At 51.7% G+C, this 57,671-nt stretch carries 55 protein-coding genes, 1 tRNA gene and 2 pseudogenes (1 of these 58 running past the window's edge); 6 read left to right on the top strand and 52 right to left on the bottom strand.

The features are described 5' to 3' along the window. Positions 1-159: the 5' portion of a DUF4393 domain-containing protein gene (locus OEV59_08295; protein ID MDH4227726.1), read on the bottom strand. Its footprint begins 561 nt before the window's first position; the window shows 159 of its 720 coding nt (coding positions 1-159); the start codon lies at positions 157-159; its stop codon lies beyond the left edge, outside the window. Positions 160-848: 689 nt separating this feature from the next. Between OEV59_08295 and eno the strand changes: the two genes are divergently transcribed. Both eno and OEV59_08285 read left to right on the top strand, forming a co-directional pair. After that, positions 849-2,123: a phosphopyruvate hydratase gene (eno, locus tag OEV59_08290; GenBank protein MDH4227725.1), complete on the top strand. Its 1,275-nt coding sequence runs from the start codon at positions 849-851 to the stop codon at positions 2,121-2,123. A 224-nt stretch (positions 2,124-2,347) separates the two neighbouring features. Then, entirely contained in the window at positions 2,348-3,646 is a 1,299-nt protein-coding gene (locus OEV59_08285; GenBank protein ID MDH4227724.1) for a hemolysin family protein, read from the top strand. 2 nt (positions 3,647-3,648) lie between these two features. On the opposite strand, the gene OEV59_08280 is transcribed toward OEV59_08285, so the two are convergent. The 5 genes from OEV59_08280 to OEV59_08260 form a co-directional block, all read right to left on the bottom strand. Further along, a complete protein-coding gene (locus OEV59_08280) occupies positions 3,649-4,050 on the bottom strand; it encodes a secondary thiamine-phosphate synthase enzyme YjbQ (GenBank protein MDH4227723.1) in 402 nt (133 codons plus the stop codon). A 25-nt stretch (positions 4,051-4,075) separates the two neighbouring features. Then, positions 4,076-5,152, bottom strand: coding sequence for a magnesium/cobalt transporter CorA (gene corA / locus OEV59_08275; protein ID MDH4227722.1), 1,077 nt, complete (start codon positions 5,150-5,152; stop codon positions 4,076-4,078). A 3-nt stretch (positions 5,153-5,155) separates the two neighbouring features. Further along, on the bottom strand, positions 5,156-6,904 hold the full coding sequence (gene polX / locus OEV59_08270) for a DNA polymerase/3'-5' exonuclease PolX (protein ID MDH4227721.1): 1,749 nt from the start codon (positions 6,902-6,904) through the stop codon (positions 5,156-5,158). A 2-nt stretch (positions 6,905-6,906) separates the two neighbouring features. After that, positions 6,907-7,356: a hemerythrin domain-containing protein gene (locus tag OEV59_08265; protein ID MDH4227720.1), complete on the bottom strand. Its 450-nt coding sequence runs from the start codon at positions 7,354-7,356 to the stop codon at positions 6,907-6,909. An 88-nt stretch (positions 7,357-7,444) separates the two neighbouring features. Beyond that, complete coding sequence (locus OEV59_08260) at positions 7,445-8,947, bottom strand: AAA family ATPase (protein MDH4227719.1); 1,503 nt, start codon at positions 8,945-8,947, stop codon at positions 7,445-7,447. A 159-nt stretch (positions 8,948-9,106) separates the two neighbouring features. Here OEV59_08260 and murI point away from each other — a divergent pair, with 159 nt between their 5' ends. From murI to OEV59_08245, 3 genes are read left to right on the top strand one after another with little or no spacing between them, the layout of a single operon-like run. Continuing rightward, positions 9,107-9,916: a glutamate racemase gene (gene murI, locus OEV59_08255; protein ID MDH4227718.1), complete on the top strand. Its 810-nt coding sequence runs from the start codon at positions 9,107-9,109 to the stop codon at positions 9,914-9,916. Positions 9,917-9,921: 5 nt separating this feature from the next. Continuing rightward, positions 9,922-10,557, top strand: coding sequence for a GerMN domain-containing protein (locus OEV59_08250; protein MDH4227717.1), 636 nt, complete (start codon positions 9,922-9,924; stop codon positions 10,555-10,557). 6 nt (positions 10,558-10,563) lie between these two features. Further along, positions 10,564-11,994 carry an aspartate ammonia-lyase gene (locus OEV59_08245; GenBank protein ID MDH4227716.1) on the top strand — a complete coding sequence of 477 codons (1,431 nt, stop codon included), beginning with the start codon at positions 10,564-10,566 and terminating at the stop codon, positions 11,992-11,994. Between the two features lie 129 nt (positions 11,995-12,123). Here OEV59_08245 and OEV59_08240 read toward each other — a convergent pair whose 3' ends face one another. Further along, positions 12,124-12,330, bottom strand: coding sequence for a rhodanese-like domain-containing protein (locus OEV59_08240; GenBank protein ID MDH4227715.1), 207 nt, complete (start codon positions 12,328-12,330; stop codon positions 12,124-12,126). Positions 12,331-12,490: 160 nt separating this feature from the next. Between OEV59_08240 and OEV59_08235 the strand changes: the two genes are divergently transcribed. After that, the gene (locus OEV59_08235; GenBank protein ID MDH4227714.1) at positions 12,491-15,244 is read left to right on the top strand and encodes an insulinase family protein; all 2,754 of its coding nucleotides are present in this window, start codon (positions 12,491-12,493) and stop codon (positions 15,242-15,244) included. 6 nt (positions 15,245-15,250) lie between these two features. Here the strand turns inward: OEV59_08235 and OEV59_08230 are convergent, their stop codons facing one another. The 45 genes and pseudogenes from OEV59_08230 to OEV59_08010 form a co-directional block, all read right to left on the bottom strand. Further along, on the bottom strand, positions 15,251-17,443 hold the full coding sequence (locus tag OEV59_08230) for an adenylate/guanylate cyclase domain-containing protein (protein ID MDH4227713.1): 2,193 nt from the start codon (positions 17,441-17,443) through the stop codon (positions 15,251-15,253). Continuing rightward, positions 17,421-18,092 carry a hypothetical protein gene (locus OEV59_08225; GenBank protein MDH4227712.1) on the bottom strand — a complete coding sequence of 224 codons (672 nt, stop codon included), beginning with the start codon at positions 18,090-18,092 and terminating at the stop codon, positions 17,421-17,423. The genes OEV59_08230 and OEV59_08225 overlap by 23 nt, the downstream gene beginning before the upstream one ends. A gap of 10 nt (positions 18,093-18,102) precedes the next feature. Next, positions 18,103-19,503 carry an amidophosphoribosyltransferase gene (purF, locus tag OEV59_08220; GenBank protein MDH4227711.1) on the bottom strand — a complete coding sequence of 467 codons (1,401 nt, stop codon included), beginning with the start codon at positions 19,501-19,503 and terminating at the stop codon, positions 18,103-18,105. Positions 19,504-19,518: 15 nt separating this feature from the next. After that, positions 19,519-21,723 (bottom strand): phosphoribosylformylglycinamidine synthase subunit PurL, encoded by a 2,205-nt coding sequence (purL, locus tag OEV59_08215; GenBank protein MDH4227710.1) that lies wholly within the window; start codon positions 21,721-21,723, stop codon positions 19,519-19,521. Positions 21,724-21,797: 74 nt separating this feature from the next. Then, the gene (locus tag OEV59_08210; protein ID MDH4227709.1) at positions 21,798-22,259 is read right to left on the bottom strand and encodes an NUDIX hydrolase; all 462 of its coding nucleotides are present in this window, start codon (positions 22,257-22,259) and stop codon (positions 21,798-21,800) included. A 6-nt stretch (positions 22,260-22,265) separates the two neighbouring features. Further along, positions 22,266-23,186 carry a radical SAM protein gene (locus tag OEV59_08205; GenBank protein MDH4227708.1) on the bottom strand — a complete coding sequence of 307 codons (921 nt, stop codon included), beginning with the start codon at positions 23,184-23,186 and terminating at the stop codon, positions 22,266-22,268. A gap of 20 nt (positions 23,187-23,206) precedes the next feature. Then, entirely contained in the window at positions 23,207-23,566 is a 360-nt protein-coding gene (locus tag OEV59_08200) for a TraR/DksA family transcriptional regulator (protein ID MDH4227707.1), read from the bottom strand. A gap of 12 nt (positions 23,567-23,578) precedes the next feature. Then, complete coding sequence (locus OEV59_08195) at positions 23,579-24,787, bottom strand: methionine adenosyltransferase (protein MDH4227706.1); 1,209 nt, start codon at positions 24,785-24,787, stop codon at positions 23,579-23,581. 6 nt (positions 24,788-24,793) lie between these two features. Next, on the bottom strand, positions 24,794-25,333 hold the full coding sequence (locus tag OEV59_08190) for an epoxyqueuosine reductase QueH (GenBank protein MDH4227705.1): 540 nt from the start codon (positions 25,331-25,333) through the stop codon (positions 24,794-24,796). 7 nt (positions 25,334-25,340) lie between these two features. Then, positions 25,341-26,363 (bottom strand): Holliday junction branch migration DNA helicase RuvB, encoded by a 1,023-nt coding sequence (gene ruvB, locus OEV59_08185; protein ID MDH4227704.1) that lies wholly within the window; start codon positions 26,361-26,363, stop codon positions 25,341-25,343. Positions 26,364-26,375: 12 nt separating this feature from the next. Further along, positions 26,376-26,978 carry a Holliday junction branch migration protein RuvA gene (ruvA, locus tag OEV59_08180; protein MDH4227703.1) on the bottom strand — a complete coding sequence of 201 codons (603 nt, stop codon included), beginning with the start codon at positions 26,976-26,978 and terminating at the stop codon, positions 26,376-26,378. Continuing rightward, positions 26,975-27,490 carry a crossover junction endodeoxyribonuclease RuvC gene (gene ruvC, locus OEV59_08175; GenBank protein ID MDH4227702.1) on the bottom strand — a complete coding sequence of 172 codons (516 nt, stop codon included), beginning with the start codon at positions 27,488-27,490 and terminating at the stop codon, positions 26,975-26,977. Before ruvC ends, ruvA begins: the two co-directional genes overlap by 4 nt. A 25-nt stretch (positions 27,491-27,515) precedes the next feature. After that, positions 27,516-28,268 carry a YebC/PmpR family DNA-binding transcriptional regulator gene (locus OEV59_08170; protein ID MDH4227701.1) on the bottom strand — a complete coding sequence of 251 codons (753 nt, stop codon included), beginning with the start codon at positions 28,266-28,268 and terminating at the stop codon, positions 27,516-27,518. A 26-nt stretch (positions 28,269-28,294) separates the two neighbouring features. Beyond that, positions 28,295-29,725 (bottom strand): sigma-54 dependent transcriptional regulator, encoded by a 1,431-nt coding sequence (locus tag OEV59_08165; GenBank protein MDH4227700.1) that lies wholly within the window; start codon positions 29,723-29,725, stop codon positions 28,295-28,297. An 18-nt stretch (positions 29,726-29,743) separates the two neighbouring features. After that, positions 29,744-31,096 (bottom strand): sigma-54 dependent transcriptional regulator, encoded by a 1,353-nt coding sequence (locus tag OEV59_08160; protein MDH4227699.1) that lies wholly within the window; start codon positions 31,094-31,096, stop codon positions 29,744-29,746. Then, entirely contained in the window at positions 31,093-33,327 is a 2,235-nt protein-coding gene (locus OEV59_08155) for an ATP-binding protein (GenBank protein MDH4227698.1), read from the bottom strand. Before OEV59_08155 ends, OEV59_08160 begins: the two co-directional genes overlap by 4 nt. A gap of 21 nt (positions 33,328-33,348) precedes the next feature. Further along, positions 33,349-33,915, bottom strand: a complete 567-nt coding sequence (locus OEV59_08150; protein ID MDH4227697.1) for a DUF4390 domain-containing protein — start codon at positions 33,913-33,915, stop codon at positions 33,349-33,351. 158 nt (positions 33,916-34,073) lie between these two features. Continuing rightward, positions 34,074-34,370 (bottom strand): glutaredoxin family protein, encoded by a 297-nt coding sequence (locus OEV59_08145; GenBank protein ID MDH4227696.1) that lies wholly within the window; start codon positions 34,368-34,370, stop codon positions 34,074-34,076. 15 nt (positions 34,371-34,385) lie between these two features. Next, a complete protein-coding gene (locus OEV59_08140; GenBank protein MDH4227695.1) occupies positions 34,386-35,144 on the bottom strand; it encodes a cytochrome c biogenesis protein CcdA in 759 nt (252 codons plus the stop codon). After that, positions 35,144-35,866: a TlpA family protein disulfide reductase gene (locus OEV59_08135; GenBank protein ID MDH4227694.1), complete on the bottom strand. Its 723-nt coding sequence runs from the start codon at positions 35,864-35,866 to the stop codon at positions 35,144-35,146. The genes OEV59_08140 and OEV59_08135 overlap by 1 nt, the downstream gene beginning before the upstream one ends. 5 nt (positions 35,867-35,871) lie before the next feature. After that, complete coding sequence (locus OEV59_08130) at positions 35,872-36,435, bottom strand: TlpA family protein disulfide reductase (GenBank protein ID MDH4227693.1); 564 nt, start codon at positions 36,433-36,435, stop codon at positions 35,872-35,874. An 82-nt stretch (positions 36,436-36,517) separates the two neighbouring features. After that, the gene (gene ccsB / locus OEV59_08125; protein ID MDH4227692.1) at positions 36,518-37,426 is read right to left on the bottom strand and encodes a c-type cytochrome biogenesis protein CcsB; all 909 of its coding nucleotides are present in this window, start codon (positions 37,424-37,426) and stop codon (positions 36,518-36,520) included. A 1-nt stretch (position 37,427) separates the two neighbouring features. Then, on the bottom strand, positions 37,428-38,864 hold the full coding sequence (locus tag OEV59_08120) for a cytochrome c biogenesis protein ResB (GenBank protein ID MDH4227691.1): 1,437 nt from the start codon (positions 38,862-38,864) through the stop codon (positions 37,428-37,430). Positions 38,865-38,870: 6 nt separating this feature from the next. Then, positions 38,871-39,455 carry a tetratricopeptide repeat protein gene (locus OEV59_08115; protein ID MDH4227690.1) on the bottom strand — a complete coding sequence of 195 codons (585 nt, stop codon included), beginning with the start codon at positions 39,453-39,455 and terminating at the stop codon, positions 38,871-38,873. A gap of 23 nt (positions 39,456-39,478) precedes the next feature. Beyond that, positions 39,479-39,865, bottom strand: coding sequence for a PCYCGC domain-containing protein (locus OEV59_08110; GenBank protein MDH4227689.1), 387 nt, complete (start codon positions 39,863-39,865; stop codon positions 39,479-39,481). 95 nt (positions 39,866-39,960) lie between these two features. Next, entirely contained in the window at positions 39,961-40,815 is an 855-nt protein-coding gene (locus tag OEV59_08105; GenBank protein MDH4227688.1) for an RnfABCDGE type electron transport complex subunit B, read from the bottom strand. 57 nt (positions 40,816-40,872) lie between these two features. Then, the gene (locus OEV59_08100; protein MDH4227687.1) at positions 40,873-41,451 is read right to left on the bottom strand and encodes an RnfABCDGE type electron transport complex subunit A; all 579 of its coding nucleotides are present in this window, start codon (positions 41,449-41,451) and stop codon (positions 40,873-40,875) included. Beyond that, entirely contained in the window at positions 41,448-42,056 is a 609-nt protein-coding gene (locus tag OEV59_08095; protein ID MDH4227686.1) for an electron transport complex subunit E, read from the bottom strand. Before OEV59_08095 ends, OEV59_08100 begins: the two co-directional genes overlap by 4 nt. A gap of 2 nt (positions 42,057-42,058) precedes the next feature. Further along, entirely contained in the window at positions 42,059-42,682 is a 624-nt protein-coding gene (locus tag OEV59_08090) for an RnfABCDGE type electron transport complex subunit G (GenBank protein MDH4227685.1), read from the bottom strand. Further along, a complete protein-coding gene (locus tag OEV59_08085) occupies positions 42,679-43,707 on the bottom strand; it encodes an RnfABCDGE type electron transport complex subunit D (GenBank protein MDH4227684.1) in 1,029 nt (342 codons plus the stop codon). Before OEV59_08085 ends, OEV59_08090 begins: the two co-directional genes overlap by 4 nt. A gap of 13 nt (positions 43,708-43,720) precedes the next feature. Continuing rightward, positions 43,721-45,055 (bottom strand): electron transport complex subunit RsxC, encoded by a 1,335-nt coding sequence (gene rsxC, locus OEV59_08080; GenBank protein MDH4227683.1) that lies wholly within the window; start codon positions 45,053-45,055, stop codon positions 43,721-43,723. A gap of 121 nt (positions 45,056-45,176) precedes the next feature. Further along, positions 45,177-46,265 carry a trypsin-like peptidase domain-containing protein gene (locus OEV59_08075; protein ID MDH4227682.1) on the bottom strand — a complete coding sequence of 363 codons (1,089 nt, stop codon included), beginning with the start codon at positions 46,263-46,265 and terminating at the stop codon, positions 45,177-45,179. A gap of 18 nt (positions 46,266-46,283) precedes the next feature. Beyond that, the gene (locus OEV59_08070; GenBank protein MDH4227681.1) at positions 46,284-46,646 is read right to left on the bottom strand and encodes a hypothetical protein; all 363 of its coding nucleotides are present in this window, start codon (positions 46,644-46,646) and stop codon (positions 46,284-46,286) included. 29 nt (positions 46,647-46,675) lie between these two features. Next, positions 46,676-46,960, bottom strand: coding sequence for a hypothetical protein (locus OEV59_08065; protein ID MDH4227680.1), 285 nt, complete (start codon positions 46,958-46,960; stop codon positions 46,676-46,678). Further along, on the bottom strand, positions 46,961-47,467 hold the full coding sequence (locus tag OEV59_08060) for a glycine/betaine/sarcosine/D-proline family reductase selenoprotein B (protein MDH4227679.1): 507 nt from the start codon (positions 47,465-47,467) through the stop codon (positions 46,961-46,963). 168 nt (positions 47,468-47,635) lie between these two features. Then, positions 47,636-48,025 carry a Gfo/Idh/MocA family oxidoreductase gene (locus tag OEV59_08055; protein MDH4227678.1) on the bottom strand — a complete coding sequence of 130 codons (390 nt, stop codon included), beginning with the start codon at positions 48,023-48,025 and terminating at the stop codon, positions 47,636-47,638. Between the two features lie 141 nt (positions 48,026-48,166). Continuing rightward, the gene (locus OEV59_08050) at positions 48,167-48,832 is read right to left on the bottom strand and encodes a metal-dependent transcriptional regulator (protein ID MDH4227677.1); all 666 of its coding nucleotides are present in this window, start codon (positions 48,830-48,832) and stop codon (positions 48,167-48,169) included. Positions 48,833-48,851: 19 nt separating this feature from the next. After that, positions 48,852-50,804: a ferrous iron transport protein B gene (feoB, locus tag OEV59_08045; GenBank protein MDH4227676.1), complete on the bottom strand. Its 1,953-nt coding sequence runs from the start codon at positions 50,802-50,804 to the stop codon at positions 48,852-48,854. A 121-nt stretch (positions 50,805-50,925) separates the two neighbouring features. Next, positions 50,926-51,363: a transcriptional repressor gene (locus tag OEV59_08040; protein ID MDH4227675.1), complete on the bottom strand. Its 438-nt coding sequence runs from the start codon at positions 51,361-51,363 to the stop codon at positions 50,926-50,928. 148 nt (positions 51,364-51,511) lie between these two features. After that, positions 51,512-51,586 (bottom strand) — tRNA-Gly (locus OEV59_08035). Between the two features lie 471 nt (positions 51,587-52,057). Next, positions 52,058-52,174: pseudogene (locus OEV59_08030) on the bottom strand (prepilin-type N-terminal cleavage/methylation domain-containing protein). Between the two features lie 655 nt (positions 52,175-52,829). Then, positions 52,830-52,964, bottom strand: a pseudogene (locus OEV59_08025) (prepilin-type N-terminal cleavage/methylation domain-containing protein). Positions 52,965-53,155: 191 nt separating this feature from the next. Then, positions 53,156-54,592 (bottom strand): sigma-54 dependent transcriptional regulator, encoded by a 1,437-nt coding sequence (locus tag OEV59_08020; protein MDH4227674.1) that lies wholly within the window; start codon positions 54,590-54,592, stop codon positions 53,156-53,158. 17 nt (positions 54,593-54,609) lie between these two features. Beyond that, positions 54,610-56,283 carry an ATP-binding protein gene (locus tag OEV59_08015; GenBank protein ID MDH4227673.1) on the bottom strand — a complete coding sequence of 558 codons (1,674 nt, stop codon included), beginning with the start codon at positions 56,281-56,283 and terminating at the stop codon, positions 54,610-54,612. A 57-nt stretch (positions 56,284-56,340) separates the two neighbouring features. Next, positions 56,341-57,555, bottom strand: coding sequence for a type II secretion system F family protein (locus tag OEV59_08010; GenBank protein MDH4227672.1), 1,215 nt, complete (start codon positions 57,553-57,555; stop codon positions 56,341-56,343). Positions 57,556-57,671 lie beyond the last annotated feature (116 nt).

Raw genomic sequence — 57,671 nt, 5'->3', positions numbered from 1 at the left:
CGACACCTTATCCTCAAGATATAAACCAAACTCCTCAGCTGCTGGCAAACAAATTCTGCCTAAAAATGCTCCAGCGGCATCTACAACACCCTTTGCTAAAGTATTCGCTGCCTCTCCGAAGGATTTGATACCTAGTAAATCAGCATTTTTTTCAGTCATAGCGCCTCGCAACAAATTATTTCATTCTAGCTTCTAATTCAATGTTTGAAAAAAGATTATCCCCTCACCTTACCAAAAAAGTCAAGCAAATCCTTAACCATGAATCAAACCGCCAAGCTTGTCCCGTACTTGATGCGGGATTTTGCGTCAAGCGAGGCATCGTGCCGCCTTGGCGGCGCGTATAATGGCCGGCTTTTACGCCGCAGGTGTATCCGTAGGATACATTGAGTAAGTCAAAGTCGCCTCTGACAAAGTATCACTCAAAAATCGGCGGTTTCTATTTTTCCCCAAACCCCGGGTATGGGGCATACGCGGGGCTTAAAGCGGGCCGCATAAGAGGCGGATGCGCTGCCGGGGTCGCATGAGCGAAGCGATTTAAGCGGGGCAGCGCATGGGGCGGTTATGCGGCGGGGTCGCAGCCCCGCCTGCCCCATACCCAAAAGCCGCCCCGCAGGGGCAAAACTTCTTGTTATGCTGAACGAGGTTCACCATCTGGCTTTTATAAAAGACGATATCCCGAAACAAGTTCGGGATGACAGACAAGAGACACTGGATTCCCGCTTTCGCGGGAATGACACCATCCCCTCTTCCACACTTGCATTTTACTGCCAAAAAAGTATAATATCCCCGCAACACACAAGAACACGCTCATCACCACCCTATACCAACAAACAGGAGCATATCACGACATGTCCAACATAGTAGACATCAACGCACGCGAAATACTCGACTCAAGAGGCAACCCCACAGTCGAGGTAGACGTCATCACAGAGGACGGCGTAATCGGGCGCGCTGCAGTGCCCTCGGGCGCATCCACCGGAAAGCTCGAGGCAGTGGAGCTAAGGGACGGCGACAAGAACCGCTACCTTGGCAAGGGCGTACAAAAAGCCGTTTCCAACGTGCTAAAGAAGATCGCGCCGGAAATCATCGGCCTTGACTGCAGAGACCAGGCATACATAGACCGCTTGATGATCGACCTTGACGGCACCGCCAACAAGGGAAAGCTTGGCGCCAACGCAATACTTGGCGTATCGCTGGCCCTTGCCAGGGCCGGGGCCGAAGTATCTGCCCTGCCGCTATATAACTACATCGGCGGCACGAACGCAAAGGTGCTCCCCACCCCTTTGATGAACATCATAAACGGCGGCGCGCACGCGGACAATAACCTGGACATCCAGGAGTTCATGATAGTGCCTGCCGGCGCGGATACCTTCTCCGAGAGCCTTCGCATGGGCACGGAGATATTCCACTCGCTAAAGGCGCTTCTTAAGTCCAGGGGCCTCAACACCGCTGTTGGCGACGAAGGCGGCTTTGCGCCAAATCTTAGGAGCAACAGAGAAGCAATCGAGGTCATTATCGAGGCAGCCAAGAAGGCGGGCTACACCGCCGGTAAGGACGTGTTCATCGCGCTTGACTGCGCATCGAGTGAGTTCCACAAAGGCGGCTCCTATGACATCGACGGCAAGAAACTCTCTTCCGATAAAATGGTAGACTACCTTGCCTCGCTCGTAAAGGCCTACCCCATCGTATCTATCGAGGACGGCGCTGCGGAGGACGACCACAAGGGCTGGAAGATACTTACCGATGCGCTCGGAACAAAGACCCAGCTCGTTGGCGACGACCTTTTCGTCACGAACGTCAAGATACTCGAAAAAGGCATCAGAAACGGCATCGCTAACTCCATACTCGTGAAGGTCAATCAGATAGGCACGCTCACCGAAACGCTCGAAGCGGTAGAGATGGCAAAGAACGCGAACTACACGGCCGTCATCTCGCACAGGAGCGGCGAGACCGAGGACTCGACAATTGCCGATATCAGTGTTGCAACCAACGCCGGGCAGATAAAGACCGGCTCAGCCTCCAGGACCGACCGCCTGGCCAAGTACAACCAGCTACTTAGAATCGAGCAGGAGCTTGGCCGAACAGCCGTATTTGCGGGGAAAAGGCCATTTAAGTCCCTATAATAAGTCTCAAGTATTTACCGCAACAGCTTGTTTTTATTGAAGTATAAAAAAATTATTGCGGCGCCACTTGCCGTGCGACTACCCTTTATGGTATACTTATTGCCACGGGAGCCAGGGCGGTTTTTTAACGGCAGCTTGATTCGAGTTACCGGAGAAACCGCCCTACAAGCGAAAGGAGAGTAAATCCCATAGACAGTATATTACTCGAAGCAATCTTAATCCTCATCCTGATTCTCATTAACGGGTACTTCTCGTCAGCAGAAATATCAATCATATCATCGAGACGAAGCGTTGTTGAGCACCTTGCCAGAGAAGGCAGGGAGTCGGCCAAGCTTGTCCGCGACATGAAGGACGACCCGGAGCGCTTTCTGGCGACAGTGCAGGTAGGCGTCACAATAGTTGGCACCCTCGCCTCTGTCATAGGCGGTGTTGCGGCGGTAGAGTTCCTAAAGCCACTTCTAGCGTCCGTACCCTTTGAACCGATACAGAACATAGCCGAGCCTCTTGCCATAGGCATCGTGGTTGTCCTGCTGTCCTATGCAACCCTCGTGCTTGGCGAGCTATTTCCAAAGTCCATAGCGCTTAGACATGCCGAGCGCATAGCCATGATGGCCGCGCGGCCCATAGACATGATGGCCAAGGCCGTATCGCCGTTCGTTCTTGTCCTCACGACCTCGACGCGCTTCCTGCTGCACATGTTTGGCATAAAGGAAAAGACCGACCACCTCTTTTTGCCTGAAGAAGAAATCAAATATTACATAAAAGAAGGCACTGCCAAGGGAGTATTCGAGAAGACCGAGGCCGAGCTTTTGCACGGAATATTCGACTTCGCCGATAGAAACGTTTCTGAGATAATGGTGTCCAAGCCCAACGTAAGCGCCATCGATATCAACACGCCCTCGGATAAGGTATTAAAATTCATCACCGACACCGGGTTCTCGAGATATCCGGTCTACAAGGAGCACCTCGACCAGATACAGGGCGTCATCTACAACAAGGACGTGTTCAAGGCCTCCGTCGGGTGCGCCACATTCGACTTGAAAAGCCTCATAAGGACGCCCTACATCGTGCCCAATTCGATAATGATAAGCCGCCTCCTAAGAGAGATGCAGCGTAAACGCGTGCACCTTGCCATCGTGGTTAACGAGCACGGCGATGTGGACGGAATAGTGACAATCGAGGACATACTCGAAGAGCTTGTCGGAGAGATAGAGGACGAGTACGATATAGAAAAAGGCGGGCTTGTCGAGAAACTAAAGGACGGCTCCATGCTAATCGACGCATCCGCTTCGCTAAGAGACTTGGTGGACCTCGGGCTAAGCTTCAGCGAAGAGGAGCTCCTCGAGCACAACACGCTTGCCGGCTACATGCTCGCCATGCTGCAGAGAATGCCAAAGGGCGGAGAGTTCGTCACAAAGGACAGTATGCGCTACACAGTAGTTGACATGGAAAAGAACAGGATTGCGAGAGTAAAGGCTGAGAAGATAGTTAATTCGCAGCCGCTTAAACAGGCCTCGGCGTAACCCTACCCCTCGATTACTTTTACGTAAAAGATTCTTTCCCTCGGGCCGTCGAACTCGGCGAAGTACACGCCCTGCCATGTGCCAAGAAGCGGCCTTCCGCCGTCTATTATAAGCGTTAGAGAAGCGCCAAACAAAGATGACTTGATGTGCGAGTCGGAATTTCCCTCTGCATGGCGGTAGGCATTATCGCCCTCCTCGATAAGTTTAGATGTCTTGTTTATCATATCCAACACAACCGAAGGGTCCGCGTTCTCGTTGATGGTAATACCGGCCGTAGTGTGCGGGCAAAACACTATGGCAATGCCCTCGATAACGCCGCTTTGGCGCACGGCCTCGTCGACCCTGGAGGTTATATCAAGGAACTCTACCCTCTTAAGCGTCCTTATGGAGTACTTCGTAAGCATGGGTATCCTTCGTCAGGCGTAACCATTATTTACTTAAAAATATCCTCTTACGCCTAAAGTACAAGAAAAGCCCGACCGCGAGCACGCCCATTGCCGCAAGCGAGATAAAATACCCATACGGATGCTCGAGCTCCGGCATGTTTTTGAAATTCATGCCGTATACGCCTGTTAGGAAGGTAAGCGGCAGGAATATGGTAGCAACAACAGTAAGCTCCTGAATGACGGTGTTCGTGCGCATGTTGACGTTCGAGAGATATATCTCGGTCATTTCGGTGGCTGCCTCGCGGTAGGAATCGGTTATTTCGGTCAACTGTATGACATGGTCGTAGATGTCTCTAAGATAGAACCTGCCCGAGACGTCGAATACAGGCGTATCGCCGCGCTCGAGAGAAACAAATATCTCTCGAAGCGGCGCGATAGTTTTCCTTATCAGATGGAGCTCTCCCTTTAGCGTGTATATGCTTCTTAGCGTTTTCTGGTTCGGGCTCGAGAGAACCTCCTTATCTAGCGTTTCAAGCCTTTCGGCAAAACCGTCCAGCACGATAAAATGCCCGTCGACAACCGCATCCATCACAGCGTACGCGAGGTACCCGGAGTCCTTGTGCCTTAGCTGTTCTTTTATGTTCGAAAGCCTTTTTCTTATGGGCGAGAAAAGTACCGGGAGCGTTTCCGAAAAAGTTATGACAAACCCATCGCCAACTATTATGCAAAGCTGCTCGGGATGCGGGTGATGCCCGCCAGAGTGCGCCCCGAGAAGCTTCATCACTATGAACACGTACTCGTCGAACCTCTCGACCTTGGTCCTCTGTCCGGTATTGGCTATGTCCTCCAAAACGAGCGGATGGAGGCCGTAGATACCGCCTATCGTCTCGAGCATATGCGCATCATGCACGCCGGTCACGGAAACCCACGTGACGGTAGAATCGCCCTTTACAGGAGGCCTTAAGTCAGCGGCACTAACACCTTCTCGCATCTCGAAGGTATCCGGGCCGTAGCGCAGCACGTCTATGTGCACGGCAGCGTCTTTCTTATCGCCCGTATATACGACCGTGCCAGGCGGCAGCCCTGTCTTTCTCGACCTTTTGCGTATGTGAGTAAGCATCGGTTATCCTCCCTTGGCAAGGAACTTTTTCAATTCAACAAGCGGTCTCGCGTTTAGCACGTCATTTTTCTCTAGCCACCCTCGTCTCGCGGTATGCACGCCGTAGACTATATTCGCGAAATCGTGCTCAGAGTGCGCATCCGTGGATATCACGACAGGCACGCCGTGTTCCTTTGCAAGGCGGCAGTGAACGTCCGATAAATCGAGCCTTTCCGGAAAAGAATTCAGCTCGAGCGCGACATTGTGCGTCTTCGCGGCCTTTACAACCTTCTCCATGTCCATCTCGTAAGGCGGCCTGTACCCTATGAGGCGCCCGGTCGGGTGGGCGATTATGTTCACGAGCCCGCTCTCGATTGCGCGTATTATGCGCTCGGTCATCTCAGCCTTCGGCATATTAAAGGACGAATGTACAGCAGCGACAACACAGTCAAGCTCTCCCAGCGCGTCCTCCTCATAGTCTAGTGAGCCGTCGTGCCTGATGTCCACCTCAGCGCCTTTTAGCACGAAGAACTTTGCCTTTTTCTTTTTAAGTTTTTCATTCAGGTTGTCTATTGCCTTAAGCGATTTTCTAAGCCTTGTCTCATCGAGCCCGTGCGCTATGCCGACTGCCTTCGAGTGCTCTGTGATGGCAATATAAGAATACCCGCGTTTGATCGCCGCCTCTGCCATTTGCTCTAATGAATTATGCCCATCGCTCTCGGTCGTGTGCATGTGAAGGTCGCCCTGTATGTCATCTACATCGACAAGCTTTGGCAATTTGCCTTTTTCAGCAGCAGCGATCTCCCCGATATCTTCCCTGAGTTCAGGCTCTATCCAGCAAAGCCCGACCTTTTCATAAACCCCTTTTTCATCTGCGCCTGCGACCTTCTTCCCTGTCTTTTCGCTGAATACGCCGTACTCGTTAATTTTAAACCCCATGCGCTTTGCGCGGTCACGCAAAGCCACATTATGGGACTTCGAACCTGTAAAATACTGAAGTGCCGCGCCAAACTCGTCCTTATCCACCACGCGAAGGTCCACCTGCAGCCGGTTTTTAAGACGCACTGCTGCTTTTTTTTCACCTCTTTGCACAACCTCGGCCACCTCGCCGTAAGACACAAACCTCTCAAGCGCTGCCTCGTGGTCATTGCTTTCTACGAGCATATCGAGGTCTCCGACGGTCTCCTTCCATCTTCTAAGGCTTCCTGCGAACTCGGCCCGCTTTACGGATTTTACCGAGAGCATGTGCTTTGAATACTTATCCACGCTAGACATTGCAAGCGACAGTTTGTATCTTAGCGAAGAGCCCTGTATCGAACGGTACGCGGCTATTGCGCGCTTAAGGTTGATTTCTGTTTTTTCGCCAAGCCCTGCAACGTCGCCAAGCCTGCCTTCGTTAACGGCCTTTTCAAGGTCGTCGACATTGCCGATGCCGAGCTTTTCATAAAAGAGCGCTGCCTTTTTCGGGCCAACGCCGGAAATTTTTAGTAAATCGAGTATGCCATCTGGAAACTTTTCGAGAAGCTCTTTCTTTAGCGAGCAGTCGCCGGTCCTTACTATCTCGACTATTTTTTCATGTATGCTTTTGCCTATGCCAGGTATTTCTTCAAGGCTTTTTTCGTCCTCGCCAACAAGCTTCTCTGCGCTTACCGTCATGGAGCTTACGGCCTCGGCAGCGCGCTTATACGAGCGCACGCGAAACGGGTTCTCGCCGCGAATCTCCAAGAGATGCGCGATATCCTCGAATATAGCCGCTATTTCGGAATTTTCCATTGTTAGTCTTTTGGAAAGTATGCCCTGTATATATGAAAAAGGCTTCCCTCTTCGCTATCCATGCGCTTGATGACGTCGTCGAGAAGGGCTGAAAGCTCACGAACAAAGGACTCTTCCCTGTCCTTTTCGACTTTTATAGAGTCGCCAAGATATCTTTGAAAGAACTCCTCTACACGCCTCGTAAGTTCGTGCATGGAACTCATGTAGACGTCAAGCGCCGGAAGAAGCGCGGCCTGGCCTTTTATCACGGCTTCGCTTCTAAGCTCCCTGTAAAAGACTGCGTCCTCGCCGTCCACGTGGCGCGGCAAGAGAACCGACAGCTCGACAAGAGGCCTGTGCAGGAACGCGACATCGTTCTTGCCTTCGAGCAGCCCATTTAACTCGCGGATTATCTCGCGTATCTTGGCATGCTCAGTTTCGATGGTACTTAGATATGCGCCTTTTTTGTCCATCCCCGTCCCCCCTTTACTCGCAATCAAAGACGATTATACGGCATATTATCCTTTAAAATCCATGGTCGATGCCGCAAAAAAATAAAGCTTATACCTTAACGGCCCTGCCATCTGCCCATTGCCTCATGGCGCTTATGTCCTCGGCCCTTGTTACGGAGAGAGGCTGGGTTGAGGTGATTTCTTTTTCGATATGCGCCGCAGTAAGTTTCTCGCCGTCAGAGAACGCCGTGTAAAGAGCGCTCAAAACAACCTGCTCTATTTCGGCGCCCGAGAACCCCTCGCTCTTCATCGAAAGCCCGCGGAGATCGAATCCCGAATGGTCCTGGCCGCGCTTTTTAAGCTGTATCTCGAATATCTTCTCGCGCGAAGCGGCAGAGGGCAGATCGACGAAGAATATCTCGTCGAAGCGTCCTTTTCTTAGAAGTTCCGGCGGCAGCTTGGCTATGTCGTTGGCCGTGGCCATTATGAATACCCTGCCGTTTCTATCCTGCAGCCACGAAAGAAACGTGCCGAGCACGCGCTGGGAAAGCCCTCCGTCCATGGTGGAGTCCCCTTGTGAAAATGCCTTTTCTATCTCGTCTATCCACAATATGACAGGCGACATCTTTTCCGCGACTGTCATGGCGCGCTTGAAGTTTTTCTCGGTCTCGCCGATAAACTTGTTATAGAGGGCCGAGGTATCCATCTTAAGAAGCGGCAGCCCCCACTCGCGCGCAACTGCCTTTGCAGAAAGGCTTTTACCCGTGCCCGGGACACCTAAAAGCAGTATGCCCTTTGGAAAATCCAGGCCGTACTTTTTCGCCTCATTCGGGCTGGTCAGTATTTTTTTTCGCTTTTCGAGCCACGCCTTGAGACTATCAAGCCCTGCGACGGTATCCATTGTTTCGGCCTTGCCGTCAGGAGCAGAATAATACTCGAGCACGCCTTCCTTGGCGATGATATTTTTTTTCGACTCAACTATCCTTGCGATATCGTCGGCCGTGAGCATGCCGTCCTCGACTATTGCCTTTGTAACCACCTTTTGCGCCTCAACGAACGTAAGGCCTGACAGATTATTGACCATCCGCTCGGCGTCGTCTTGCGATATGTCGACATGCACCTTCATTTTACTTTCGAGGTCGCGGATAACGCCTTTTATCATACGGTGAAGCTCCACCTTGCCAGGAAGCGGCAGCTTCACAAAGGCCGCGTACGGTTTTATTCTGTCCGGAATATTATGATTGTCGCCGACCATGACGATGGCGCCCGTGGACTTCGCGAGTTTTTTTACCATGTTAAAGATCGTCTGCGAATTAAGGCTCTTTTCGAACCCGTCATGAAGGCCGGCGCAAAACCATATGCCGCCGAAACTGACGTTTTCGAGCTCTTCAACGGCACTGAGAATGTCCTTGGTCTTGTCAATGGGCGTATTGGAGTAGTGCATGGTAAGCCCTGTTGCCGGGCACCATTTGGCAAAGGCCATGTCCATGGAAAACGCGATGTGCCTTATGACTTCTTCGGCGCGTTCCTCCTCCACGGTTTCGATGCATATCAGCCCGTAGCGGGACTTTATATAAATCTCTATGTCTCGTGAAAAAGCTTTTAAAGGCACCTTGGAAAAATCCTCTCAATGCATTATTGTTTCCGGGAGGAGGCTGCGTGCATATCGGCCGGACATCCCCGTCCCCCCTTCCACAGACCGATTATACAGCATATCGCCCCCAAATTTCCATTGACAATAACGCACCTATTCCATAGACTTAATTAAGGCATGAGCGCGATACGACCCATAGGCATATTCGATTCCGGCATAGGCGGCCTTACCGTCTTAAAGGAAATCATCCGGACCCTTCCAAACGAGGACACAATATACCTTGGCGACACGGCCAGGGTTCCCTACGGCACGAAGTCGAAAGAGACGGTCATAAAGTACTCGCTAAAGATTACCGACTTTCTCCTGCGCTTTGACATAAAGATGCTGGTCGTTGCCTGCAATACAGCTACCGCCTACGCCCTTGAAGAGCTTCGGAGTACGCTACCCATCCCTGTTGTAGGCGTCATAGAGCCTGGAGCTGCGGCGGCAGTAAGGGCGAGCGTTAAGGGCAAGATAGGCGTAATAGGCACGGAAGGCACCATCAGGAGCAGCGCCTACGTAAACGCCATAAAGAAAGTAGACCCGACGATAGAGGTCGTAACGCAGCCCTGCCAGCTCTTCGTGCCTCTTGTGGAGGAAGGCTGGACAGATAATGAAGTCGCAAGGCTTACGGCAGAGACGTACCTGCAAAAACTTAAGAACGCCTCCGTGGATGTGCTCCTTGCCGGATGCACGCACTACCCGCTTCTAAAGCCCATACTCGGCGAGATCATGGGCGAGGATGTAGAGATAATAGACTCTGCGGCAACAACCGCCGATGCCGTGCGGCTGACTCTCGAAAGTAAGGGGCTGCTTACGAAAGCAAGAACAGCCAAGGCAAAGCACGCATACTACGTGACAGACTCGCCCGAAAGGTTCATGAAGGTCGGCAAGGTATTCATTGGCGAAGACATAACAGAGGCCACTCTCGTGGACATAGGAGGATAACCGGGGTGGCAAGGAAGAGTACTGGCATATCGTGGCACTTCTTACTATCTGCAGGACTCGCCTTCATCGCCTGCGTGCTGTTTCTGGTGTTTTTCGGGGATAAGTTCTTCCCGGATTTAATAAAGCCGTCGAAACCGGACAAGCCTACGGAAAAACCGCCCGCTGCTGTAGTAACGTCGCCTATCGAGCCAACGCCTGCCCCGGCACATATAAAGGAAGGCGAGGCATTCGACGCTGAAATATATTTCCTCTCACCCGACGGAGTTAACCTCAAGGCAGAAAAGCGTCCGCTAAAGAAAGGCTCTGTTGAGGAACAGATTACAGAGGCCGTAGCAATACTCATAAAAGGCTCGAAAACAGGGCTTGATTCAACGATACCAGAAGGCACGAAGCTTCTCTCGGTCAAGATAAAGAACGACGTAGCCTACGTTGACCTCAGTAAAGAGGTGGTAGAAAACCACCCTGGCGGCTCCGCAGCCGAGCTTCAGACCATCTACTCGATAGTCAACACCGTGGCGCTAAACTCCCGCATAAAGCGCGTCAAGCTCCTTGTCGGCGGCAAGGAAATGGACACCCTCGCCGGACATATCATCATAAGCGCTCCGCTTGCAGCCAACAAGAAACTTACAATAGAGAGGTAGGCCCTAATGGCAAAGAAAACCGGAATGCGCATTGAGACCGATTCTCTTGGCGCAAGGTTTCTTCCATCCAATGCCTACATCGGCATACAGACGCTTCGCGCCATGGAAAACTTCCGGATAAGCAGGCTCCACGCCACCACGGAATTCAGAGAGGCAACGGCAATCGTCAAACGCGCGGCAGCAGAGGCTAACTATAAGCTTGGAGTACTCGATAAGCGTAGGGCCCGAGCAATCATAAAGGCCTCTGACGAGATAATAAACGGCCAACTATCAGAGCACTTTCACGTCGACGTTTTTCAGGCCGGGGCCGGCACCTCGCACAACATGAACGCGAACGAGGTAATCGCCAACCGCGCAATAGAGATACTTGGCGGAAAAAAGGGCGACTATTCGGTCATACATCCAAACGACCACGTGAACATGTCGCAGTCCACAAACGACGTCATTCCAACGGCCATGCGTATTGCGGCACTTAAGGCGTCCGCAGCCCTTATAAAAGAGCTTAATACCCTTTCTGCCTCGCTAAGAAAAAAGGCCCGGGAGTTCGACACTGTCATAAAGTCCGGCAGAACGCACCTTCAGGACGCCGTGCCAATACGCCTTGGCCAGGAGTTCTTAGCCTATGCCCTGGCAATAGAAGAAAGCTTGGGCCTTATAAAAGAAGCGCAAAAGGGGCTAAAAACCCTTGGCATAGGCGGAAGCGCTGTTGGCACAGGCATTAATACGCCCAAGGGATACCAGAAGCTAATATGTAAGATTATTTCTCAGGTTTCCGGTATAACTGGCCTCAAAACAAGCGATAACCTGCCATACTCAATGCAGAGCATGCTGCCATTTACCACCCTCTCCGGCTCGCTTAAGTCACTTGCCATAGAGCTAATACGCATATCCAACGACTTAAGACTACTTAGCTCAGGCCCTCGCACAGGGCTATCCGAAATAACACTTCCGGCCCTGCAACCCGGGTCTTCCATAATGCCCGGGAAGGTCAACCCCGTAGTCCCGGAGATGGTCTGCATGGTGGGGTTTCAGGTAATAGGCAATGATACGGCAATAGCGATGGCAGCGCAGGCCGGGCAGCTCGAGCTAAACGTCATGATGCCGGTAATAAACCACAATCTGCTACAATCACTGGAGATACTTACAAACGCAGTAAACACGCTAACAACGAAGTGCCTAGCGGGAATAAAGGCCGATAAAAAGGCCTGCGAAAGGTACTTCAGGAGGTCTGCTGCCATCGCAACCATACTTAACCCGCTAATAGGATATAGCGAGGCTGCAAAGCTTAGCAAAGAAGCCGTGGAAAAAGACATGGACATAGCAACGCTAATAATAGAAAAGGGGCTTCTAACGAAAAAAGAGCTCGAAAAAGCGCTTTCCCCAACGGCTATTACCTCGCCCGGTATGATAAAGAAGCACAGGAAAGGCCGTAGATAGTCGCTACTTCTTCTCCACCGGGTACCCTGCCCTCACCCATCCGTCGAAGCCGTCCAGAAGCGCTGCAACGCGCTTAAAGCCGTTATGCGATAGAATAGCAGCCGCACGGGCGCTCGAATGCTCGTTTGTTCAGGTGCAGTACGCTACTACCTGGCGTGTCCGGTCCAGTTCGCTTAAGCGTCCTTCAAGTTCATCTAACCCTATCCTCACTGCGCCTGGAATCTTCTTATCGCTTGCATCATACGAATTAGGGCCACGAACGTCGAGTATAAGCGGGGTATCGGACGAATCAATTAGCTTTTTAAGCTCTGCTGCGGTTATCCTTGGCTGCGGCATATTAGCCTCCTCTTTGTGCTACTTATATAAATTCTAACTGGCGCGACGGGAATGTCAATGGGCAATGCTCTCTTGTTGAAAAGATGCTTCGAGAAGCGTATAATAAAAGCCTCGCGCGTCTCATTGCCTGTAAAAACTTCTTACGGAGGAAATGACCACAATGCCTGCAAAAAACAATTGTTTCAAAACGCTGCTGGCTGCCGCACTGCCCATTTTACTGATATTGGCTGCCGCGGCCCCGTCATGGGGAGCAAAACGTAATATCACGAAGACAAAGCTCCCAAACGGCCTAACCGTTATAATAGAGGAAGACAAAAGCGCGCCGGTAGTTGCCGTACAGGCATGGGTCAACACAGGAGCTGCCGACGAGATCGGCGACGAGGCCGGGCTTGCTCACGTTTTCGAGCACATGCTCTTTAAGGGCACGGCAAAGCGCGGGGTCGGTGAAATAGCAGGAGAGATAGAGAGCGCCGGTGGCGACGTAAACGCCTACACCTCATTCGACAACACCGTATACCACACAACAGTGCCTGCAAGGAGCTTTTCAACGGGGCTCGACGTCATAGCCGATGCGCTCCAGAACTCGGCCTTCGACCCTAGCGAGCTCGATAAAGAGCTAAAGGTCGTGCTCGAAGAGATAAGCATGAACGAGGATAACCCCGGCCGCCTTCTCTACAAGAAAACGCTCTCTACTGCATACTCGAAGCACCCGTACGGCCGCCCTGTCATAGGGTATGAAGACACGGTAAGCAAATTCACGCGAGAGAAGGTCGTCGGGTTTTTCAAGAAATGGTACACCCCGGATAACATCATACTCGTCATAGCAGGCGACGTTGACACCAAAACCGCCATCGAAAAGGTGACCGCAGCCTTTAACGGATTTAAGGCATCGCCGGAGCAAGGCGCGCGTTCGGAAAGAACGCCCGAGCCAGAGCAGACGGCTCCAAGAACGGTTGTCGAATACAAACCCATAAACGAAACGCACCTTACCCTCGCCTTTCACATACCGTCCGTGAACCACAAAGACGTTTACCCAATAGACGTCATACAGGTAATACTTGGCGACGGCGTGACCTCCCGCCTCTATAAGAGGCTAAAGATGGACGAACAGCTTGTCTACGGCGTATCTGCGTACTCGATGACGCCCAAGGACCCGGGGCTTTTCCTCGTATCGCTAAGGCTCGACGCTGCCAAGGTATCGCAAGCAATCATTGCGTCCATCGGAGAAATCGAACGCTTAAAACGCGACGGCCCCACGCCACGCGAACTGGAAAAGGCAAAGTTGCAGCTTGAGAGCGACTTCATATACCAAAGAGAGACTATGGACGGCAAGGCAAGCCAGCTCGGGTACTACGAGAGCGCCGCAGGAGACCTGTCCTTCGAGGAAAAATATATAGAAGGCGTACGCTCTGTTACGGCAGAGGACGTAAAAGCAACTCTTGTGAAATACTTTACAGCCGAAAACTCTACCGTCGCCGCCATAGTTCCGGAGGCGCAAAAGAACACCCTGGATGAGTACTTCGCTGTAAGCAAAACATCAAAAGACAAAGGCAAGAAACAGGGCGATAAAGAAGCCCTCGGGAACGCTCTGGCCTTTGCCTACGCAGTGGCCGGCAAGGATACACCGCCAAAGACTGCGGCGCCAAGCGCCGTCATAAAGGAAAAGCTGCCAAACGGCATAACGCTTCTTGTGATGGAAGACCACTCGAACGAGACCGTATCCGTGTACGCAACGGTCAAGGGCGGGCTCCTCTACGAGACCGCGTCAAATAACGGCATCGGCTCGTTCACGGCATCCATGCTCACGCGCGGCACTCTAAAACGCAGCTTTGAAGATATCGGAAGGGAAACAGAAGACACTGCAGCATCGATTGGAGGATTTTCCGGAAGGACCACAGCAGGGCTCTCCGGAACGTTTCTCTCTAAATACTTCGACAGAGGGTTCGAGCTCTTTACCGACGTGCTCTTTAACGCGTCATTTCCTGAAGAAGAAATCGAAAAAGTCAGGAAGGACACTGTTGCCGCGATAAAGCGCGACGAGGACTACCTGCCGGGCTACACATTCAAGCTTCTTTATAAGGACCTTTTCTCCGACCACCCCTACTCCATGCCGGTAAAGGGCAGCATAGATACTGTAAACAAATTCAAGAAAAAGGAGCTCGTTGATTACTATAAAAGCGTTTACACCCCAGGCGGCATGGTAATCGCGGTAGTCGGCGACATGGATTCGAAGGCGTTCATAGAAAACGCCAGAAAAAAGCTCGGCTCATTCCAGGGCAGAAGAAGCAACTCAGCCATGAAGGGTAAACCTGTGTCGATTACGGCCGTCAAGACCACCGGCGCGGCAAAGGACAAAGAGCAGCTAAACATCGGCATAGGTTTTGCCGGCCCGTCCATGTACGACAGGGACGTGTACGTGATGACCGTGCTAAACGAAATACTTTCCTCCCAGGGAGGACGCCTCTTCGTAGAGCTTCGCGACAAACAGAGTCTGGCTTATGCAGTATCGTCGTTCCTTGTGCCAGCGCCCGATACCGGGGCCTTCGGCGTGTACATAGGCTCTGCCCCGGAGAAAAAGGACGCGGCCATAAGCGGCATACTAAAAGAGCTCGATAAAGCCGTAAAGGACGGCGTTACTGACGAGGAAATAGCCAAGGCAAAACGCTCGATAGTCGGGCAGTTCGAGATGGGGCTCCAGGGCGCCTCAAGCATGGCCTCGAACATGGCCACTAACGCCATACTCGGCTTCGGGCACGAGTTCTACAAGGAATATCCGGGGATAATAGAGTCTGTCACCAGAGAAGAGATATTAAAGGCCTCGAAGAAATACATCACGACCGGAAAGTACGTTATATCGATAGTCGGCCCTGACGGGAAAAAGAAAACGGCAGCGCCAAAGCCCAAGGCGCACTGAGAACACTTATTTAGTTTTGGAGACGTAGACGCCGTCCCACCCGGGAGGCGGAGGCGTTGCGATGAACTCGTCGCAGCGCTTGATGTAGGTAAGCGACGGGCCGTCACTTGGATATTTGGCCAGTATGGCCTCGAAGGCCGCCTTTGCCGTCTTGAACTTGCCCTTTCTGTAATCAACGTAGGCGTCCCTGAAGGCTGTCGAGAGCGCTGCGTACTTCTCCATCTCGGTCGTCAACCCCATAAGCTCATACACTGCCGCAGGCTCGTTCTTGCCCTTGACCCTCACGAGGTCGATCAGCCTGAAGACGAAGTCTTCCTTGCAGGCGCTATAGGTGCTTTCGTTAACGATGATTTTTACGCCGTACTGCTTGGTCATGCCCTCAAGCCTGGAAGCAAGGTTCACGGTATCGCCTATTGCTGTGTAATCGAAACGCAGATCAGCGCCCATGTTGCCGACAACGGCCTCGCCCGTATTAATGCCGATGCCTATATCGACCGGCGGAAAGCCGGCTGTTTTCCATCCTTCGTTCAATTTCGGCAACGCCCTTATCATCGTAACAGCGGTCGTGCAGGCGCGCCTCGGGTGGTCGACAACATCGACAGGCGCGTTGAATATGGCCATGATGGCGTCGCCTATGTATTTATCGAGCGTGCCCTGCTCTTTAAACACTATCTCTGTCATGGGTGTGAGGTAGCTGTTAAGGAGCGCTACCAGACGCTGCGGTTCCAGGCTCTCCGACATGGTCGTGAAACCGCGTATGTCGGAGAAAAGAACCGAGATTATCTTCTTCTCTCCGCCAAGCTTTAGCTTCTCAGGGTTCTTTATAATTTCGCTAACAAGCTGCGGCGGCACATACGTCGAGAAGGCCTTTTTATAGAACTTGCTTTTTCCTTCCACAACGAGGTTTCTATAAGCTTCCATTGACACGTACGCCAAAGAAAGCGATACGAGCGGATAAAACAGGCTCACCATCATGCCTGCCTTTGCGAAAAGCATATATGCCACTACCGATGACACTAGAAAGAGCACGGCAAATGCCGCAAGGGTCACATATGTCCTGTGGGTTCTCGAAATGACAAAGGCCAGAATAAGCGGCAAAAACAATATGCCAAGGAACGTAAAGAACGCCGTGACAGCGTCCTTTACTATAAAATTCCCTTCCATGACGTTGCCGACGACGGTAGCATGCATTTCGACCCCGGGGAACACGGGATCCATCGGTGTTACCCTTATATCGTAGATGCCTATTTCCGTTATGCCTATAAAGACGACCTTATCCTTGAAAGTGCCCGGCGGCAGACGCTTATTCATGACATCGGCCGCGGAATACGTTTTTATGGTCCCGCCCGGGCCGTAGTAATTCAAAAGGAAGCGGCCCTGCTCATCGGTCGGAATATATGCCTCGCCTATGTTAAGACTGTCTACGCCGTACTCGCCTTCGTTGACTATTATCTGTTCACCGAGATAAACCTTAAGCGCCTCCATCGAAAGCACCGGGTACATGCCCTCTTTATACCCGATAACGAGGTTAGCGGTCCTTAGCACGCCGTCTGTGCCGGGGGTAACGTTAAAGGAGCCCTGCCCCGCAGCGCCGGCTTCGAGTATGGGCTCGATATTCAACTCAACGCCTGTGCTTTTCTTAACCATTGCGACAGCGCCGCCCTGTTCACTCTTGGAGCCGTCCACGCGGCGCGTTATCTTTACCTTGGCATCGGAGAGCTTATCGAGCGCCAATTTCGATGGCTCTTCGGTGGAATCGTCCCTGAAGTAATATCCAAGCACCACGTTCCCGGCTTTTCTTATAGAAGCTGCGAGCGCGGCGTCCGACCCTTCGTCAAGGCATCCGGGGCTTGGCAGCTGCGGCTCGGAAAAAACAATATCAAGCCCGACTGCAGAAGCCTCGTTTAGCCCGTCAATAAGCTCCGCGGTCTTTGTCCTGTTCCACGGCCACCTGCCGACTTCATTTATGCTCTTCTCGTCAACGGCGACGATGACGACGTCTTCGGGGGGCGCAACCGGACCGCGCACCTTGAACATTACATCCGAAAACTGCAGATCGATACGTGTAAGGAGGTTTGGTTTGACTGCGAAAAGCACTACCGAAAAAATCACGACAATAACGCCGATAAGAAAAAACACGGCTGTCGGGTGTGAAAGTATCCTGTCTATGAGCTCTTTACTTTTCTTCTTGTCCGCCATTCACGGGTGCCTTTTTATCCAGCTTCCAGGTTGCCTCGCCATTGCCAAGCGGCCCTGTGACAACAATCCTCAAAAGCTCCGCGTCTTCCTCTCCAAGCGATACCGCGCCCGTTGAATCGTAGCGCGGGAACTTGACCACATAGGCGTTGCTCCAGTGGTCAAGGTACGGGAAGAATTCTATATAAAACGCCTCGGTGTGGTCGACCTTGGTTATCTCAATTGGCAGCGTCTTTGCGCCGTTCTTGTTCATAAGATAGAGCTTCCACACGGATTTCTTCTGCTCGAGGTCGTTCCACTGATAAAGCGGCGTGTACGCAACGACGAAAAATTCGTTATACGCGCCGTGCGTCTCTATTTCCCTTGCGAGCAGCCGGTCCTTGCTTTCCGTGTCTATCTGGTACTTGCGTGCGAACTCTTCGACATAGGCCTTCCTGTACTCGAGGCTCTTGAAGGTGGCTGTCATGGAAAGCCTCATCTCGATATCCTTGTAGACCTTTGCCGTGCTCGTCCACCTGTTAAGGGCCGCCGTGTAGGCGTCGGACTTAAGCATCTGCCGTACAACGCAGCCGTTAAGCGCAAATATAACCGCGCCGGCAAAAAGCAGCGCACCCCATCTTTTAACTACATTCTTGTCAAAAACTACGCGCATCGTTCTCCCTTTATTTAAAAAGCACCAGTTGGGGCTGCGCCCTGTCGTGCTGCTTCTCGACAGGGTACTTCTCGGTAAAGCAAGCGTCGCAAAAAGACTCGCCGCACTCCTTAACCGCCCTGTACATGCCCTCGACACTCAGGTATCCAAGCGTATCGGAGGTAATAAACCTGTTAATCTCCTCGACCGTGTGGTTCGCGGCAACGAGCTCGCCCTTTGTAGGAGTATCTATGCCGTAGAAGCACGGCGACACAGTCGGCGGCGAGCTTATGCGCATGTGCACTTCCTTTGCGCCTGCGTCCCGTATCATCTTGATGATTTTCCTGCTGGTAGTACCCCTCACAATGGAATCGTCGACAACGACTATTCGCTTACCCTTCAAGAGATCCTTCACTGGATTAAGTTTCAATTTCACGCCGAAGTGACGTATGGAGTCCTTTGGCTCGATGAAGGTGCGGCCTATATAATGATTCCTCACAAAGCCCATCTCAAACGGTATGCCCGAGGCCTCGGCATATCCAAGCGCTGCGCCAACACCAGAATCAGGCACGGGGATTACCATGTCGGCATCGACAACGTGCTCCTTCGAGAGCTCTCTGCCAAAATTCTTTCTTATGCTATAGACGTTCATCGGGCCGAATATGCGGCTATCGGGCCTGGCGAAGTATATGAACTCGAATATGCAGGGGGTGTATGGTTTTTTCTCGAACGGTTTATATGAGGTTGTTCCGGTTGCGTCGATTACGAGTATCTCTCCGGGCTCTATCTCTCTTACGAACTCGGCCTCCACAAGATCGAATGCGCAAGTTTCGGAAGCGACTATCCAGCCTTCCTTTAACCTTCCAAGCATTAGCGGCCTGAAGCCGTGCGGGTCCCTTGCGGCTATAAGACGCTTCTCAGTTAGCACGACAAGAGAATACGCGCCCTGCACCCTGCCAAGGGCGTATGTGAGGCGCTCTACAAGCTGGTTTTCCTTTCTCGACGCTATGAGGTGGACGATTACCTCGGTGTCCATTGTTGACTGGAATATCGAGCCGTATGCCTCAAGCTCGTCACGAAGTCTTCCGGCATTAACGAGGTTGCCGTTATGCGCCATTGACAAAGCGCCTCTGGCGTAGTTTATGAGCACGGGCTGCGCGTTCTTTATATGTGATTCGCCTGTTGTGGAATACCTTACGTGCCCAATGGCGGACGCGCCGTGAAGGTTGGAAAGTATTTTTTCGTCAAAGACCTCGGCAACAAGGCCCATGCCTTTATGGGAATGAAGCGTTACCCCGTCGCTAGACACTATGCCCGCGCTCTCCTGGCCCCTGTGCTGGAGCGCGTGCAGCGCGAGGTACGCTATATTCGAAGCCTCGGTATGGTTATATACGCCTACGACACCGCACTCGTCATTGAACTTATCGAACATGGGATATTATCTCCGTTACGCGGCAACAAAGGCCGCGAAGGCTTCTTTCCAGGCTTTCGTTATATCCGAAGCACTGATATTGATTACATCGTTTATCTTTACCAGAGAGCCTTTGACCGTGCCGATACGCAGAGCCTCTACTCCGTGCTTCTTCGCTATCTTTTCGAGAGAGGCTGTGTCCTTTTCGTTAATGCTCACTATTATCCTGGACTGACTCTCTCCAAAGAGAACAGCGTCAGGGCGCATCGCGCCAAAATCGACCTTAACCTCCGCACCCTTGAAACCGTCCGGTGTAATGCAGCTTTCGGCAACGGCAACGGCAAGCCCGCCCTCGGATATGTCATGAGCGCTTTTGATTATACCACTCCTTATCATCTCTCTACAAGCATCTTGAAGCCCAAGCTCGGCATTGAGATCAAGCGTTGGAGGAGCGCCCTTATCCATGCCGTGCACGGTCTTTAGGTACTGGCTGCCGCCAAGTTCCTCTTTTGTCGCGCCAAGAAGCACGATAACATCGCCTTCCTTTTTAAAATGCTGCGTTGTTACATGCGCCATGTCCTCTATTAACCCGACCATGCCAACAGTCGGTGTCGGATACACCGACACACCGGAGGTCTCGTTATAGAGGCTGACATTACCGCTAACAACCGGCACGGAGAGCTTATTACACGCCTCGGTCATGCCCTTTATGCAGTTTTCGAACTGCCACATGACATCTGGCCTCTCGGGGTTTCCAAAGTTCAGGCAATCGGTAAGCGCAAGAGGAAGCCCTCCTGAGACAGTTATATTCCTTGCAGCCTCTGCTACTGCTATCGCGCCTCCGGTCCTGGGGTCTAAGTAGCAGTACCTCGAATTACAGTCCGATGTCACGGCTATTGCCTTATTGGTGCCCTTTATGCGCACAACAGCGGCATCGGAGCCGGGGCTTACGACAGTGTCCGTGCGCACCATATAATCATATTGCGAATAAACCCACTCCTTGCTTGCAATGTTTAGCGAACCGGCAAGCTTTAATAAAACCTCGTTATAATCCTTTGGCAGAGGTATTTTCGCGGTATCGAGCTTTTGTAGCTCGTCCTGGTAATCCGGCCTCTTTGACGGCCTGGTGTAAACGGGCGCGTTTTCGGTCAAGACTTCGGCGGGTATTTCGGCAGCAACGGTCTTACCCTCCATTATACGGACAAACCCCGAATCAGTGACCTTGCCGATAACAGCGGCATCGAGGTCCCACTTCTTAAATATTTCAAGGAGCTTATCCTCGCACCCTTTTTTCGCGACCATGAGCATGCGCTCCTGGGATTCCGAGAGCATCACTTCATAGGGCGTCATGCCCTCTTCTCTACGCGGCACGAGGGTAACATCTATTTCTATGCCTGTTCCTGCGCGCGAGGCCATCTCCACACTCGACGAAGTAAGCCCTGCCGCTCCCATATCCTGAATGCCGACGATATAATCGGTCTTAAAGGCCTCGAGGCACGCCTCTAAAAGAAGCTTCTCCGTGAACGGGTCGCCGACCTGAACCGTCGGGCGCCTTTCCTCTCCGCCCTCGCCAAATACATCGCTTGCCATTGTTGCGCCGTGTATGCCGTCTCTGCCTGTCTTGGAGCCGACGTACAGCACGGGATTGCCGACACCGGAGGCATTGCCCCTAAATATCTTATCGCTCTTTACGATTCCGACTGTCATCGCGTTCACAAGGCAGTTGCCGTTGTAGGATTCATGAAAGAACACCTCGCCGCCGACAGTAGGTATGCCCATGCAGTTGCCATACCCTGCGATTCCGGCTACAACGCCGTTTACAAGGTATCTGGTCTTCGGATGCTCGGGTGAGCCGAAACGAAGCGAGTTAAGGAGCGCAACAGGCCTTGCGCCCATGGTAAAGACGTCCCTTAGTATTCCACCTACCCCGGTTGCAGCGCCCTGATAGGGCTCTATATAAGAAGGATGGTTGTGGCTCTCCATCTTAAAGGTGACGGCAAGGCCGTCGCCTATGTCAACGACCCCGGCATTCTCGCCCGGGCCCTGCAAAACGCGCGGGCCTTTTGTCGGGAAGTTCTTAAGGTGCACGCGCGAGGACTTGTAGCTGCAGTGCTCGCTCCACATCACGGAGAATATGCCAAGTTCGAGGTAATTTGGCTCTCTTTTTAGCAGTTCCTTTATACGGGCGTATTCGTCGGTTGTAAGCCCGTGCTCTTCTATCATTTCAGCTGTTATCTTCATGCGCTCCTTTAAGTCCGCTTGATATCGTCCATGCACGAATAACTTACCACAATACCCAAAACAATGACAAGCCCTTAATTTTTAAGGGATAATATCATATTTCCTGCCTTTTTAAGCACCTCTTGCTCGTCTTTATACGCTACGAGCTCTATTGCCTCATCTAACGGGAACCAGCGGCACTCAATGACCTCGTCGTCGTGACCTGTTGTCTCGCCGCCGCTGTATTCCATGAGGAAAAAATATACTATCTTAAAAAACCGCTTGGTGCCTTCCTCTGTTTTCTCGCAGTAAAAATAATGGATGTTATCTATACTCTTTACTATATGCCCGTCTAATCCGGTCTCTTCCTTAACCTCGCGGTGCGCTGTTCTGGCGAGGTTCTCGCCGTCTTTTCTTAGCCCCTTTGGAAGCGACCAGACAAGGCCCTTACTCGACTCTACCTCTATTAGCGCGACTTCTATCAAAGTACCCTTGGCTCGCCTGTAAACCACGCCGCCTGCTGAAATTTGCCTTTCGGTTTTTATCTTCTTATCCATCAGGCCCTACGCCGTTACGCCAGCTATGCGCCTAATACCTGCTGCTTTTGCAATCTCAACAGCTTCCTCATATTCCTTGCGTGTGATTCTTCTATCGAGCGGAGGATGCGCACCTGCATTAAAACACGGCCTGTACTGGTCCATTATATTGACGTAGGAATTTTTCGATATCTCTTCGGCAATGAACGTCATGACCTTTTTCGTATTGGCAAGACCTTCGGGCAGCACGAGGTGGCGTATGAGAAGCCCTCTCTGCGCAATCCGCTTCGCGTCCAGGACAAGGTCCCCGACCTGGCGATGCATCTCCTTTAAGGACTCAAGGGCCCGCTCGACATAATCCGGGACGGCGGAGAATTTCTTTGCGTGCGCGTCGTCGCCGTACTTGATATCTGGCATATAGATATCAAAGACCCCATCCAGCATCTTTATAACCTCCGCCGACTCATACCCGCCCGAGTTATACACGAGCGGCACCTCGAGCCCCATGTCAGCGGCCCTTGCTACCGCGGCAACTATCTGCGCTATCTGATGAGTCGGGCTTACGAAGTTTATGTTATGGCAGCCCCTGTTCTGGAGCTTTAGCATCTCGGAAGCAAGTTCGTCTATTGTTATCTCAGTACCGTCTCCAAGGTGGCTTATGTCGTAGTTCTGGCAGAAGACACACTTAAGATTGCAATACGTCATGAAGATAGTTCCGCTGCCAAGCGTGCCAACAAGCGGCGGCTCCTCGCCGTAATGCGGCTCTGCAGACGACACTACCGGATTCGCGCCCACCCTGCACACGCCGACATTACCGCCAACCCTGTCGACATGACAGTTATGAGGGCAAAGTGTGCAGTCCTTTAGCCTCTCCAAAAGCAGAGAGGCCCGCTTATGAAGATCGCCCGTTCTATGAAGCTCTATGTAGGAAGGTTTATATTGAGGCATCTTAAAACACTACGCTCGGCCTATCGCTCCCGCTTCGATTGGCACGCAAGGCATCTTGCGGCATAAGGCATTGCAGAAAGCCTCGCGCCGTCCACTGCCTCGCCGCAGTCCTCGCACTTTCCGTAAGTGCCGTCGTCAATCCTTTCAATTGTCTTTTCTATTGCCTCGAGTTCGCCAAGCCTTATGTCCGCAACCGTAAGCCCTGTTTCCTCTATAAGGTCACTTACTGCCAGGTCTTCGACGTCCTGCGGTGACGAAAACTGCTCGTTATACTCCTTACCGAGCCTTGTAAAATACTCTTCCCTGAGTTTATTCCAGAGCTCTCTTTTCTTCTCTATCAGCCCGGCCCTGAATCTTTCCGGATCATGCTTTGCAGCCATCGTATTCCTCCTTTAGCAAACCGGATATTCGCCTCGAATAAGCGCGTGTGTGAAGGCCCGTATATCGGCCATTGAATCCGAACATATCTTTTCCGCCTTTTTACGCGCCGCAGTCCTTGAGAAGCCGCGCCCCTTTGGCACTATCTCGACCGCAAGCCTCTTTGGCTCGTTTATCGGCGTTCCTATGGAGCTTAGAAGCCACACATAGACCTCGGCCGCACCGTCCACACTTTCGTAGATGACATGGGCCATCTTGTGGCTAAGGACAGAATAAATCTTGCCGACGTGGCTAACGGGGTTCTTCCCTGCCGCAGCCTCGCTCCCTGACGGACGGTTTAGCGATATAACGCCGTTTACGCGGTTGCCTCTGCCGACCTGTCCGGAATCCGCATCCTCGGCAGATGTGCCAAGGAGCGTCAGGTACACGCCTTCGATGCCCGAGCCTTTTCTATCGAGCGTATTTAGCGACACGCCGACTTTTTTAAACGGCAGCGCTGCTGTAAACGATTTAAGCGCAGCCAGCACTGCTGCCTTCTTTTGAAAGTAATCGCGCTCGTTCTTCACATAGCGCGCAACAAGCGGCATTGCGATAGTCAAGTCCAGGGATTTACCGTCTCTAACCCCCATGACCTTCACATCCTCGCCTGTATGCGGGAACGCCGCCTTGAAGGCCGCTCCGTTCAAAAACCTTTCTACGAGAAACACCGCCCGCTCTGTCGGCGTAAACGGCGCAGTGCCGACAGCAGCAGAGGTGTCGTTAGCGCCAAGTATCGCTTCTTTTGCCGCAAAAATGGAGGTAAGCTCCTCGGAGCCAGGTCTTAGCTCAACGCGCACCTCCAGATGCTTTAGCGCGTCGACAAACCTCAGGTTCTCCGTAAACCACCTTCTCGCGGCTTTTACGACAATGTCTTTTACGGCAACGCGCCTGCCTTTTACGCCGAATGCCGCCCTGTCGCCGACTGTAAGCGTCATGGGCTCTGTAACGCTGCCGCCGCCAAAACGCTTTTTTACGCTCCCGGCGGACAATAGCCCTTTGTCGATATTATGATGCAGCACCGAGCCAAAGCGCTTTATATACTCGCGCGAAAGCTCAATCGATATGGACTCCATCACCGCGTCGCATATATAGTCCGGATGCCCGGCGCCCTTTCTCTCCACTATCTCAAAGGGCTCGTCGAACACAGCGCGGCGCGCGGCGATATTGAATGAAAAATTACGCATGCCCAATTATCTTTCGTGAAGGCTAAAGACGCAGCCGCAGTACTTTTGCCTGTAGAGGCCGTATTCCTTCGAGAGCTTTATGCCCTCGTGCCAGCCCTTTCGAAAGTCTTCATTGAAAAACGGCACATCAACGGCCTTTTCAAGCTCTCTGCCGATTGCCACGACCTCGTCATGCTTCTGGTAACGGCTATACAAAAGAGATGACGAGAACGCGTCGTAACCAAATGCGCGCGCAGTAACGGCAGTTCTCTCGAGCCTTAATGCATAGCAGTTCTCGCACCTGATATCTTTTGGAATTGCTTTTTTATTCGTCCCGTAAAGACGCTCGAAGTACGGCCTCGGATTATACTCCTCGTCGAATATTACCTCGATGCCCATTTTCGATGAAAGGAGCTTCGTGGCCTCTATTCTTTTCCTGAACTCTGCCTCGGGGTGTATGTTCGGGTTATAGAAAAACCCGGTGACCTCGTATGTTCCTTCGAGCATTTCCTTGATAGGCATTATAGAGCACGGGCCGCAGCAGATATGAACGAGTATGCGTTTCATGATTGCGCTATATTAGCCTTCCCTGGCGGTCTTCTTTTTCTGTGTATGGCCTTCCGACGTGCTCATACGCAAGACGCGTTGCCATGCGCCCTCTCGATGTCCTCATTATGAACCCTTCCTGTATGAGGTAAGGCTCGTAGAGGTCCTCTATCGCGTCCCTCTCTTCGTTAAGGCATGCTGAGAGCGAATCCACCCCGACCGGGCCGCCGCCAAAGTTGTCTATAATGGCGGTAAGGATTCGCCTGTCCATTTTATCAAAGCCGCGCATGTCGATATCGAGCTTATCGAGGGCATAGCGCGCAACGTCTCCCGTGACCTTGCCGTTATGCTTCATCTCTGCAAAATCGCGAACGCGCTTAAGAAGCCTGTTGGCAATACGCGGGGTGCCTCGGCTTCGCTTCGCAATCTCCAGAGAACCGTCCTCGGTAATGGCAACGCCTAGTATGGCGCTCGAACGGTTTATGATAATCTTTAATTCCTCAGGCGTATAAAAGTCGAGCCTCACGATTACGCCGAACCTGTCTCTAAGCGGAGATGTCAGGAGCCCTGCCCTTGTTGTCGCGCCGATAAGCGTAAACTTCGGCAGATCGAGCTTTATGGACCTTGCAGACGGCCCCTGCCCTATCATTATATCTATCTGAAAGTCTTCCATCGCGGGGTAAAGGATTTCCTCGACAACGCTTTGGAGCCGGTGTATCTCGTCTATAAAGAGCACGTCGTTTGCCTCGAGGTTAGTGAGTATTGCAGCCAGGTCCCCGGCCTTTTCTATGGCAGGCCCTGACGTGGTACGGATATTGGAGCCAAGTTCGTTTGCGATGATGTGGGCAAGCGTTGTCTTTCCAAGGCCCGGCGGGCCGTAGAAGAGCACGTGGTCGAGCTGCTCCTTTCTGGCCTTTGCAGCGCCGATGAACACGGAAAGATTTTCCTTTTCCTTGTCCTGTCCTACGAAGTCCTGCATCACGCGCGGACGAAGGCTCGTTTCGAATCCGTCGTCCGGAAGTCTTGCCGGAGAAATGTCTCTGTCGTCCATAAAAGGTTATCCTTATCTCGAAAGCATCTTTAATGCTTCCTTGAGAATCTGCTCGAACGGCGCGCCGCCGGGCAGTTCCTTTAATACCGTCCTCACGGCCTCTTCGGCGCCCTGGGCCTTGTAGCCGAGATTCTTTAGCGCCGATACAACGTCGTTTAAAAGTTCGTCTGTAAAAATCACGGCATGCGGCACATTCTTCGAGGTAATGGCCATGTCCTTTGCCTTATCCTTCAGTTCAACTATGACCCTGTCCGCCGTCTTCTTGCCAACCCCGGATATTCCCTTTAGCTTCTCGACATCACCGGAGGCAATCGCGCCAAGAAGGTCCGCGGAAGGAAGCCCAGAGATAATATTACGCGCAAGCTTCGGGCCAACGCCGCTTACGGATGTAAGCAGTCTGAAAAGATTTTTCTCGTCGATTGTAAAGAACCCGTAGAGGTCAATTGAATCCTCTCTCACAAAGGTCGATATAAAAAGCGTTACTTCTCCGCCAGGCTCAGGCAGCCTGTAATAGGTAGAGAGCGGAATGTTGACCTCGTAGCCAACACCCGCAACATCCACGATGGCTATTAAAGTGTCCTTTTCAACAATTTTCCCGTTAAGCCTTGCAATCATCTGCGCCTTCCTCCCCTGCCGCGCCTAATAGGGCCAAGCGCTGCCACTGCCGAATGGTTTATGTGGCATATTGCCGCGGCGTATGCGTCGTACACATCAGGGCGCATCTTCTTATCAACGCCTGTCAAAAGCCTGACCATCTTCTCCACCTGCTCCTTTGTAGCCCCTCCTGAGCCAGTCACCGCCTGCTTTACCGTAGAGGGCGGGTACTCGAAGACCTTTATGCCAAAACGCGCAGCGCTTAGCATCACAACCCCTCTGGCGTGCCCTATAAAGAGCGCGCTCCTGGCGTTCTTTGCAAAGAACGCGGACTCAAGGGAGAGACAATCCGGCTTATGTTCGTCTATAACACTTACGAGAGTATCGAAAATCTTTAGAAGCCTCTCCGGCAATTCCAGCGCAGAGTCCATCTTTATATCGCCGCCTGCAATCGCCCTGAAAGCGCCCTTTGCCTCTTCTATAACGCCGTACCCGGTAACAAGTGTGCCCGGGTCAACGCCAAGGACCCTCACAAAGCCCCCTTAAAGGAAAAAGCCACTACGCCACCTTCTCCATGTCTTCTTTGGAAATGTCGAAGTTCGCGTACACGTTTTGCACGTCGTCGTTGTCTTCGAGGGCATCGAGGAGCTTTAGCACCTTGCCTACGTCGCCACCCGTGACCTTGACGGTGTTCTTCGGTATCATGCTTATTTCCGCAACCGAGTACTTGAGCTTCTTTTCGTCAAAGGCGGTCTTTACGGCATGAAAAAGAGTCGGGTCTGAATAGACCTCGAAGACAGCGTCGTCGTCATTTCTTACAACATCGTCGGCGCCTGCCTCTATGGCAGCCTCCATGAGCGCCTCTTCCTTAACACTCGCCATATCGAAGGTGAAGACCCCCTTCTTGTCGAATATCCACCCTACCGAGCCGCTCTCACCGAAGCGTCCGTCGTTTTTGGTGAATATGGAACGCACGTCCCCGGCTGTTCTGTTCTTGTTGTCGGTCATATAGGCCACGAGCACCGCCACCCCTGCTGCGGCGTACCCCTCGTATATGCCCTCTTCGTATGTAACGCCGGAGAGCTCGCCAGCACCTTTCTTGATTGCGCGGTCTATATTATCGGCCGGCAGGTTCTCGCTCTTTGCCCTTTCTACCGCTCCGCGAAGCCTCGGGTTCGAGCCTATGTCGCTGCCGCCAAGCTTCGCAGCCACCATGATCTCCTTTACGAGCTTGGTGAAAACCTTTCCCCGCTTCGCATCGCTCTTTTGTTTCTTGTGTTTTATGTTAGCCCATCTCGAATGTCCGGCCATGCCCGTCGTTCCCCTTATTAAGTAATTTATGCCTGTCCTTTAGTCTTTTTACCATAGTTCCCGGTTGTTTGTAAACCGCCGGAGGACTCCCTGCCTATACCGAGCTCCTGCATCTTATTTAGAAGCGTATTCCTGTGCACTCCGAGAGCTGCAGCAGCCTTTGTCCTGCTCCACCCGACACTTTCAAGCACGGATGTGATATGCTCCTTTTCAAAACGCCTGCAAGCCTCTTTGAGGTCCGTATCGCCTGAAGTAGTGCCGGCGCACGCTGCAGAGGTCTTCTTTTTAAAGTCCGAAGGAATATCCGCAGCCGATATATTGGCGCCGTCCTGGCCGAGCACAACGAGCCGCTCCATTATGTTTTGCAGTTCGCGAACATTGCCCGGCCACTCGTATTCTTTTAACACGGTAAGCGCCTCGGGCGATATGCCTGGGATATTTTTTCTAAACTTCTTGGCATAGGTCTCAACCGCAATATTCGAAAGAAGCTCTATATCTTCATGCCTTTCGCGAAGCGGCGGCAGCTTTATTGGCACGACATTCAACCTATAGAATAGGTCGTCTCGAAACGCGCCCTTTTTAACCTCCAGCATCAGGTCCGCATTTGTTGCGACGATAAAACGTATGTCCACCTCGATAGTCCGGTTGGCCCCAACGCGCTCAAATGTCCTCTCCTGTATGACCCGAAGGAGTTTTGCCTGTAGAGAAAGCGGCATGTTGGCTATTTCATCTAAAAATACGGTGCCTCCGTCCGCATATTCGAACTTCCCGACCCTTGCCTTGGTAGCCCCTGTAAAGGCCCCTTTTTCGTACCCGAATATCTCGCTCTCCATAAGCTCTGCCGGCATGGCCCCGCAGTTTATGGCGACAAACGGTTTGCTGCGCCTCTCGCTTAGTTCGTGTATGCATCTTGCGACGAGTTCCTTGCCCGTGCCGCTCTCGCCGGTTATGAGCACGCTCGATGACGTTGCGCTGACTTTCTTTGCTGTATCGAGAGCAGACTGCATTTTGGCTGACCTCGTAACTATCCCCTGATATCCAATTCTCTCCTGCAGCTCTTCTTTTATAAATGTTATTTCCCGCTTAAGCCGCCTTCCCTCGAGGTAATGCGCCACGCGGCCCATAAGCGCGTCGGTCTCGAATGGCTTTGTGACATAATCAGCAGCGCCGTGCCTTAACGCATCGAGCACGCTCCTTGCCGTATCGAGCGCGGATATGACGATAACGCAGGTGTCGTCGTAGACCTCTGCCTTTATTTTTCGCAGCACATCTATGCCGCCCATGTCCGGGAGGTTCATATCGAGTAGCACGAGGTCGAAGCCACGCTTATTTAACAATCCGAGGGCCTCCTCGCCGCTTCCTGCAGTGGAAGTTTCATACGCAGAGCCGAGCACAGCGGTCAGAACCGTCTGCATGCCCTTGTCATCGTCGACTATGAGTATGGATTCCCTTTTCACCTTACCGTGGCTCCCTGTCTACGCATCTATGCCGTAGAACTTGATTTTCCTGTAGAGGTGGCTTCTCTCTATGCCTATGGTCTCCGCGGTCTTTGCGATGTTGCCGTCGCATTCCTTGAGTTTCTTGATTATAAAGGCCCGCTCAAAACCGTTCCTCGCTTCTTTCAAGGAATCCCCTGATAAGAATGCGCTGCCTCCTTCGCCCTGTCCGCCGCAAACATAATCAGGCAGGTCTTCGACACCTATGGAGTTAGAAGGCGACATGATAACGAGCCGCTCCATCAGATTTCTCAACTCGCGAACGTTCCCGGGCCATGCATAACCTTCGAGCACGGCAACAGCCTCTTTACTGACAACAGGGCGGGCGGTCTTTATCTCCTCGGAGAACACCTTGATAAAATGCTCGACAAAGAGCCTCACATCCGCGGCCCTGTCCCTAAGCGTCGGCACGTGGAACGGAATGACGTTCAAACGGTGGTAAAGGTCTTCTCTGAAGGTCCCTTTCTGTATCTCTTGTTTAAGGTCTTTATTGGTGGCAGCGACCACGCGCACATCGACCTTGATTTTCTTCGTGCCCCCCACGCGCTCGAAGCTCTGCTCTTCGAGTATGCGAAGTATCTTTGCCTGCGTCTTGAGGCTCATATCCCCTATCTCGTCAAGGAACAGCGTTCCGGTATCGGCCATATCGAACTTTCCCTTTTTCGCGGCAGTTGCGCCGGTAAACGCGCCCTTCTCATGTCCAAAGAGCTCGCTCTCGATAAGTTCCTCTGGGATTGCCGCACAGTTGACAGCGACAAAGGGCTTGGTTGCGCGGTTGGAAAAGAGATAAATATTTCTCGCAACAAGCTCCTTACCCGTGCCGTTCTCGCCGGTAATAAGCACCCATGAGTTTGTCGGCGCGACACGCCGTATGTCCTTTCTCAAGCGCTCGATTGGCTCGGTTGAGCCTATGAGCTCGTATTTACCCTGCACCTTTCCGGCAAGCGCGCGGTTTTCCTCCCTTAGCCTCCTCTGCTCGAGCGCGTGCTCGACGGTAAGAACGACCTTTTCAAGGGACAAAGGCTTTTCGAGAAAATCATACGCCCCAAGCTTCGTTGCCTTTACGGCCGTCTCGATGGTGCCGTGCCCGGATATCATGATTATCGGGATGTCCGGATGCGCCGCACTTATTTCCTTAAGCGCCGCTATGCCGTCCTTTCCCGGAAGCCATATATCTAGAAGTATCAGGTCCGGAAGGGCCGCCTCCACCTTTTCGAGCCCTTCCTCGGCGCTTGCTGCCGTGGATACGTCAAAGCCCTCGTCGGTGAGTATGCCGTCTAAGGATTCGAGTATGTTCTTTTCATCGTCTATGATGAGAATGCTTTTCACTATGCCCTCGCTTTCACCGGAAGTTCTATGGAGAATACGGTTCCCTTGGGAGAATTATCCCTGACGCGTATATAACCGTTATGATCGGAGATTATGTTACTCACTATAGCAAGCCCGAGCCCCGTGCCGGTCTTCTTTGTCGAGAAATACGGCTCAAACAGCCTCGGCTTGTCTTCGTCCGGAATACCGGGGCCGGTATCGGCGACTTCGAGCCTTACGCTGCTTATGGCAACGTCATAGACCGTTGTTACGCGTATCGAGCCGCTTCCTCCCATGGCGTCCACGGAATTATCAAAGAGATTTATAAGCATCCTCTTAAACTGGTCTTTATCTATGTCCATGACCGGAACGCCGTTATCCGGAACAAAATCAAAGGCAACGCCCTTGTGCGCGCCCCTGTAGAGGATAACGGTCTCGTCTATTATGGCGTTAAGGTCGTTTGGCACGGGGTTTGCCGCTGGCATCCTCGCGAAGCTCGAAAACTCGTTTACCAGTATCTTCAATTCCTCGACCTGCCTGATTATTGTCTGCGTGCACTCATCGAAGACAGAGACGTCGCCCGGGAACGTGCCAAGATACTTTTTCCTTAGCCTCTGGGCCGAGAGCTGAATGGGGGTAAGCGGGTTCTTGATTTCATGCGCAATGCGTTTTGCCACTTCTTTCCACGCAAGCATCCTCTGGGTCTTTAGCATGTGCGTTAAGTCGTCGAGTACCGCAACCATGCCAAGGTACTCTCCGCCAAGGCTCTTAAGCGCGCTAAGGTGCACGAGCACGCTCATCTCGCCCTTGTCCTTGACGTTTACCTTCATCTGCCGCTCGATACTGTCCACGCCAAGCTCGTTCATCTCCTTTATCATCTCGCCCACGACCTCGGCGTCCTCGCGTCTGAAAACGTCGTTATAGTCCTTTCCTATCGAGCCGTGCTCAGATACCCACAGCATCTCTGCCGCTATCCTGTTTATGGAGGTTATCGTGCCGCCCCTGTCTATGGACACGACCCCCGAAGGTATGTCGTCCAGAACGACCTCTATATAACGCCGCCTGGAATCAAGCTCGAGGTTGATGTCCCTTAGCGTCATGTTGGCGCTCTCGAGCCCTGCCTTACCTGCCTTCAGGTCCTCGGTCATGCGGTTAAAGGACTTAACAAGCTGCCCTATTTCGTCCCTGCTCTCTATCTTTATTCTGTAATCGAGGTTGCCGCCTGCGATGGCGTTTGTGCCCTCGGCAAGCTCCAGTATGGGGCCGGTGATGCTCTTTGCGAGCGACTGTCCTATCCATATTGCGAAGAACACGATAAGGAGCGTAAGGGCCAGAAGCACGGTAAAGTACGTTACCTTCACCGGGTTCTTCATGACCTGGAGCTGCTTATAGCCCTCGAAGGCCGTTGCTATGGCCCCCATCTTCTCAACGAGGTTTTGCGGCATGAAGTACGTCACCGCCACTGCGCCTGCCGCGCCCTTTTCGAAGTTTATCGGCGAGACCCCGCGTATCACCTCTCCTGCGTGAAGCGTTTGCACGAAGGTATGCGCTCCCTTTGTGACAGCCTTTTCTATCTCAGCCGCTTCTATGTCAGGCACCATAGCCGGACTGACGTTTCCGGAAACGGCGTAGGCAACGCGCTTTGACTTGGAGGAATACACCTCGATGGTGGAAAAATACTGGTCAACGAGCTTTCTGTCGATAAGCGATTTTACAAAGGCCCTGTCCATGACGCCGTTCTTGGCCGCCATGTCCTTTTCTATGTCCGAGGCCATGCGCCAAGAGGCGTTTAACACCTTATCGGAGGTGTCCTTGTGAAAGGCCCTGGCAAGGTCAAGGGATTCCTGAAGCGAGTCCTCGACCTTTATGTCGAACCACGCATCTATGCTCTTATTGACGAGCCCTATGACCACGAAAAAAAGAAGGAGTGTGGGCACTATCGTAAGCCCCACGAACGAGCCCACGACCTTGGTCTTTAGGCGAGAGCCTGCGAACCTGAGCTTATTTTCCATGTAGAGCTTAAAAGCGTTTCTGAGGATAAGAAATATAAGCAGGATGAGGAAAAGTATATTGATGTTAATGAGGCCAAGTACCAGGATATTGGTGGCAACCGGGACATTGCCGCCAAATGACACGATATTGGACTCGAAGTACGCAAGCGCGGCTATAACGGGTATCAGCGCGAATATGAGATAATACTCGCGGTGCCGCCTTTTATCCTCGTTACCGTCGTTGTCTTTAATGACCTCTGTCATAAGCGGCGCGGCCTGTCGTGGTTACTTTTGACCGTGAACGAACTCTATGGCGTACCAGGGCGTTTCGAACTCCCATAGCTTTATAAAGAAAAACAGATAGTCCAAGTAGAACGGAAGCGTGATTTCATCGAGCATGGCCTTGATGCGAAACTTATAGCGCTTGCCGGGCTCGAGTATCGGCATCGGCGATATGGAGACGTTTTTACACCCGGTCATAAGGGCAACCATCTCGCCCCTATCCTTAGTCTTGATAACGGTATTGGACTCGCCAAGCCTTACCTCGAACTCCTCTTTAAGGACGTCGTACTTGACGATGTGATGGAACTTCCATGAGCCAACCTTTGCATCCGGCCACAGGGGCTTTATCTTATATACCTCGACAAGGAAGGTAAACTTCGTTGGCATGCCGCTCATGATGGCCTTTTCCATGTCCTTTGTCATGGCGCCCTCTACATTCATTGTAAAGGACAATCCGCTTGTCGCATCAAGCGCTGCGTTCACTATCTTTGCGCTTGCGGCAAAGGAATTCTCCACAGGCACAAAAATCAGTGCACATATGAGGGCAGTATAAAAAAATAGTTTTTTCATAGAGTTAGAGAAGCTCCTGCCTCTTTTTTGCAAAAAAGAGACTGTTATAGAATTTACATGAATTTAGGCAGAAAATCAAGTAATTATGCGGAGCGAAGATAGGCAAGCATTTCCAACCACCTAACCGAAGCGGAAAACTACAAAAAAGATTAATAAGATTAAGGCTTTACAGGTGTTTTTAAAGAAGCCTTGGTAAGTCCTGCCTTGATAATCTCGCGGCGGACCTTCTTCTTAAACTCACCCTCGTCCACCTTAAACTTGAAAGCCTTTTTGCCGTTTATGAAGACCGTTGGCACATGATCGGTATAACGCCTTAGAAGGTCCTCACTGGAGGCTATGTCGACTTCCTTGAAGCTGAAGGGTATCTCGGTTTTCACCCTTCCGATAATCTTCTTTGCTTCCTTACAGAGACAACAACCGGTTCTAGCGTATACTTCCACTACGGGACTGGCCATAATCTCGTACACCCCTTAGCCCAGAGCGGGCATGATAGAATAGAAGAATGAGGTTATTGTAGCAAAAGAATTCAAAAATATCAAGCTTCCTGTTACCATAAGGAGAATGCCGGTTATTATGGAGACGAGGCGCATGTGTTTCTTTATCTTGTTAAAGTGCTTCAAAAACGTGTTTATGCCAAGCGAAGTGAGCATGAACGGCACTGCAAGACCAAGCGAATAAGCGGCAAAGAGCGAGAGGCTCTCCACCCTGCTCGTTGCCGTAGCCGCCGCAGCGAAGATGGCGGAGAGGATTGGGCCGATGCACGGCGTCCATCCTGCCGCAAACCCCACGCCCACAAAGAACGAGCCCACAAGCCCCTGCGGCTTATTTTTGAAGAAATGAAAACGCTTATCCATGTTAAGGGACTTTATGTTGATTATGCCGATAACGTGTATGCCAAGAAGGAATATCACGGCCCCGCCTATGCGCCGTATGATGTCCTTGTACTCGACGATGGCGTGGCTCACGTACTGGGCCGAGAGCCCGAGCACGAGAACGAAGACAACGGAAAACCCTATGACGAACATCAGCGAGTTAAGAAGTATTACCCTCTTTAGCCCCTTTGAGTCGTCCTGGTTGGTGAGTTCCTCAAACGATACCCCCGTAACAAACGATATGTAGGACGGGACCAGCGGAAGCACGCACGGCGAAACAAAGGAGATGAGCCCGCCGCCAAAGGCCATAGCGAGCTTTCCCATATACGCAAGCTGTAAAAACGATTCTGTCGTCATTACTGCTTCTTCTCCTTCGTTTTACCCTTCTTTTTTTCCACAACCTTTCCCTGAGTAAGGAGCTTCTCCAGGTACGCCCTAAACTGCGGCGAGGTCCAATCGCGAACGCCGGCTATCTTGGCAATGGCATTGCCCTCTCTATCTATGATAAACGTGGTAGGCAAAAATACAGCCATATAGCTCTCGCTTACCTTGCCGCTCTCGTCGACGAGTACTGTAAAGGAAAGTCTGTTCTTTTTTGCGAATATCCTTGCCTTCTCCATCGTCTCGTAATCGTTTATGGCGACTACGGAGAGCCCCTTCAGAGAATACATACGGTGCAGTTCCTCGAAATGCGGCATCTCTACCCTGCAGGGCTCGCACCACGTTGCCCAGAAGTTAAGGAGCACGACACGCCCCTTATAATCGTCTAAGGTGCGCGTTACGCCGTCTATATCGGGAATTGCGAACCCGGGCGGCTTCGTTGGCTTTAGTTCCTCGACACCTAGCACATTGACGGCGGATACGGATTGAAATGGCAAAGGCGCCTGCTGCTGAGGCGGCGGTGGCTGACGCAGCTTGGGCTTGCTCTGATAGGTTACAAGAGTTGCGAATATGGCGACGGCGACAATAACGGCCGCGACAACGGCTCCGATAAGAACCTTCTTTTCCCTCTCACTGATAGGCATGTTTACCGTCAATTCCCTGCCGTAGCGCACACTCTCTTGCAAGAGGTCTGGCATTATCACTACTTACGCGGCCTGGGGCCGTTCTTTATTAAGTCAAAGATAACAGACAAATTCCCGTTATCGGTCCAGTTCCTCGGGCCAACCACCTTCTCCGCGACAACGCCGTTCTGGTCTATTATAAAGGTCTCGGGGAAGCCTGTGGTCTTGTAGGCCTCCTTGATTTTTCCCTTCGGGTCAAGAAGCACGGGGAAGGTCAGCTTGTTTTCGCCGATAAACTTCTTTACGTCGTCTGCCGAAGTATCGGAGCTTACAGCCACGATAACGAAGTTCTTGTCCTTAAGATTATCGTAGAGCACCTGCATGGAAGGCATCTCTTCCTTGCACGGCGGGCACCACGTGGCCCAGAAGTTTAGGAACACGACCTTACCCTTATAGTCGCCAAGCTTACGGAGCTTACCGTCCATATCCGGCAAAACGAAATCAATTGCGCTGCTGGACTTTTCTATTTCCTTATAGCTGTCGCGCCCCATGAACACGAATGCAACGACAGCCGCAACTATCACCGCTACCACGGCAACGATTATGGGTGTTAGGTTTTTCTCGTTATCAGCGTTATCGACCATGCTCTGCGCTCCGTATGATAATATATGCCATGAATAAATATGAATCGGCTAAGACGCATGACAAAACAAAGCATCCGATGCTCTAAGCGTACGCGTGCAACCCCGGCAGTATGAAGCTTACGCCCCAGTATAGGAATATGACCGCCGCAAACCCGGCTATAGAAAGCCAAGCGGCCTTCGTTCCTCTCCACCCCCTGGTAACGCGCGCATGCAGATAGGCGGCGTATATGAGCCAGGTTATAAGCGACCATGTTTCCTTCGGGTCCCAGGACCAGTACGTACCCCATGCGGCATTTGCCCACACGGCGCCAGACACGATTCCTATGCCGAGAAACGGAAAACCCCATGCTATGGATATGTACTCGAGCTCGTCGAGCACCTTGGACTCAGGGAATGCGCTTACGAGCGCGTTGGTCTTGCCGGTCGTCTCGTAGTGGTTTCTCACAAGATACGCTATTGCCAGGCCAAACGCTATGGCAAAGGCCGCATACCCTACAAACGTCGTGAACACATGGAAATCCAACCAGCCTATGGCGTACTTTTCGAGGCCGAACTTGGAGAAAAACTCTACCATCCACTTCCACTTATTCTGCAGCGCCGGGTTAAGGTCGCCGACGTCCTTAAAGCGGTAAGGAAGCATCCACGCGGCAAACATCGAGGCAACGGTTATGGGCATGATGACCGCGCCAAGCACCTTCATCTTATATTTCAGCTCGAACCAGAGATAGCCGACGTTGAGCGCCCAAACGAAAAGCACCATGGACTCATAGAGGTTCGAGAACGGCGCATGCCCGCTCTCTATGGCCCTGCTTACGAGGATCATGGTGGTAGAGAGCGCGGCCACCACGGTAAGGGATGTGGCGATGAGCCCTATCCATTTTTTCCTGAACACCCAGTTGCCGACATAAAACCCGGCAGCCAGCGCATAAAAGGCGAAGCTCATGGTAAAGAACATTAGCGACATTACTACTTTTGGTCCCTGGCTTTCCATGTTACTTTGCCTCCGTTCCCCCCATAGGGATGTCTTTCAATGATTTTACCATTTCAGCGAACTCTTTTTCAAATCCAAGGGTGTTTTTATTGGTCATGCCGCCGATGTCAACCACCGACATAGCGTTACCATCCGGCGAGACCTGCACCCACACGCGCCTGTGGAATATAAAGAACGCGAAAAAGAACCCAACGCCCATGATGCCGGTGCCAAGCCACACGATGTTGGTGCCAGGGTCCTTATTCACGGAAAGACCGGAATAGAGCGCCGGGTTATATGAATCGAGAAGCAGATCGTATTTCGTGCCCGGTATGGCTTGTCTAAAACCTGGGATATTGCCGAATATCCATGCGGTATTTCTTTCCTTATCCTTTTCATAGACCTCGAGCATCAGGGCCGGATTTTTATGGTCGTCGCCGCTTGAATATATCTGCTTTGTCTCCGGGTCGAATGCGAAGTCCGAGACAAACCCGGCGATTTTGACTGAATACGGCGTGCCGGGGACATTCACCATCTCTCCCCACGGCACGGAGAAGGTCGTCACTTCGGCGCCGCTGTCTATTCTCTTTAGAACAAGGTTCGCAGCCTGTATCCTGTTCCATGATTTGCCCCAACTCGACTGGTAGAACCGTATCCCCTTATAGTATAACGGCTCATTTACCCATATCTGCTTTTGGAACACTTCCTTGCCGCCCTCGATAACGGTAAGGATCGAGTTATACTGGCGTATCTGCCCGCTCTCGTAGTAATCTATCCAGAACTTATCTAGCCTTAACGAAAAATCAGCGTTCTTTACCGTCGCCGTCGTACCCACGGTCATGCTCTTGAAATCCTTATATCCCCAGTAACTGCCGATGATGGCGCCAAGAAGGATTACAAAAAGGCTCACGTGCGTAACATCGGAGCCAAAGCGGCCTATCAGCCCCTTCCACGCGTAGACGGCCACAGAGCCGTCGGAGTTCTCCCGCACTCTGTGCTTATACTTGTGCTTTGCAAACATGGCGGTGGTAAGCTCGACTGCTGCGCGAGAGCTGCGGTAAACCCTAACACTTTCCTTGTGGGAAAGATTTTTTATAACAGCGGTATTGAAGTCGTCTGCATGGCCAAGAAGGGATTTCCACTTGGATGGAAACCTCTCCCACGTGCATGCGATGATATTAAGGACGAGCAGTATGAGAAGCGAAGTAAACCATCCGGTGTGGTACATGTCGTCTAAGCGCAGCACCTCGATGACGCGCGCCCACTTCTCGCCGTACTCGGCGACGTAAACCGACATCTCTCTGCCCTGTTCGACTATGGTGCCGAATATCGAGACAAAGGCTATCGCCATGAGGATGAAGATGGTGAACTTAAGCGAGCTGAATATGCTCCAGACAGTAAGCGGGATATTGCTTACCAAGCTTTTCTTCTCTGCATTCTGACCGGTATCGTTGGACATAATCGATTATTTACCGGCCTTTGTCTGACCTACTTTGGCTATATAACTTTTTGCGGCAGCGGCAACCTCGCTGTTTGGGTCTATGGATATGGCCTTTTTCCACGCCTCGTTTGCGCCGTTTACGTCGTTTAGCCCGGTGGCGAGCACGAACCCTTTTGTAAGCCATATACGCTGATAATACGGGTTCACCGCTATCCCCTTATCGATAAAAGATATGGCCTCGGATGAGTTCTTCATATAATGGAGCGAAAGCCCTAGGTCGTTATACGAATCGACGTCCTTAGGGTCGAGCTTTACGGCGTTCTTATAGTGCGCGGCCGCCATATCGAACTTCTGCAAGCCGAAGTACGCCTTGCCGATGCTCACATGCAGCTTCGCGTCCTTCGGATTGGCGGCTATCTGTTTTTCAAGCTCTGCTATTACCTCGTTCGGGTTTGTCTGCGGCATAGGATAATACGCGCCGCCATTTTGCGGCATGCCCTGCTTAACGCCGGTCGCCGTGCTGTCTCCGGATTTCGAGCCTATGAGATACGCGGCTATTGCTACGGCCACGACGATAACAACTATTATTACGATGTTATTTCTATTCATCTCGCTATAACCTCTTTTGCGCATCAACGCGCGAATTTTTCGTCTACAGCCTTCCTGATACTGAGTATATCCTTGCCCTGCTGATGAAGCTCATAAGCCATTATGGCTTCGTCCATGCACACATCGCAGCCCTGCCCGTGCATCGAGACAAAACACGTAAGCAGACTAAGATGCCCGGCATGCTTTGCGCAGTCGCAGTAGCAGTACAGACTATCCAAGACCTCGGGAATTTCCTTTGCCGCGAAATACGCCTTATACGCCTTGCCTGTAAAATACTCCGGCGCAATCGTTGCGCGCTTTTCTCCTGCGCGAAGCGATGCTGACGAAGGTTGCGCTTTTTCGCATGAAGTGAGCGCAAGAGAAAAAAACATAACAACAGTAACGGCTATGATTTTTCTAAATAAAAACAACTGGTAACTCTCCGCTAACTTAAATTGATCGTATTACTCCATGCTATCAAAATAGGATTAAAATACGGTTAAAAACCGATTATTAAATTTTAAGCTCAGACCGCGCTCTTATTTTCCTGCTTCGAGTAGAACGCGCTTTTCGTGGAGAGCTCTTCTTCGCCGTAGAGGATGCACTTTGTGGGGCAGCGTTTGGTGGATGCGTCGTTTTGAGGGCAGCTGTCGTAGTTTATAACGGCAAGATTGTCTTTCATGGCTATGGCGCCTTCCGCTCCGGCGTCCTTTACGCAAAGTGTACAGGCTATGCACGAGACCTTGCAGGCCTTCTTTGCCTGGGGGCCCTTGTCCTTATTCTTGCAGTACACGAAGAGCTTGTGCAATTCATCGTGCATCTCGATTATATTTCTCGGGCACGCCTTTGCGCACGCGCCGCAGCCTATGCATTTGTCGTAGAACACGACCGGAAGGCCGTTTGAGCTCATGTCTATAGCGTCGTACGCGCACGCCCTCACGCAGTCAGCGTAACCAAGGCACGAGTACGAGCAAAGCTTCTCTCCTCCGGTAATATTGGCCGCAGAGCAGCTCATATCCCCCCTATAAACGGCATTCTTCACTGCCTCTGCGTTGCCGCCGCGGCAAAGCACCACTGCAAGTATGCGTTTTGCCTTTAACGATTCCTTGCCAAGGGCCTTTGCTATCAGGTCCGCAACCTCCTGACCTCCGGCAGGACACGCGTTTATCGGCGCATCTCCCTTTGCAAGAAGTTCGGCAAGCGCGGCGCACCCGGCATAACCGCAGGCGCCGCAGTTGGTCCCGGGAAGCACGGCATTGAGAGCCTCGACAAGCGGATCCTCTTCCACATGGAACTTCTTACTGCCATAGACAAGGAGCAGCGCAAATGCCACACCCAGTCCGCCCATCGTTGCAAGAGATATGAGTAATGTAGTTGTCATAGCGTCAATAGTTCAGTATAACACACGGCAGCGGCAATTTTAAGCCAAAATCCTCGCTTATACCGATATAAGTCCTGCAAACCCCATGAACGCGAGCGCCAGCATTCCTGCCACAAGAAGCGTCATGGGCGCGCCTTTTAAATACGCAGGTATATCCGCGAACTCTAGCTCTTCCCTTATCCCTGCCATTATAACGAGCGCAAGCGTAAATCCAACACCCGCTCCTATGCCAAAAGCCATGCACTCTATGAAGGTATACTCTCTTAGCGCCGAGAAGAGCGCAAGACCGAGTATGGCGCAGTTAGTCGTTATCAGCGGCAGGAATATGCCAAGGCTCCTGTACAGATGCGGGCTGGTCTTTTTTATGAACATCTCGACAAACTGCACGAGCCCGGCTATCGTTATTATATACGTGACGTTTTGCAAAAACGGCAGATTGTACTCAACCAGTATGAAGGCGTTTATAAGCCACGTTATAACAGCGGCTATGGCCATGACAAAGGTTGTAGCAAGCCCCATGTTCACGGCAGTATCGATGCGCTTCGAAACGCCGAGGAACGGGCATATGCCAAGGAAGTAGGCAAGGACGAAGTTATTTACAACGGCGGCCGAGAGAAATATCAGTACCGGCTTCATTGTGCAGCCCTCGCCTTTCTCATGCTAAAGTAATTTATCAGCCCTATCATAAGCCCGAGGCTTATGAAGGCGCCTGCCGGAAGTATCATGATAATCCACGGCGTGTAGACGCTTTCGGGAGCGAAAACAAAGTTAAATATGCTGCCGTTACCTAGCACCTCTCTTACAGAGCCTAGTACGACAAGCACCCAGGTAAAACCTATTCCCATGCCTGCTGCGTCCACAAAAGACGGCAGTATAGGATTCTTCGAGGCAAAGGCCTCTGCCCTGCCCATTATCATGCAGTTCACGACGATTAGCGGCACATACGGACCAAGGGCCTTGCTTATGGCAGGGAAAAACGCCCTGAGAAAGAAATCGGCCAAGGTAACGAACCCGGCGATAATAACGATATAAGTCGGTATCCTAACGCCACCGGGGACTATGCGCCTTATCACGGAAACAAACGAACTCGAGCACAGAACAACGAATGTCGATGCAAGCCCCATGGCAAGGCCGTTGATTGCGGAATTGGTGACCGCAAGTGTCGGGCACATGCCAAGGAGCAGCTTTATGACCGCATTATTATTCCAAAGCCCTGTTTTAAATATCTTTGAAAGCGACATCGTTACTTACCCTCCGGTGCCTTTACTGCAGCTGCGCCATCGCCCTCTTCGGCAAGGATACCAAGCACCACGTTTACCTCGTTGTTGATGGCGTTTATCACTGCCACACTCGATATCGTTGCCCCTGTTATAGCCTGTATATCCGTTGGCTGCTCGGGCTTCTTGAGTTTAACGTACCCTATCTTGGGCTTTATCTTAAGGCCCTTGAACTGGTCGGTAAATTTATTTTCCACTATCTTATTGCCAAGCCCCGGTGTCTCGACCTGGTCTAAGACCTTCATTCCCGCAAGGCTTTCCTTATCAACGTTCAACCCGACCATCATCGATATGATGCCGGCAAACCCAGGGCCGTTCGCAACGAATGCATAGCCAACTATATTGCCATTCGCATCCTTGCCTTTGAATATGCGCACCGTGCGTTTCTTGCCGCTTGCAAGCGCTATATCCTTCGATATGGTATCGTACGCGCTCGCGCCATCTAGCACCGCGAATATGGCCTTCTTCTCCTCTTCGAGCCTGTTGTGCTCGATTCTCGGCTCAACGCTCTTATAAAATACGGTCAGTATGCCGCCTACCACGAGCGCGGTGACCGTAAGCGTTATTATCATCCTTGCCGAAAGGTTCACGCCTTGCTCCTTGCCTCAAGCTCTCCAAACACCTTGGGCCTCGTCCACCTGTTGATTAGCGGCGTTACCGCGTTCATAAGAAGTATCGAGTACATAACGCCCTCGGGTAACCCTCCAAAGAGCCTTATGATGACGGTTATTGCGCCTGCTGTTATTGCAAATATCCACTGCCCTTTCGGTGTTGTCGGAGAAGTTACCATGTCCGTAACCATGAACCACGCGCCAAGCATCGCGCCACCTGCGCATAAATGATAGAGCGGGTCCGCGTACTTCGTGGGGTCTATGAGCCAGAATACGCCGCTTGTAAAGGCAATGCTTCCGAGAAAACCTAGCGGCAGCTTCCAGTTTATATGCCCGAGATAACGAAGAATAAGACCGCCGACAAGTATGGCTATCACAGAGGTCTCGCCAAGAGAGCCTGCGACATTGCCAAGCAGCATATCCGAATGCGCTGCCATCGCGCCCTCGAACTTTTTAAGCGCAAGAGGTGTAGCCCCTGCTATCGCATCGACTGCCGTTGAGCCGTAGTTGAACGGGTCTGTCCACGTGGTAATCAGCACCGGGTAAGTGGCCTGCAAAAACGCTCTGCCAAGAAGCGCGGGGTTAAAGATGTTTAGCCCGAGGCCGCCAAATATCTGTTTGCCGATTGCTATGGCAAAGACATTACCAAGTATTACGCCAAATATCGGGAAGCTTGGCGGAAGCGTAAGAGCTATGAGTATGCCGGTTATGGCCGCGCTTCCGTCGGCTACGGTGACAGGTTTCTTTAAAAACCTCTGGCACACTATCTCCGTTACTACGGCAGAAACAAGGCTTACAACTATTATAAGGAGCGCCCTTGGGCCAAATACATACACGCTCACACCGCATGCAGGAATAAGCGCGAGAATAACGGCATGCATGATGCGGTAAACATTCGTTTGGTCAAAGACGTGCGGCGACGACGATACAACAAACGCCCTCGTCTTCTTTTCCTCGGCTGCCTGAGGCGCAGCGGCCGCTGTCTTATTTACAGTTTCTTCCATCAAAAAATCCTTTTTAAGCGCTCTTTTTGCGCTCTGCTTCCCTAAGCTTTATTTTACCGACCCGTATCCACTCAACAAGCGGCCTCTTGGAGGGGCAAACGAACGAGCAGCACCCGCACTCGATACAGGCAGTGCCGCTCCATTCCTTGAAAAGCTCTGCCATCTCAAGCCTTCCCATATCCGCAAGCTTATATGGCATCAGCCCCATGGGGCATGCCTCGACGCATGAGGCGCACTTTATGCACGGCTTATAGGAAAGCGGCTTAACTGTTTTTGCCTGAAGTATCGTTATGCCGGAGGTACCTTTCACAACAGGGGCATCAAGGGTCCTTTGCGCAATGCCCATCATCGGCCCTCCGTTTATAACCACCACCTCGTCGCCGTCCTTTATTCCGCCTGCGGCTTCAATTACCTCTTCAAACGGCGTGCCGACCCTTACGCGGAAGTTGCCGGGCTTATTTATGCCGTTACCGCTAACTGTCACTATTCTCTCGATAAGGGGCTTACCTGTTTTAAGAGCGTCGAATATTGCTGCAGCGGTGCCGACGTTATTTACGACAACGCCCGCATCCATCGGCAGCTTTCCAAGCGGCACCTTTCTCTTTAGCACCGCATGTATTAGCATCTTCTCAGCGCCCTGCGGATACTTTGTCTCGAGCGCGGTTATGGTTATATCGCTTGATATCTCTTTTGCTGCCTTTGAAAGCGCCTCGATAGCATCGGTCTTGTTATCCTCAACGCCTATGACGCCCTTTGACGCGCCAACTGCGCGCATGATGGCCTTTAGCCCCCAGACGACCTTAAGAGGCGTATCCACCATTATTCTATGGTCGGAGGTAAGAAACGGCTCGCACTCGCAGCCGTTTAACACGACAGTGTCGATTTTCTTTTCCGGCGGAGGTGAAAGCTTAACGGACGTCGGAAATGCCGCTCCTCCCATGCCGACTATGCCGGCTGCGCGTATTTTCGAGCGCAGTTCTTCCACTGTCATGGAGCCGAGGTCAAGCGCGCCGGCAACCGAACCCCAGTCCTTACGGGTAACGCCGTCGCCTTCTATGATAATGGACAAAGCAGAGCCGCCGGCCGGGTACGGATGCATTACTATGTCTTTGACTTTACCTGAAATGCTTGCGTGTACAGGAGCGGAAACGAAAGACGTGCCGTCGCCTATAAGCTGCCCCTCGGTCACATCATCGCCTTTTTTAACTACCGGCGTTGACGGGGCTCCTATATGCTGATGCAGCGGTATGATTACGCGCGTTGGCAACGCTAAATCAACCACGGAACCAAGGCTTAGTTCCTTATTGTACGCAGGGTGTATACCCCGCTCGAAGGTTTCTGCTTTCATCGCGTTGCCAAATACGTTTTACGAATTGCAATATTTAACAGAATAATCCCTTTTAAGTCAAGTGGTTTTTGGACACGCGTATTCCTTACGCCAAAACGTATGCGCCTAAAAATCGCGCGCCTCACTTCGGCCTCGGCGCCTCGCCAAGCTCCACTGGCACAATAAGCTTTTTCTTCCCTCGCATGATGGTAAGCTCCACCTTTGCCCCCGGCTTGTAAGTGTCTAGCAGTTCGTTTAGCTCGTCGTTATTCTTGACCTTCTTACCGTCAAGGGCAACGATAAGGTCTCCTCCCACTGCCACGAACACGTTACCAAGCCTCCTGTATCCGGTTCCCCCTTTAAGAGCGGCCTTCTCGGCCGGGCCAGCCTTGTATATCTCTGCTATGAGCACGCCCTCCTCGCCGCCAAGCCCAAGGACCTTTGAGAACGTAGTATCTATACTCTGGCCGTTTATGCCAAGCCACGCGCGTATCACGTAACCGCGCTTTATCATCTCGTCAACGGATTTTCTAACAATGCCTGCGGGTATGGCAAACCCTATGCCGATGTTGCCGCCGCGCGGGGAAAATATCGCGGTATTTACGCCTATGAGCCTGCCTTCTGCATTAAGCAGCGCCCCGCCAGAGTTTCCGGGGTTTATCGCAGCATCTGTCTGTATTACGCCGCGCATCAAGCGGCCGTTTTCCGTGCGCATCGTTCTTCCAAGCGAGCTCACTATGCCGACGGTAAGCGTGCCCTCGAGCCCGAACGGATTGCCTATTGCGAGCACCTTTTGCCCGACCCTCACCTTCGTTGAATCGCCGTAGACTACAGGCTTTAATTTTTCCTTTGGCGCGTCTATCTTTAACACGGCAAGGTCGTTATCAGGATCTATGCCCGCAAGCTTTGCCTCGTACTTACTGCCGTCAAAGAGCGTTACCTCTAGGCTCTTTGCGTTCTCTATGACATGGTAATTGGTGACGATATCTCCAAGCGTGTCGATGATTATGCCGGAGCCAGAGCCGCTCTTCGGAACGATATTTAGAAAGAAGTCGTAGGACACGGTGGTTGTCGTAATGTTCACGACCGAGGGCGCGTATTCGTTATAGACGCGTATATTCGCTTCCTCGTCATTATGAGCAAAGGAAGGCAGCGGCAGTGCCGCAATAAATGCCGCGCACAGAAGAACAACCATCATGCGTACGGATATTCGATTTCCATGGAACGTCACGCGCGCTACTCCTTTAAGTCACAATGTCTTTTCCTCACGATATCCATCTCTTATTTTCGACAACTTCGCAATAAAGCCGGGGAGGTTTCTTTCCCAATGCGGCTTCAAATAAATCTCGGGCTCACAGTCCTTGGCGCGCCACGAATCCCCAATTTCAAACCCTGCACTTACAATCAGCACCTGCTCGCCTTTTTTCCGCATCCTAACATGCTGAGGATCTACAATAAACCTGACATACAATTTCAAACCAACCGGCGACCATGTAGACTCTATAATCCAAAATTCATCGAGCCACCACTCGGTGGACACTGTGGTTTTTTCCATTATTACCCAACCATTTTCAAGCAACTCATCTGCAAGCTGTTTTTGCTGCGTAATCATTGTCCACTCTTACCCCTAAGCGCCACGTGCTACTCCTTCAAATCTTCGTGCCTTCGCCACCGAAAAGGCAGGTCTTCTATGATGCCTGGTTTATCGGCTAGTGTAAGTCTTTTTAGCGCCCTTATCAATACTATGCGCTGCTGCAGCGAGTTAAACGGCTCGCCAAGCGGATGCCCAAGAGGCCAGTGAAGGAACACGGCTCTGGGCACTCCTGCCTCTTCCGTGAGCTTTCTTATAATCGACACGGCAACCGTTGAGATGCCGCTATCCTCGATAACCCTTGCCACCAGTCCGACGGACCGGTTACAGGTCACTCACCCGGGGGTTAAAACTACGGCATCGACTTTATCTTCTTTAAGCATACGCGCAATCTCAGACGCAGTGGTCTCGACAAGAGGCTTTATGAAACGTCCTTTGATGTGGCCCATGAGGCCGAAGTGACGCATGGCAACGCCGCCGATAACACCGTCTTTTTCAAGCTCACGAAGACGCTCTATTGGAAAAACTACGTTTATATCCTTATCCGCATCGCGGTGGTCGTAATAGTCGTGCGTAATTTTAAGAGAGGTTACGGGCGTATCGGCGTTTATCACGCGAAAAGTCGGATCGCCGTCTGCATCAGACATGTCAAAAGGCCTGTCAGTAGAGCGATGAACACCTGCTGTCGTTATTATGGCAATACGGGAATCTTTAAGCGGTTTTATAAAAAGCGTCCACGGTATGTCTAATTGCGGCCTTGCCGAAAGGCCTTTGGCAGCCCTGTTTGCAAGGCCCCTAAAACGCGTATAAAAAACAGCCATCAGTCTCGTAAAAAACGGCATCGAACAGCCCTCTTATGCAATCGACTTTTTTGCGTCCGTTAGAACCCGCGTTCAAATGGCGCTGCAGAGCTATACGTATGCCGGTTATAATACCATTTCCTGCGCCTTTGAAAACAAAAAAGGCCGCGCTTTAAGGCGCGGCCTTTTTTTACATATTCCTATTGATACCTAATACCCTTTTTTATTGTGAGCGTCAGGAAGCTTCTCCTTCTCTCCCATAAGTTCCCAGATAAGGAATGCCATGGTCTCGGTTGCGATTGCGGTGTGCTGGTTGCCGGATCTCGCGAGTTCGCTTCTTAGGACCTTTCTCGTATCAGCGCAGCCGCTAAGGTCGAATATGATGTCTATTTTCTCGCCAAGCATCGCAAGCTCTTTTGTATCCTTAACCACCTTTACGCCAAGCTTACTCGCTACCTCCACCCCGGGAGCCGACCTGTCTCTCTCGGCTGCAGCAACTATCTTTATAGAACCAACCTTGGCCCCAAAGGAAGCAAGAAACTTACTCCCAACCCTGCCAAGCCCCACTATAGCAACCAGTATATCTTTATGTGATTTCATTTTGATTTACGCCTTTCGGTAACACTTGTTATATTTTCAATATAATCAAGAAGTTAGAATATAGATATCGCATCTTAGGGAACTTGTCAAGTATTTGTCGGTTCATAAAGTGGTCAAGTCCAATGCAAATCTTACACAGGCTTATCTAAGCTGCTTCACGAAAATATCGGCTGCTATGTCCTCCTCTATCGCAACCGTTGTTTCCGCAAGCTTTATGACATAGGCCGGCCTCTTTTGCACGAGCTTAATTACGCTTCCCGGCACCAGGCCCATGGAGCCGAGCTTTTCGATACGCTTAAAGGTCTTTGGCGCAATGAAAGCGATTCTAACGCTCTCACCCGCATCTATGTCCAGAAGCGGAAGCACCAGAGGCCGTATCCTTTCGGCCCCCCTTGTGCAACACTCGCCCTTTGGTATGGGAAGCCCGTGCGGGCACGAAGGCGGATGCCCAAGGAGAGTACAGATACTGTCGGCAACCGCGGCCGAGAGAGAATGCTCGAAGCTGCAGGCGTGGCGCTCAAGCGTTTCTTCGTCGTGAACGTCGAGCACGTCGGCAAGAAGACGCTCGGCAAGCCTGTGCCGCCGCACTACACCCTTTGCCAGCACCGCGCCCTTTTCGGTAAGGCTTACGGAATCCTTATTGACCGTTACCAGGCCGTCTCGCTCCATCTCCTTTATGGTCTCCAGGTCGCCTCCGGTGCGCTGCACTTCGTCAACACAGAGGAGTTCCTTTATAGAGTCCGCGCCTTCCTCGCCCTTTGCCCATATGAACTCGAGAACCTCTTCAACAGCCCGCTCGTCTGCCATATATCCTCCTTAAAGGAACTTAAAATGCTGCGCCAAAGAGCCGCAAAATAAAATTCAGCAGCGCTCCTGCAAGTACCGCTGCCGGGAATATGAAAAGGGCCATCCAGAACGCCACTTTAATGCCCCGCTCCTTTATTATCATGAAGAAGTTTGCTATGCACGGAACAAAAAGCGTCATGGTAACGAGGCTCACTACCGTTTGCACGCCGTCGAGCAGCCCGTTTTTCTGGAGCATAAAGAGCCCGGCTGCGCCGTAATCACGCCTTAAAAACCCGAGCACGAACGGGGAAGCGACTTCCCTGGGAAGCGAGAGAAGCGTTTCGAAAAGCGGCGCGCTCCATCTCTCCATAAGAGAGACAAGCCCGAGCTTATCGGCAGTAAAAAGCGTGAGCGTGCCGAGAATAAAAAGCGGCACGGCTTCTTTTAAATACCACTCCACCCGCACAAGCGTTTTAAGGGCGATATTCGATGGCTTTGGAGCGCGAAACGGCGGTATCTCCAAAACAAAATCCGAGGTGCCGCCCTTTACTATAAGCGACGCGAGGTAGGACACTATGACAATCACTATGATAATGCTCACGCACCATACGAGCGCGCCCCATAAAGAGATTGCCGAGAGCATGCCCATGATGACGCCAAGCTGCGCAGAACAAGGGATGCCGAGCGCGAGTAGAAGCGTCACTATGATGCGCTCCTTTCTCGTCTCGAGAATCCTCGCTGTCATCGTTGCCATGGTGCCGCAGCCGAGCCCAAGAACCATCGGAAGAACGGCCTTGCCGTTTAGCCCCATGCGCCGAAATGCCCTGTCCACCATGACCGCAAGACGCGGCAGGTAGCCCGAATCCTCAAGAAGCCCGAAGAATATGAAGAACGAACCGACTATCGGAAGCACTATGGCGATTGCGTAGGTAAACGCCATGCTCACGAGCCCGTAAGGGCCAACAAGCAGGTCTTTTATAAAGCCGGGGCCAACTACATACTCGACAACGCGCGAGGTCCACGGAACAAGGTATTTACCGAAGATAGCGGATGTTATGAAGTCAACTGCATACCCCGCTCCAAGCACTCCGACAAAACCGTACATCGCGCCAAGCACAAGAGCCAGAAAGACAAAGCCCCAGACCGGGTGCATCGAGAGCGTGCCGAGCTTGTCCTTTAGCGGGCCCGCGCCCTTTGTCTCGGCCCTTACGGTATCCTTGACTATCGAGTCCGCATACCTTAGACGTTCCTTATTTATTATATAGCCAAGCGGCTCGGCATACCGTTTTGCCGCGTTTTTACGTATCTCTTCTATGGCAAGCCTTGCCTGCTCGCCGGAGGCATCCCGCACCCACCCCTCCAGGGTTTTATCTCCGCCAAGAAGCATAAGGGCCACGGCCCTTGCGGCCTTGAAAGAAGCCGGCAGCAGCTTTACAATAGAATCGAGCGCAGCCTCTATGGCAGGCGGATACTGCACGCTTAAGAGCGGCACAGCGCCGTCAAACACTCTTTCCTTAAACTTGTCAACATTCCACCTCTGCGTTGCAATAACAGGCACGACCGGAATGGAGAGCTTTTTTTCGAGCAAGGCCGCGTCCACATGTATGCCGCGCTCCCCTGCCTCGTCGTACATATTAAGGGCCAGGGCGCACGGCACGGACATCTCTGCAAGCTCGGTTGCTATGACAAGCGCCCTTTTAAGGTTTTTCGAATCAGCAACAAGGGCTATATAGTCTATGTGATCATTAAGAAGTATGTCGCGCGTGACGCGTTCGTCTTCGGAAGCAGGCACGATTGAGTTAACGCCCGGGGTGTCTATAATGAGGCATTTTTTCCCTTTTATCTCGGCGCTTCCGCGAGACACCTCGACTGTAGTGCCCGGATAATTGGACACGTTGGCATAAGCGCCGGTAAGCACGCCGAATATGACGCTTTTACCGACATTCGGGTTACCTACAAGCGCTACCTTTGTATTTAAGTTATGCTCCAGCATGCATCCTTTCCAAAGCCTGCCTGACGGCCGGGTATCCGGCAGCCGGGCGTCCGGGCGAACTACTAAATGATATCAATTTTCATTTTCATTTACAAGGCAAAAATTTTTTACCGGCCCGGCCCTACCTGCACTTACGGCAATAACCGTAGAGCTCGAGCTTGTGCCTCACTACCTTGAAATCGTGTTTCCTGGCGGTCTCCTCCTGGAGCTTCTCTATCTTCTGGTTCGTGAACTCGACTATATCGGAGCATTTGACGCAAATAAGATGGTCGTGGTGCCCGTCCTCGGGCACATTCTCATACCTTGTCTGTCCGTCCCCGAAGTGGCGCTCTACAGCCAGCCCCCCCTCCAGAAGAAGCTTCATGGTGCGGTAGACCGTTGCAAACCCGACATTTGGGTTCTTCTTCTTTACCTTTTTCAGAAGTTCTTCGAGATTGATGTGCGTGGTGATTGAAAAAAACGTGGCAGCGATGACATGGCGCTGCTGCGTGGACTTAAGGTCCTTCTTCCTTAGAAAGCTCGAAAAGCTGTCGAGTTTTGCGTTCTCTGCCGAAGTCATGCGCACGGTAAAGGCCGCCCGCGAAGATGGAGGACATGAAAATCACTACAGCAAAGGGCCGGCCAAAAGTTTTTTAAAAAACAAAACCGCCTTGGGTGGCGGACGTATAGACAGGCTAAGTATATTAGAAGTGCCGACGGCCGTAATTTGGAGCGGGAGACGGGGGTCGAACCCGCGGCCCCAACCTTGGCAAGGTTGTGCTCTACCACTGAGCTACTCCCGCTTTTAGCCGCACTGAGCGCGCATATTGCACAAAACCGCGCCCATGAGTTTTTTATTTTAACATAAAAGAGTTTGGTGTCAAGGAATTAGTTTTGCGTTTCTGCGCTGACACGCCGTCCGCGGCAAAAAAAAGAACCGGAGGGGATTCCCCTCCGGTTCGATGCTTCGGTATTTCCAGTAATTACTTTGCGACCGACTTGGTAAGTTCGCCGTTGTAGTTGATGATAGGAGAAGTTACCTCGCCGTTGGCAACCCATGCCGAGGAAAGCGTAAATGAACCGGTTGATGTGGTAATGTTGCCGGCGCACGTTACACCAGCTGACGCCTTATAACCGGCGGCTGTCATATTTGCTGTATTGCTGCAATCAACCGTTAGCGTCGGTTCATCGGCAAGCTGTGCCTGTGCTGCGGTGTATGCGTTCTTTGCATCGGAGTTCATGGTTGCGGCATAACCCCTTCTCCTGTATGCGGAGAACTGCGGGATTGCGATTGCCGCGAGGATGGCTATGATCGCGACGACGATGAGAAGCTCGACGAGCGTGAAGCCTTCCTCTTTCTTCTTGAGTGCTGCGAGTATTGTCTTTAACATTTTTTTCCTCCTATAGGTTTTAGTTTATTGCCTGCCAAAACTTTAAATAGTCTGGCCACTCGATACTATTTGCAACAGTCATGCCAAAATAAATTATCTTGTATTTTCAAAGCGTTACGCTATAGCATGTCAAAAAATGTCACTTTATTTACCATTAAAACTCCTCTGGTGACAAATCATGTCACCATCTATCCTTGCCACACTTTGCCAATTTATAACGCATAGCGCGAAAATTTATGCCGAGAAGCTCTGCTGCATTCTTATTTCCTCCGCTTGCCCTTGACCTGAAGCGTTTTCGGCCGCATCTGTTGTACAAACAATGACAAAAAAAGAACCGGAGGGGGGATTCCCCTCCGGTTCGATGCTTCGGTATTTCCAGTAATTACTTCGCGGTCGACTTGGTAAGTTCGCCGTTGAAGTTGATGATCGGGGCGCTGACTTCGTTGTTGGCAACCCATGCCGAAGACAGCGTAAATGAACCGGTTGATGTGGTAATGACGCCGGCGCACGTTACACCAGCTGACGCCTTATAACCGGCGGCTGTCATTTTTGTTGCATCGCTGCAATCAACCGAAAGCGTCGGTTCATCGGCAAGCTGTGCCTGTGCTGCGGTGTATGCGTTCTTTGCATCGGAGTTCATGGTTGCGGCATAACCCCTTCTTCTGTATGCGGAGAACTGCGGGATTGCGATTGCCGCGAGGATGGCTATGATCGCGACGACGATGAGGAGCTCAACGAGCGTGAAGCCTTCCTCTTTCTTCTTGAGTGCTGCGAGTATTGTCTTTAACATCTTGATTCCTCCTTTTTTACTGCATTTTATTTTACTGCTTACAAAAGTTGGAATCTGACTGCTTCATCTACTATTAATATACTGCAATAGTCATGCCACAAACATACTCCTTTGTTTTCAACACATTGTAAGACTAAATGACAAAAAATGTCGCCAGCCTTCAATAGAAAACCGTCTTTTGACAATTTTTATCACTCATCGTCCTTGCCGTACTTTGCAAGTTTATAACGCATGGAGCGAAAACTTATACCAAGAAGCTCTGCTGCCTTCTTCTTTCCGCCTTTAGCCGCATCAAGGGCCTTTTCTATTATTGTCTTTTCGAAATCAGCAACCACTTTATCAAGGTCTATGCCTCCAGGAGCGATATCGGGCTTCATTTCCTCTGAAAGCGTTGCCGCAAAACCTGACAATGCCGCATTTCCCTCTCCCCTTGGCGCCGTGGCAGAAGCCGCCCTCCTTATAGACGGCGGAAGGCTCTCGGCATCGAGCACTGCCCCGGCCTCAAGCGTAACGCCCCGCTCAATAGCATTCTCGAGTTCCCTAACGTTGCCCGGGAAACCGTAATCCATCAAAAGCTCCATTGCCCTGCCCGATACCGACGAGATGTTCTTCGAATGCTCGCGGCAGTACTTTTCGAGAAAATATCTTACAAGGGCGGGTATATCGCTTGCCCTCTCTCTTAACGGCGGCACGTCTATGCGTATGACGTTCAAGCGGTAGTAAAGGTCTTCCCTGAAGCGGCCTGCCTTGACCTCTGCCTCGATATCCCTGTTGGTCGCTGCGATGATACGGATGTCGACCTGGATATCCGAGGTCCCGCCGATGCGCCTTATATTCCTCTCCTGGATGAACCTTAAAAGCTTTACCTGAAGATTCAGCGGCATCTCGGTTATCTCGTCGAGAAAGAGGGTTCCGCCTTCTGCAAGCTCGACAAGCCCCTGCTTATTGGCGGATGCGCCGGTAAAAGCGCCTTTAACGTACCCGAAGAGCTCGCTTTCGAGAAGCGTTTCGGGAATGGCGCCGCAGTTGATGCATACAAAAGGTTTGTCTTTACGCGCCCCCTCATCGTGCACGGCCCTTGCGACAAGTTCCTTACCGGTGCCGCTCTCGCCAGAAATAAGCACGCTCGCCTTTGTCGAAGCCACACTCATCACGGCCTGATAAACTTCACCCATCTGCGGGCTCTCTCCAACCATGCCGGCAAAACCGTGCTTTGCCTTGAAACCCTTCTTTAGAACGAAGTTTTCCTTCTCCATCGCCATCCGCTCGAGCGCCCGCTTCACCTGTATGCGGATTTCCTCGACATTAAACGGCTTTGTGAAGTAATCATAAGCCCCGGCCTTCATGGCCTCTATGGCAGTGTCCACGGATGCATACGCTGTAAGCATTATGACCGTTACGGCAGGCTCTATCTCCTTAAGGCGCTTTAGCAGGTCCAGGCCGCTAATCGAGCCAGGCATCTTGAGATCCGTTATTACGAGGTCGGCCCCGGAGGTCTCGAACTGCTTTATGGCCTCGGCTGCATTGGCAAACGCTGACACCTCGTAGCCGTCCTTTGAGAAAAGTATGGATAGGAAATCCCTCATGCTTTTTTCGTCGTCAACGATTATTATTTTCGGTTTTGACATGTTTTTTATCCGCCTTTTCAGTGAACCGCTTCGCTCTGCTGCATGGCCTTTGCTTCTCTTGATAACGGCAGCGATACCGAGAACGTCGTTCCCTTGCCAAGCCTGCTTTCCACGTGTATCTCGCCGCCGTGGCTCTCAACTATTCTGTGCACTATGGCAAGGCCGAGTCCCGTCCCTGCTTCTTTTGTAGAAAAGAACGGATCGAATATGCGCCCGATATCCTCCGGCTTTATGCCGGTGCCCGAGTCCGCAATCTCAACTACCGCGGCATTTTGAGACCCGTTCATGGTACGCGAGCTCAACCTCAAACTGCCTCCGCCGGGCATTGCCGAGGCTGCGTTCACAAAGAGGTTCCAAAACACCTGCGAAATCTGTCTTCTGTCGCCGTCTACCACAAGAGGCGACGGCAAAAGCGACTGCTCTATCGTTATATTCCCGGCATCCTGGTTGTTGGCAAACACCTTCGCCGTTTCGTCCACAACGATATTCAGATCAAACGACTCGAACCTGCCCTTTGCCGGTTTCGCGAAAACAAGAAAATCCGTTATTAGCGCATTAAGCCTCTCGGTCTCACGGACTACTATCTCCATCAAATGGCGCTTATCGCCATCGAGCTTGAGTTCGTTGTTAAGCACGTGTATGGAGCCGCTAATCGACGCAAGCGGATTTCTCACCTCGTGGGCAATTGACGCGGAAAGCTCGCCCAAGGCCTTTAACCTGTCGTCCCTTCTAAGACGCTCCTCGAGACGTTTTATATCGCTAAGGTCCTCGAATATCGCGACTGTATGAAGCTCTCTTTCCTCGCCTCGACTAAGTTCGAAGCCGAGTGTGCGGCGCTGCCCGTTTCTTGCCACGTATTCAAGCTCGACTCTTTTTACCTTTTCCTTATCGAACAGGCTCGCCACATCGAGACCATCGAACACCTCGGCCACCGTTCTAAAGTATACGTCCCTCAACGCCAAACCCGTTATGTCGGAGGCGGCCTTATTGAAAGACGTGATGCGTCCGAGTTCATCAAGTGTCATAACGCCGGTTGGAATATTATCGACTATATGGCGATTAAGTTTCTCCAGCTTCTCAAAGTCTATTTCCTTTTCAAAAAGCTCCTTCTCCATCCTAGCCATCCTGGCGGCTATATATCCAGACAGATACGCCACAACGATAAACGACAATATATTCGTGGAAATGGTAGTTAGCATATCCTCCCACGAAATACTTGAAGCAACAGAGTTAAAGACTTTATATTTATACGGCAGCAGATTATAATAATCAAAATCTATAAGGATTGCGTAGAACAGGCTCGATAAAAGCGCGGCATAATATCCGCCGCGTTTACCAAGTATTATTGCGCCGCCTATGACTGTGAGCGGATACAGGACGGAAAGATAACTGTCTACCGCCCCTGTCACGTAAACTATGAGCGTTGTAAGCAGCACATCGCCTGTAACCTGGGCATAGGCAAACAGCTTTAGGCTGCCGATACGGTTCAAGAAAGCCGCATAGACGATAGTGAGAACCCCCATTAATACGACAACCGCGTATATGGGATAAAACAGTTTATAATCTTCTATCAGGAAGGTCTTATGCTGGAGCCATACGGTAAGACCGAGAAACGCCACGGCAAGCACGACACGAAGCACCATCAGGGCAAGCAACTTGCTCCTGAGCGAATGTGTTATGGAGGATTTCATGGCTTAAACCGGCGGCAAAACGTCAAAAAAGATATCTCAGCGCGCGGCCTCTCCTTATTAGCCGCCGGCAGCTCCGGCAAGGCCGAATATCGGAAGGTAGAGCGCTATGACTAGGCCTCCGACCACGACTCCGAGAAAGGCCATCAGCATCGGCTCGATAAGAGATGTAAGCGATTCGACGGCAACATCGACCTCTTCTTCGTAGAAGTCCGCGATTTTTCCAAGCATCGAGTCCATGGCGCCTGTTGCCTCTCCGACACTTATCATCTGCGTGACCATGCCCGGAAAGACCTTTGTTGCCTGCAGAGGATCAGCAAGGGTTTTACCCTCGCTGATACTGGACTTTGCCTTCAATATGGCTTCTTCAATTATGACGTTACCGGAAGTTTTAGAGACTATATCGAGGGCATCGAGTATAGGAACACCGCTTGAGAGCATCGTGCCCAGCGTACGCGTAAATCTTGCAACTGCGGTTTTTCTGAGTATATCGCCAATAACCGGCATTTTAAGAAACAGCTTGTCCATCTGATAACGCCCCTTGGACGTTTTATACAGGGCCTTGAGACCGTATATACTCCCGCCTATCGCTCCCAATATAAGATACCAGTAACTGGCAAGCCCTCTGCTCATGGTGACAACCATCTGCGTCGGCATCGGAAGCGCCTTGCCAAAGCTCTTGAACATGTCCTCGAATATAGGAACGACGAAAAGCAGAAGTCCGGCAACGATTATCGCGGATATGATGATAACCGCCACAGGATAGGTCATCGCGCTTTTCACCTTGCCCCTTAGTTCCTCGGCCTTTTCCATGAACTGGGAAAGTCTATTCAAAATGGTATCGAGTATACCGCCGACCTCACCCGCAGCAACGAGGTTCACAAAAAGCTCGTCAAATACCTTCGGATGCTTTCTAAGCGCCTCGGCAAAGGTCGTACCGCCTTCGACACTTCCCTTTACCTCCATTATGACCTTTTTAAACTCCGGATTCTCCTGCTGGCTTCCGAGGATGTCCAGACACTGAACAAGCGGCAGTCCGGCGTCTATCATGACCGCGAACTGACGCGTGAATATGCATATCTCTTTGACCTTTACGCCGCCGCCCCAGGGAAGCTTTATCTCCATCTTAAGACCGCCGCCGCCCTCGGTTATCGTGGTAGCGGTTATCTTCTGCGCCTTCAAAAGCGAGGCAGCCTGCATCGAATCGGTAGCGTCTATGGTTCCCTTGACAACCTCTCCGGTGTTCTTCTTGCCTGCATATGTAAATGTCGGCATATCAGCCCTTTCAAATCAAATATACGTATAGTGCTTTTACGGCCTTTTGGGAGGGGCAGAACCAGGCATGCCGGCCTTTATCAATCCGGCGTTCATCAGCATGGTTCTTAACTCGT

The sequence above is a fragment of the Deltaproteobacteria bacterium genome (assembly GCA_029858205.1).
Classification (GTDB): domain Bacteria; phylum Desulfobacterota; class GWC2-55-46; order GWC2-55-46; family DRQE01; genus JAOUFM01.
The sequence above is the reverse complement of the archived record's forward strand: the minus strand, read 5'-3'. Positions and strand labels throughout refer to the sequence as shown.

Coding starts and splice junctions, on each gene's coding strand:
- eno (MDH4227725.1), top strand. CDS start 849: ATGTCCAACATAGTAGACATCAACGCACGCGAAATACTCGACTCAAGA.
- OEV59_08280 (MDH4227723.1), bottom strand. CDS start 4,050: ATGCTTACGAAGTACTCCATAAGGACGCTTAAGAGGGTAGAGTTCCTT.
- corA (MDH4227722.1), bottom strand. CDS start 5,152: ATGCTTACTCACATACGCAAAAGGTCGAGAAAGACAGGGCTGCCGCCT.
- polX (MDH4227721.1), bottom strand. CDS start 6,904: ATGGAAAATTCCGAAATAGCGGCTATATTCGAGGATATCGCGCATCTC.
- OEV59_08265 (MDH4227720.1), bottom strand. CDS start 7,356: ATGGACAAAAAAGGCGCATATCTAAGTACCATCGAAACTGAGCATGCC.
- murI (MDH4227718.1), top strand. CDS start 9,107: ATGAGCGCGATACGACCCATAGGCATATTCGATTCCGGCATAGGCGGC.
- OEV59_08245 (MDH4227716.1), top strand. CDS start 10,564: ATGGCAAAGAAAACCGGAATGCGCATTGAGACCGATTCTCTTGGCGCA.
- OEV59_08240 (MDH4227715.1), bottom strand. CDS start 12,330: ATGCCGCAGCCAAGGATAACCGCAGCAGAGCTTAAAAAGCTAATTGAT.
- OEV59_08235 (MDH4227714.1), top strand. CDS start 12,491: ATGCCTGCAAAAAACAATTGTTTCAAAACGCTGCTGGCTGCCGCACTG.
- OEV59_08230 (MDH4227713.1), bottom strand. CDS start 17,443: ATGGCGGACAAGAAGAAAAGTAAAGAGCTCATAGACAGGATACTTTCA.
- OEV59_08225 (MDH4227712.1), bottom strand. CDS start 18,092: ATGCGCGTAGTTTTTGACAAGAATGTAGTTAAAAGATGGGGTGCGCTG.
- purF (MDH4227711.1), bottom strand. CDS start 19,503: ATGTTCGATAAGTTCAATGACGAGTGCGGTGTCGTAGGCGTATATAAC.
- purL (MDH4227710.1), bottom strand. CDS start 21,723: ATGAAGATAACAGCTGAAATGATAGAAGAGCACGGGCTTACAACCGAC.
- OEV59_08210 (MDH4227709.1), bottom strand. CDS start 22,259: ATGGATAAGAAGATAAAAACCGAAAGGCAAATTTCAGCAGGCGGCGTG.
- OEV59_08205 (MDH4227708.1), bottom strand. CDS start 23,186: ATGCCTCAATATAAACCTTCCTACATAGAGCTTCATAGAACGGGCGAT.
- OEV59_08200 (MDH4227707.1), bottom strand. CDS start 23,566: ATGGCTGCAAAGCATGATCCGGAAAGATTCAGGGCCGGGCTGATAGAG.
- OEV59_08195 (MDH4227706.1), bottom strand. CDS start 24,787: ATGCGTAATTTTTCATTCAATATCGCCGCGCGCCGCGCTGTGTTCGAC.
- OEV59_08190 (MDH4227705.1), bottom strand. CDS start 25,333: ATGAAACGCATACTCGTTCATATCTGCTGCGGCCCGTGCTCTATAATG.
- ruvB (MDH4227704.1), bottom strand. CDS start 26,363: ATGGACGACAGAGACATTTCTCCGGCAAGACTTCCGGACGACGGATTC.
- ruvA (MDH4227703.1), bottom strand. CDS start 26,978: ATGATTGCAAGGCTTAACGGGAAAATTGTTGAAAAGGACACTTTAATA.
- OEV59_08170 (MDH4227701.1), bottom strand. CDS start 28,268: ATGGCCGGACATTCGAGATGGGCTAACATAAAACACAAGAAACAAAAG.
- OEV59_08155 (MDH4227698.1), bottom strand. CDS start 33,327: ATGACAGAGGTCATTAAAGACAACGACGGTAACGAGGATAAAAGGCGG.
- OEV59_08150 (MDH4227697.1), bottom strand. CDS start 33,915: ATGAAAAAACTATTTTTTTATACTGCCCTCATATGTGCACTGATTTTT.
- OEV59_08145 (MDH4227696.1), bottom strand. CDS start 34,370: ATGGCCAGTCCCGTAGTGGAAGTATACGCTAGAACCGGTTGTTGTCTC.
- OEV59_08140 (MDH4227695.1), bottom strand. CDS start 35,144: ATGACGACAGAATCGTTTTTACAGCTTGCGTATATGGGAAAGCTCGCT.
- OEV59_08135 (MDH4227694.1), bottom strand. CDS start 35,866: ATGCCAGACCTCTTGCAAGAGAGTGTGCGCTACGGCAGGGAATTGACG.
- OEV59_08130 (MDH4227693.1), bottom strand. CDS start 36,435: ATGGTCGATAACGCTGATAACGAGAAAAACCTAACACCCATAATCGTT.
- ccsB (MDH4227692.1), bottom strand. CDS start 37,426: ATGGAAAGCCAGGGACCAAAAGTAGTAATGTCGCTAATGTTCTTTACC.
- OEV59_08120 (MDH4227691.1), bottom strand. CDS start 38,864: ATGTCCAACGATACCGGTCAGAATGCAGAGAAGAAAAGCTTGGTAAGC.
- OEV59_08115 (MDH4227690.1), bottom strand. CDS start 39,455: ATGAATAGAAATAACATCGTAATAATAGTTGTTATCGTCGTGGCCGTA.
- OEV59_08105 (MDH4227688.1), bottom strand. CDS start 40,815: ATGACAACTACATTACTCATATCTCTTGCAACGATGGGCGGACTGGGT.
- OEV59_08100 (MDH4227687.1), bottom strand. CDS start 41,451: ATGAAGCCGGTACTGATATTTCTCTCGGCCGCCGTTGTAAATAACTTC.
- OEV59_08095 (MDH4227686.1), bottom strand. CDS start 42,056: ATGTCGCTTTCAAAGATATTTAAAACAGGGCTTTGGAATAATAATGCG.
- OEV59_08085 (MDH4227684.1), bottom strand. CDS start 43,707: ATGGAAGAAACTGTAAATAAGACAGCGGCCGCTGCGCCTCAGGCAGCC.
- rsxC (MDH4227683.1), bottom strand. CDS start 45,055: ATGAAAGCAGAAACCTTCGAGCGGGGTATACACCCTGCGTACAATAAG.
- OEV59_08070 (MDH4227681.1), bottom strand. CDS start 46,646: ATGATTACGCAGCAAAAACAGCTTGCAGATGAGTTGCTTGAAAATGGT.
- OEV59_08060 (MDH4227679.1), bottom strand. CDS start 47,467: ATGCCGTTTTTTACGAGACTGATGGCTGTTTTTTATACGCGTTTTAGG.
- OEV59_08055 (MDH4227678.1), bottom strand. CDS start 48,025: ATGAAATCACATAAAGATATACTGGTTGCTATAGTGGGGCTTGGCAGG.
- OEV59_08050 (MDH4227677.1), bottom strand. CDS start 48,832: ATGGCAGACGAGCGGGCTGTTGAAGAGGTTCTCGAGTTCATATGGGCA.
- feoB (MDH4227676.1), bottom strand. CDS start 50,804: ATGCTGGAGCATAACTTAAATACAAAGGTAGCGCTTGTAGGTAACCCG.
- OEV59_08040 (MDH4227675.1), bottom strand. CDS start 51,363: ATGACTTCGGCAGAGAACGCAAAACTCGACAGCTTTTCGAGCTTTCTA.
- OEV59_08020 (MDH4227674.1), bottom strand. CDS start 54,592: ATGTCAAAACCGAAAATAATAATCGTTGACGACGAAAAAAGCATGAGG.
- OEV59_08015 (MDH4227673.1), bottom strand. CDS start 56,283: ATGAAATCCTCCATAACACATTCGCTCAGGAGCAAGTTGCTTGCCCTG.
- OEV59_08010 (MDH4227672.1), bottom strand. CDS start 57,555: ATGCCGACATTTACATATGCAGGCAAGAAGAACACCGGAGAGGTTGTC.